Origin of the sequence: [Erwinia] mediterraneensis, from assembly GCF_900604315.1 — a bacterium.
GTDB lineage: Bacteria > Pseudomonadota > Gammaproteobacteria > Enterobacterales > Enterobacteriaceae > Pantoea > Pantoea mediterraneensis_A.
Genome location: NZ_LR026978.1, coordinates 487909 through 542127, shown reverse-complemented (window position 1 = coordinate 542127; position 54219 = coordinate 487909). Strand labels below are relative to the sequence as shown.

Genomic DNA, 54219 nt, shown 5'->3' with positions numbered 1-54219 from the left:
AATGGCTGTGATGCATCGACTCCCGGTTAAACCAGAGCGTGGTGGTGATGGAGGTACCGATAGAGCCAGCCAGGGTACGCACAAAGTTCGACAGGCTTGAGGCGGCCGCCAGCCGCTCCGGCGGCAAACCGGAAAGCGTAATGGTGGTCAGCGGCAGAAAGAAGCAGGCCACGGCAAAGCCCTGAATAAACTGCGGCCAGGCAGAGGCGCCGAAATCCATATCAGGTTCAAAGGTGTAAGCGCGCCAGTAGAAACAGATGGCGTACATAATGAAGCTGAATGTCACCAGCCGGCGCATGTCGATCTTATGGGCAAAGCGACCGATAATCGGCGACAGGATCACCGGAATAATGCCCACCGGTGCCGATGCCAGTCCCGCCCAGGTTGCCGTATAGCCATACACCACCTGCAACAACTGCGGCAGCAGGACGATAGAGCCGAAATAGAGCATATAGGCCAGGCTAATCGACAGGCAACCGATGGTGAAGTTACGCGATTTGAACAGGGAAAGATCGACCACCGGATGGTCATCGGTGAGTTCCCAGATCACCAGCACCGCCAGCGACACCACCGCCACCACCGTCAGCACGATAATTTCCGTCGAGTTAAACCAGTCCAGCTCTTTGCCGCGATCCAGCATCAGCTGCAACGCACCGATCCCCACCACCAGCAGTACCAGGCCGAGCATATCGATCGGCCGGATTTCCGTTTTGGTTTCGCGTCCGCGCAGGGTTTGCAGCGTTAACGCCACCACCAGCACGCCAATCGGCACGTTAATAAAGAAAATCCAGCCCCAGTGGTAGTTATCACTGATCCAGCCACCGAGAATCGGTCCGCAGATCGGGGCGACAATTACCGTCATCGCCCAGAGTGACAGGGCGACCCCCCGTTTGGCGGGCGGATAGTTGCTGAGCAGCAAACTCTGCGACAGCGGAATCAGGGGACCGGCAACCACCCCCTGAATGATGCGGAAAAAGATCAGGGTGGTCAGGTTTTCTGACATACCGCAGGCCCAGGAAGCGAGGGAGAAGAGGACGGTAGCCCAGGTAAACAACTTTACTTCGCCGATGCGCTTTGCCAGCCAGCCGGTAATGGGAATGGAGATGGCGTTCGCCACGCCAAAGGAGGTAATGACCCAGGTGCCCTGAGAGTTCGAGGCACCGAGGTTACCGGCAATGGTGGGAATGGCAACGTTAGCGATAGTGGAATCCAGTACCTGCATAAACGTCGCCATTGACAGGGCGATGGTCATCAGGACCAGCGGGACGCCCTCAAGCGGTTTTTGTGCCATGATAGCCTCCCGCCTTATCAGCCTGCGTTGGCACGCACAATATTGCTGATCATCTGGTTAACGGGGGTCAGATCGATAGCCAGCGCATCGCTTTCATAGGCGGCCTGTTGACGTACGGAAGTGGCCAGCACGCTGCCCTCTTTGTTGCTGGTATCTACAGTGACCAGAGTTGAAAGCCCTATACGCAGCGGGTGGCGGGCAATCTCCTGCGCATCCAGCGCTATACGCACCGGCAGACGCTGTACCACTTTAATCCAGTTGCCGGTCGCGTTTTGCGCAGGCAACAGCGAGAAGGCACTGCCGGTGCCCATATCCAGGCCAACCACTTTGCCGTGATAAACCACCTCGTCACCATACAGATCACTCACCACGGTCGCCGGCTGACCAATACGCACATCTGCCAGTTGGGTCTCTTTAAAGTTGGCATCGATCCACAGATCGTTCGCCGGCACCACCGCCAGCAATGGGGAGCTGGTATCGATATGCGCACCGACCTGCACGCTGCGACGCGATACATAACCGTCCATCGGGCTGCGGATATCGGTACGCTGCAGCGCCAGCCAGGCATCGCGCAGTTCAGCCGCGCTCTGCTTAACGGCGGGCTGGTTTTCCAGCGTGGTATTAAGAATCATCGCCTGATTGGCATTATATTGTTGCAGGGCAACGTCCAGCTGCGCTTTGGCCGTGGCGACGGCGTCACGGGCATGTTGCAGCTCTTCGCGACCAATCAGATTGCTGGCGCCCAGCGGCTCACGGCGTTTCAGGTCCGCTTCCGCCTGTTCCAGCGCGGTCTGGCGCAAATGAATATTCGCCTGATATTGCTTGCTGTTGATCATCAGCTGATGCGTCTGACGTACGCTGGTGGCCAGCGCCGTCTGCGCTTTTTCAAACGCCTGTTCCGCATCGGTTTTATCCAGCGAAACCAGCACATCCCCTTTTTTTACAAAGTCAGTGTTATCAAACCAGATCTTATTGACGCTGCCCGACACCTGCGCCATGACCTGTACCTGATTACCGGCGACGTAAGCGTCGTCAGTCTCCTGAAAGTGGCGCAGTACCAGAAACCAGTAAGCCAGCCAGGCAATCCCTGTCACAACAAACAACAAAGTGAGCACCAGCAGCGCAACTTTGCGCTTTCTCTTCTTGTTGGCTGGCTGTTGCGGGCTTCGCGCCTCCACAGTAGCACTCATGTTCTTCTCCAGGTTTTCATTTTCCGGGATACATCACACCGTTCACGTGGAAGCCCGGGTCGAAAAAAGCCAGCGTAAAAACGCTGGCCAGATCAAAAGGGGATTAAAATAACGGTTTCGCAGGGTGATTGTGTCGCAGTTCTTGCTATTGGCGCGAAAGAGAGGCGATGACCTGGTCTTCGTCCATTTTGTCGAGACGGTTAAGGAGCTTGCGCGTGATGCCTTCCAGCTGCGCTTTTTCATCATGAGAGAGTGAAGACCAGAGATACTGCAGGCTCTGATGCTGTGGCGGCAACACCTGGCGCAGAAACTCGTTGCCTTTTTCGGTCAGATGAAGGTGCAGGCAGCGGCGATCGTTATCGCTTTCACGACGTTCAATCCAGCCGCGTTTTTCCAGCTCATCCGCAATGCGCGTGGCATTAGTGCGGGAGGAGCCGAGGGCGGCACTCAGTTCTGACGGTTGAATGCTGTTGTTTTCCTGGGCATCCAGCGTGATCAGCGCCATAAACAAGGTTTCGTTAATTCCCTGCGCCTTGAGCATTTTGTTGCGATTATCCAGCAATTTGCTCTGCATATGCATGCAGAGACGCGTCAGAATAATCTCCTGCAGCGGAAAATCCTTATGGCGATTAGCCCGGACATTCAGCATCTGCTCAATGGGAGAAAACGAACTTTCCATCTAAAAAAACCTCACTATTTGCAACTGGGATAATAACCAAGGTGACATATTGAACGCAGAGACTCACCCGATGGGGCTGTCTGGACGATCACACTGTCATCATCAGGCGTCGAGGTCATTCCGTAACCCTGGGTATAAAACCCGCGCTCACTGCAGAATGTGTTCACACAGGGCGCTTCAAAATTCTCTCAAATTAAACATTTATTTAACTGAATTGTTTCAGGTGAAAATATAACTATAGTTAATAAATGCGCTGCTAACAATACCAGACTCAGTAATGTGTGAATAGTGCGCTGGCCCGGTTTACATTGTTTTACACTTTTTCCTGGCGGTAGCCGCGCCACCACACCAGCAGGCTCAACAGGGTTATAATGACGCCCGCTACGCAGACGCCATACCAGCCAGCAAAGTGATAAGCGCTGGCCGACACCAGCGAACCTGCCGCGCCGCCAATAAAGTAACTGGTCATATAGCCAGCAGTCAGACGATTGCGCGCTTCAGGCATGTGGCGATAAATCACGCTCTGGTTGGTGATGTGCACACCCTGTACCGCCAGATCGAGCAGGATAATCCCGGCAATCAGCGGGATGAGCCCATGTGCGCCGAGCGCGGTCAGGCCCCAGGAGAAGAGCATAATCAGCAGCCCGGCAGTGGTGGTCAGCTTCGCTTTACCTTTATCGGCCAGGGTACCTGCCTGACGGGCAGCCAGCGCCCCGGCCGCCCCGGCCAGACCCAGCAGGCCGATTTGCGCTTCGGAATAGTGATAAGGCTCAGCGGCCAGCAGAAAGGCCATGGAGGTCCAGAGAATGCTGAAGTTAGCAAATGACAAACAGCCAATCAGCGCCCGCGTACGCAGCACACGATTGGCCGCGTAGAGCCGGAAGATGGAGGACAGTAATTGCGGATACTTCAGCGCGACCGATTGCTGATAGCGGGGCAGGAAGCGCCACAGCGCCAGCGCCATAAAGACCATCAGTACGCTGGCGACCCAGTAGACGGTACGCCAGCCCCCCAGCTGCGCCAGGGCACCCGCCACGGTACGGGCCAGCAAAATGCCCAGCAGCAGGCCGCTCATCACCGTCCCCACCACTTTGCCGCGCTTCTCCGGGGCAGCGAGGGTGGCCGCCAGCGGCACCAGTATCTGCGCCACCACGGAAAACAGACCGGTCAGCACGGTACCCAGCAGCATCAGTGTCAGCGAGGTAGACAGCGCGGTGATCACCATACCGCCCGCTGCCAGCAGGCTCATTGAGACAATCAGCGCGCGTCGCTCCAGCATATCGCCCAGCGGCACCAGCAGCAGCAGGCCACAGGCGTAGCCGAGCTGAGCGGTGGTGACAATAAACCCCGCCTGACTGACCGAGAGCTGAAAGGTATGCGCAATGGTATCCAGTAAAGGCTGCACATAGTAATTGCTGGCGACCGCCAGACCTGTCGCCACTGACATCAGTGCAACAAGAGCAGGACTCAGACCCTGAGAGGTACGATTCATAAAAGCGCACAATTGCGGATAATCATAATCGGGTAATAATAACCCAAAAAACTATTTCGTTACTGCGTTAAGTAACAGGCCATACCAGTTAACCGTCATTTAACACCATGCGGCAAGTTCAGCAATAAAAAAGGGCGCTACGGGCGCCCCTTGTCGACAGAGAAGGAGAAAATTACTTCGCAGCGGCCAGCGCGTCGTTCACCCATTTATCAAACTGGGCCTGATGCGCCTTGATCCAGCCATCAACGTGACGGTCGATATCCGCTTCTGAAGCTTCGCCCGCATGCATACGCGCGTTCTGAGCGTTGATGTCGTTAATCGGCATCTTCATCTCAGCAAAGAGTTTCGCAGCTGCCGGATTTTTCTCTGCCCAGATTTTATTTGCCACGATGTGCATGGTGTTTACCGGGAAGCCGTAGTTGGCGCCGCCAGGCAGTTTGGTGTCGACATCTTTTTGCTTGCCCGGCAGGGAGGAGAAAGGCACCTGCAGCCAGACCACATCTTTGCCTGGCTTAAGCACGTCGCTGAGCCAGTAAGGGGTCCAGGTGTAGTAGAGGATCGGCTTGCCCTGTTTGTAACGGGCAATCGTATCGGCCACCATCGCTGCGTAGTTGCCCTGATTGTGCTCGACGGTATCGCTCAGGCCAAACGCCTTTATCTGATGATTGATGACCGCTTCGCAGCCCCAGCCCGGCGTACAGCCGGTGAGATCGGCTTTGCCATCATTGTTGGTATCGAACAGCTGCGCGATTTTGGCCTCTTTCAGCTGGGCGATATTGGTGATGTGATACTGATCGGCCGTTTTTTTATCGATCAGATACCCCTGGGCCGCGCCGGTCACAAATTCACCTTTGCGATAAAGTTTTGCGTCGCCACCGGCAGCCTGATATATATCTTCATGCAGCGGCACCCAGTTTACGGCAGTAAAGGTGGCATCACCTGCGGCGATAGTGGTGTAACCAACGTTATAATCGACTTCGCTCGGCTTCTCTACGGTGTAACCCAGCTTTTCCAGCGCGCGGCTGACCACCAGAGTCTGGAAGGTCTCTTCAGAAATGGTGCTCTGTATTGGTTTTACCGTGATGCCTTTACCAGGCAGGTCAGCGGCGGAAACTTGCGTGACGATAAGCGTCGTTAAGGCGGCAAAAAGGGCTGTCTTGCGCATAGTCGTTCCTTATTTTTACTGTTGCGGCGGGAGAGCGGGCGGCATGGCCGCCCGAAAAGTTACTTCTTGCTGAAAGGGCGGAACAGCAGGCCCAGCGGGCCAGTACTGTACCAGCGACGATTGCCACGGCTGCGGCTGTCGCGACCCACTGACTGGGTCAGGCGGTCAAGGATAATGGCGAGGATCACAATGCCGGCGCCGCCGACGGTAGCCAGTCCCATATCGAGACGGCCAATACCGCGCAGCACCATCTGGCCAAGGCCGCCAACCGCGATCATCGAGGCGATCACCACCATCGACAGCGCCAGCATCAGCGTCTGGTTCACGCCCGCCATAATGGTGGGCATCGCCAGCGGCAGCTGCACTTTGAACAGCATCTGACGCGAGCTGGCACCAAAAGATTCGCTGGCCTCGATCAGATCGGCAGGTACCTGCTTAATTCCCAGTATGGTGAGACGCACAATGGGCGGCAGGGCAAAGATAATGGTGACCACTACTCCAGGTACGTTGCCGATACCAAACAGCATGACGATCGGCACCAGGTAAACAAACGCTGGCGTGGTCTGCATGGCGTCCAGCAGCGGGCGGATCACCCGGGCGGCGCGTTCACTGCGCGCCAGCCAGATCCCCAGCGGCAAGCCAATAACGATGCAGAACAGCAGGGCGGTCAGCACCAGCGCCAGGGTGACCATCGCCTGTGACCAGGCGCCAATTGCGCCGATCAGCACCAGCGAAACCAGGGTCGCAACGCCCATGCCGAAGCTGGAGAGCTGCCAGGCGATCAGCGCGAACAGCAGAATCGCCACCGGCGCAGGCATCCCCAGCAGCAGGTGCTGGAAGGCGCTGAGAATATAATCTACCGGTACGCGTATTCCCTGGAACAGCGGACGGAAGTGGGTGACTACCCAGTCGATCCCCTGGGTGACCCACTGATCAAGAGGGATCAGCGTTTTGTGGAACGGGTCCAGCAGATCAAAATGCTCTGCCTGCGGGGCGGGCGCGCTGTTGAGCCAGTCGCTGCTGCTGGCGGCGGCATCCTGGCCTGAAGAGGCACCTGTGCTGCCCCAGGCATCGGCGCTGCTGCTGTCGGTCGTGCCCGCGCCCGACCAGGGATCGCTGCTGGTACTGGTTGTCGGCTCTGTGGCGGTGGAGGGCGCTGGCGTGGAAGCCGCATCCCATGGATTCGTGGTTTCTTTACTCATTGCTGCCCCCCTCGCGGTCTAAAGCGCGTAATAACATGCTCTTTGAAATGATACCAATGTACTGATTCTCTTCGCCGACGACTGGCACTGCACAGGGCGCTTGCGCCACATGAGACAGAAGGTCGTTAAGAGAGGTATCCGCTGTGACGGCGGCAGGGGCGGCGAGCAGTGCGCTGTCGAGCCCTTCGCCGGCGGCCAGCGCCGCGTTGAGCGAATCGTTAGAGACCACGCCAACAAACTTCTGTTTTTCCAGTACGTAGCCGAATTCGCGATCTTCATCCTGCAGCAGCTTGATGGCTGAGCGGGGACCGAAGCCGGGCGCTTTACGGATTAGCGCGCCAGCGCTGCGTCGGGCAATATCTTTCGCGCTGAAAACGTGACTGATATCCACACCGCGAAAGAAGGTACGCACATAGTCATTCGCAGGATGATTTAAGATTTCATCCGGGGTGCCGACCTGAACCACTTCGCCGCCCTGCATAATGGCAATACGGTCGCCAATACGCATCGCTTCATCGAGATCGTGGGAAATAAAAACAATGGTGCGCTGATGTTTTGCCTGGAGTTTTACCAGCTCATCCTGCATTTCGGTGCGAATAAGGGGATCGAGAGCAGAAAAGGCTTCGTCCATCAGCAGAATATCGGGATTAATCGCCAGGGCGCGTGCCAGTCCGACACGCTGACGCATGCCGCCAGAAAGTTCATCCGGATAAGCGTGCGCGTAATTTTCCAGACCAACCTGACGCAGGGCATCCAGCGCTTTTTCCTGACGCTCCTGTAACGGTACGCCAGCTAATTCCATGCCAAACGCTGTATTATTTAATACCGTCATATGCGGCATCAGCGCAAATGACTGGAATACCATGCTAATCTTATTTCGCCGCACTTCACGCAGCTGGCTTTCGGATATTTTCGCAATATCCACGCCATCGATAATAACCTGGCCGCGCGTCGGCTCTATCAGACGATTGAGAAGGCGAACCATGGTCGATTTTCCTGAGCCGGATAATCCCATGATGACGAAGATCTCGCCTTCTTCAATGGCCAGACTGGCATCTTTCACCCCGACCGAGAGGCCGGTTTTCTTGAGTATTGCCTCTTTGCTGTCGCCGCGCTCAATATATTTAAATGCGCGGTCCGGATTGTCCCCAAATATCTTATATAAATTCTTTACTTCGAGTTTAATTGCCATGCAGTAATTAAATCCTGGTTAAAAAAGAGAATGACTTTATATTTATTTGTCGCTCCGGTTAGAATTAAGCGGCCTATACCGTAACACACTGAGATTATCTGACAACCCTTGACACCCCTATTTGCCGGGTGTGCCCTGCGGTGCAGGGCGAAAATTTCCAGTAATCACAAGGGATGCGCGGGAATAAATTTTCCTGTTGCGGTGGGCAGAATTTTGCCGCTTTCCCGCCGGATGCGGGAAAAATCAGCTGGAATAAGTCCGATTTCAGGGTGAAAAAAACGCCTGTAGCGGCAAATAAGTCTGAAAATGCGACAGCGAGAGGGCGGGAAACAGGCGGAAGAAAGGAGAGCGGATAATAAAAATAGCGGACCTGAACAGATCCGCGTTAAGTAAATTAAAAATCCCAGTCTTCGTCCTGGGTTTCTACCGCTTTTCCCATCACATAGGATGAGCCGGAACCGGAGAAAAAGTCGTGGTTCTCATCCGCATTGGGTGACAGGGCGGCGAGAATGGCCGGGTTAACTGCCGTCAGCTCCGCCGGGAACAGCGCTTCATAACCGAGGTTCATCAGCGCCTTGTTGGCGTTATAGTGCAGGAAGGTTTTTACCTCTTCCGCCCAGCCTACTTCACCATACAGCGCTTCCGTGTAAGCCACTTCATTGTCATACAGCGCCAGCAGCAGATCGTAAGCGAACTGCTGCAGTGATTCACGCCGCGCGGCATCCACCTTTTGCAGGGCTTTCTGATACTTGTAACCGATATAGTAGCCGTGGACCGCTTCATCACGAATAATCAGGCGGATCAGATCTGCCGTATTGGTGAGTTTGCCGCGGCTTGACCAGTACATTGGCAGCCAGAAGCCGGAATAGAACAGGAAAGACTCCAGGAACACGCTGGCGATCTTTTTCTTCAGCGGGTCGCCGTCGTGATAGTGGGTCAGAATCAGATGCGCTTTATGCTGCAGCGCCGCGTTCTCTTCGCTCCAGCGGTAAGCCGCATCCACGTCGCTGCTGTTACAGAGCGTTGAGAAGATAGAACTGTAAGAACGGGCATGCACTGCCTCCATAAAGCTGATGTTCGACAACACCGCCTCTTCATGTGGCGTTTGCGCATCACTCATCAGACCCGGTGCGCCCACCACGTTTTGTATGGTATCGAGCAGCGTTAAGCCGGTAAATACGCGGATCGTCAGTTGCTGCTGCTGGCTGTCCAGCGTCTGCCACGCGGGCAGATCGTTAGAAAGCGGCACCTTTTCCGGCAGCCAGAAATTGGTGGTCAGGCGGTTCCACACTTCCAGATCTTTTTCATCCTGAATGCGGTTCCAGTTAATCGCTTGAATCTGTTTTAACGGCATCATTCTTTTCACCTGGTGGTCAGAGGGCGCAGGAAACGCAGCCCTGCACTTCAGTTCCCTGCAACGCCATCTGGCGCAGGCGGATGTAATAGAGGGTTTTGATCCCTTTCTTCCAGGCGTAAATTTGCGCTTTATTGATGTCACGGGTCGTGACGTCATCACGGAAGAACAGGGTCAGCGACAATCCCTGATCGACGTGCTGTGTCGCTTCGGCATAGGTATCGATAATCGCTTCCGGGCCAATCTGATACGCATCCTGATACAGCTCAAGGTTGTCGTTGGTCATAAAGGGGGCGGGGTAGTAAACGCGTCCGGTTTTGCCCTCTTTTCGGATCTCAATACGCGACACGATCGGATGGATGCTGGAGGTCGCATGGTTGATATAAGAGATGGATCCGGTCGGCGGAATCGCCTGCAGGTTCTGATTATACAGCCCGTGCGCCATCACATCAGTGCGCAGCTGACGCCACGCCGCCTGGTCGGGCAGAGTAATGCCCGCTTCGGCAAACAACTGCGCCACCCGCGCGGTACGCGGTTGCCAGATGCGATCAATGTACTTCGTGAAATAGTCGCCGCTGGCGTACTGTGACTGTGCAAAGCCGTCAAAGCGCTGCTGGCGCTCCTGCGCAATCAGGTTTGAGGTGCGCAGCGCATGATAAGTGACGCAATAAAAATAGAGATTCGTGAAATCGAGCGCTTCGGGCGAGCCATAGGGAATTCCTTCGCGCGCCAGATAGCCGTGCAGGTTCATCTGGCCGAGACCAATGGCGTGGGAGCGGCGATTGCCTTCAGCCACCGACGGCACTGAGTCGATCTGACTCATATCAGAAACCGCAGTCAGGGCGCGCACCGCCACCTCTACCGTTTGCGCCAGATTCCGCGAGTCCATCGCATGGGCGATGTTCAGGGAACCAAGATTACAGGAGATATCTTTGCCCACATGGCGATAGCTGAGATCGGCATGATAGGCGCTGGCGCTGTTCACCTGCAGGATCTCAGAGCAGAGGTTGCTCATATTAATACGCCCCGTAATCGGGTTACTGCGGTTAACGCTGTCCTCATACATGATGTAGGGATAACCCGATTCAAACTGGATCTCCGCCAGCGTCTGGAAGAAATCACGCGGCTGAATAAAGGTCTTACGGATGCGATCGTCAGCCAGCATCTCTTCATATTTTTCACTGATGCTGATATCAGCAAACGCCTGACCGTAAATGCGTTCCACGTCGTAAGGCGAAAAGAGCGCCATCGGCCGGTTCTCTTTCGCCAGCTGGAAAGTGATGTCCGGGATCACCACGCCGAGCGAGAGAGTTTTAATGCGAATCTTCTCGTCCGCATTTTCCCGTTTGGTATCCAGGAAGCGCAGAATATCGGGATGGTGCGCATGCAGCCAGACCGCGCCCGCGCCCTGACGCGCGCCAAGTTGATTGGCGTAGGAAAAGGCATCTTCCAGCATCTTCATCACCGGTATCACGCCGGAAGACTGGTTTTCGATACGCTTGATCGGCGCGCCCGCTTCACGCAGGTTAGAGAGCAGAAAAGCCACGCCGCCGCCGCGTTTAGAGAGCTGCAGAGCGGAGTTCACGGCGCGTCCAATCGACTCCATATTGTCTTCAATACGCAGCAGGAAGCAGGAGACCAGCTCGCCGCGCTGCTGCTTGCCGCAGTTAAGGAAGGTGGGGGTCGCCGGCTGGAAACGACCGCTGAGGATCTCCTGCAGCAGGGCGCGCGCCAGCGCCTGGTCGCCCTGCGCCAGCGTTAGCGCCACCATGCAGGCGCGCTGTTCAAAACTCTCCAGATAACGCTTACCGTCAAAGGTTTTCAGCGTATAGCTGGTGTAAAATTTCCATGCGCCGAGAAAAGTCTGGAAGCGAAAACCGAAAGCTTCCGCTTCATCGTGCAGAGCGCACAGAAACGGGAAAGGGTATTGATTCAGCACCTGTGCTTCGTAATAGCCGTCGGCCACCAGCGTGCGCAGACGCTCGGCCGTTGACGCGAACACCACGCTGTTGGGCTGGACGTGCTGCAGGAAAAACTGGCGCGTCGCTTCATGATCTTTTTCAAACTGGATGCGCCCGCTGGCGTCATACAGATTCAGCATGGCGTTCAGGGCATGGTAGTCGAGCGTCGCGCTGTTCAGGGTGTCTGTTGTTGCCAAAATTGGGTTACTCCCGCTTTTACGTTAGCGATATCGTCCGCGGTTCCCATCAGTTCAAAGCGGTAGAGATAAGGAACCTGACATTTTTGCGCAATAATCTCGCCGGCGAGGCAAAAGCCCGCGCCAAAGTTACGGTTACCGGCGGCAATCACGCCGCGAATACCGCGTCTGTTGTTTTCATCATTCAGGAACTGGATCACCTGTCGGGGCACCGCTCCCTGCGGTCCGCCGCCACCATAACTGGGTGTCACCAGGATATAGGGCTGCGTCACCTGCAGGCGCTGCGCGCTATCCAGCGGGATACGCTGCGCAGGCAGACCCAGACGGGTAATAAACCGGTGGGTGTTTTCCGACTGGCTGGAGAAATAGACCAGCGGAAACATCGCTTATCCTCCCGCCGCCAGCTGGCGCAGGCTGGCAATCTTATCGGGACGGAATCCGCTCCAGTGCTCATCCTCCGCCATGACCACCGGCACCTGGCGATAGCCCAGCGCTTTCAGATGATCGATAGCCTCCGGTTCGCTATCCAGATTAATCAGCTGATAGGCGATGCCGTGACGGTCCATGGCGTTTTTCGTGGCGTTACACTGGACACAGTTATCTTTGGTGTAAATAATAATGCGCATGATTCGTATTTACCTTTGGTGGTGCGGCAAGATTGTCCGTTATGCAGCATTGCCCTGAAATTCCTGGCGCTGCGCCTGCCCACATTATGTGTAGTGTTGATGAGGTAAATACTAGATGTGGTATTTCTGGAATTCAAGCGCACAAGATATAGGGATTTCAGCTGATAAAATCACCAGTCTCGCGCCAGCGCACGGTTCATCAGCCCTGGCGGAGATCAGGGAGTTTTGTAAAGATGGAAAAAGCAGCAGGTAAGGGGAGGGTTAGTGCAAAAAGTGATAAAAAACCCCGTTGAGCACGAGGCCTGACAGCGGCGGGAGAGTTAGCGACGCGAAATCAGCAGAGCACCCAGCACAATGCCGACTGCAGCACCGATACCGGCCACCTGCCAGGGTTTTTCTTTCACGTAAGCGCCCACTTTTATGCTGGCATCGCGCGCCAGCGAATTGCCCGGCAGTCTCGATTTTGTCTGCTGTAACAGCTTTCCGGCATTGGCCCGCGCCTTTTGGCTCTCATCCTGCGCACCGCTGGCGAGGGTTTTCAGCAGGGCTTCCAGCGAATCTGTCAGTTCATTAACATCATGTTGCAGATCAATGTCATCGTTTTTGTGCGCTCGATTAAACATTTTTCGCTTCCTTTTATTTTTAAACGTAATACTTAGTGTAGTTAAGGCAAACCGAAACGCGGCGGCTGCCGGGGCTTTGAGGAAAATTCCGAATGTGCCAGCCAGCGCGCTGTTGTAAGGTTGCGGGGCTTTAGAAGACTGAGAGGATCGAGCATGTATTTACGACCGGATGAGGTAGCACGCGTACTGGAAAATGCGGGTTTCGAAATGGATGCCATTACGCCGAAAACCTACGGCTATCGTCGTGGGGAGAATTATGTCTACGTCAACCGTGAGGCACGTCTGGGGCGTACAGCGCTGGTGATCCACCCGACGCTGAAAGAGAAAAGCCTGCATTTTGCGGAACCCGCGTCAGAGATGAAAACCTGCGATCACTACACGCAGTTTCCTCTTTATCTGGCGGGGGATTCACAGGAACACTACGGTATTCCCCACGGCTTCAGCTCGCGCATTGCGCTCGAGCGCTATCTGCACAGCCTGTTTGGTTAGTTTTGTCCGCCCCGTTTGTTGCGGGGCCCCATCTTTTGCGTCATCACCTGTTTTTCCTCTCACGCCAGACGCTGGGGCACTCATCCCGTGCGCAGCGCCACCTGACTCTTGTCAACCGCAATAAGGCGGTGAAAAGCGGCGATCATAGCGCGATTAAGGCGGATGAAAAGGACGGGCAGGCAGTTTAGACTACCCGCTCTGACCCTTACGCGGATCCTTCGATGAAAAAGCCTGTACTGGCCCTGATGGCCATGATGATGCTCAGCGGCTGCGCCACTATTGTTGGCAGCGAAAGCCAGGCGGTGCGCATCGACTCCCTGCCGCCAGGGGCGCGTTTTACCGTGCAGGATGAGAACGGCCGGGCCGTGGCGGAAGGCTATACGCCGCAAACGGTCGAGCTGCGTAAATCCACCGGTCGCTATTTTGGCAAAAAACAGTATCAGGTGATGCTGGAGAGCCCGGGGTACGTGCCGGTCACGCTGCCACTGGAAGAAAAAGCCAACCTCTGGTATCTGCTGGGTAATATTCCGCTCGGCGGTTTTCCCGGCTGGCTGCTGGTCGACCCTTTCTATGGCGGCATGTATAACATCGAACCGGCGCATCCGAAACCGCACCTTAACCCGGTAGGCGCACGCGGCGGCTGATCGATACGGGTCGAGCGGTCTATCTTTTCTGCCAGCTACTGGGCGGTGGGTTTTACCATGCCGCCTACCGTTTTGTATTTCTCCAGGTACTGATGCTGGAAAATGCACATGCGGATGGTGTTGCGATATTCGCCGTTGATAAAGAATTCGTGCTTTAGTACACCCTCGATCTCAAAGCCCAGCTTGCTGTAGATGTGGATCGCTTTCTCGTTTTCCTGATCGACGATCAGGTAGAGTTTGTAGAGATTCAGCACCGAAAAGCCATACTCCATCGCCAGCTTGGCCGCCTGACTCGCCAGTCCTTTTCCCTGATGCGCCGGATCGATAATGATCTGAAACTCGGCGCGACGATGTACATGATTGATCTCGACCAGTTCCACCAGCCCCGCTTTCTGGCCATTATGCTCTACCACGAAGCGCCGCTCGCTCTGGTCGTGAATATGTTTGTTATACAGGTCGGAAAGCTCGACAAAGGCCTCATAAGGTTCTTCAAACCAGTAGCGCATAACGCTGGCGTTATTATCCAGCTGATGTACAAAGTGCAGATCCTCGCGCTCCAGCGGACGCAGTTTTACCGTCATCATTACTCCTTTTACCGCAACGTATCGTCAATCAGGCTTTTAGCATAATGCGCCCCTGATGCACCAGTCTGGCGAATTGCCCGTTTGCAATGCTCGCTGTTAGTGCAGGAGAGGCGGGCCGGGTTCGCTTGCGTAGCGTCACACCTTTTATCCGCACATCTGGCACAGCCATTGCTTAGCTTGTATAGATAAGCCTATACAACCGAGATGTTTTTTCTCACCTTCTGGCAGGAGTAAAAGATGGGTAAGCAGCGAATCAAGCAAATGGCTGGTGTGTTGACCATGGTGGCGGCGCTGAGCGCGGCCTGTACTGTCCAGGCGGCGGAGACGAAGCTCGCCATCGGCATCTCCGGCTGGACCGGTTTTGCCCCCCTGACCCTGGCGGATAAGGCGGGCATTTTTAAAAAACATGGTCTGGATGTGGATGTCAAAATGATCCCGCAGAGCAGTCGCCATCTGGCAATCGCTTCCGGGAGCGTGCAATGTGCCGCGACCACAGTAGAAACCTGGCTCTCCTGGAGCGCCGCTGGCGTCGCAGGCAGACAAATCGTGCAGCTGGACAAATCCTACGGTGCTGATGGTCTGGCGGTGCGGGCCAATATCACCAGCATTAAAGATCTCAAAGGAAAAACCATCGGGGTGGATGCACCCGGCACTTCGCCTTATTTCGCGCTTGCCTGGATGCTCGGGAAAAACGGCATGACGATGAAGGATGTCAGGCTGGCGACCCTCTCGCCGCAGGCCGCCGCTCATGCCTTTACCGCCGGACGCAATGATGCCGCCATGAGCTATGAGCCCTACCTCTCCACCATCCGTAACCAGCCGCAGGCGGGAAAAATTATCGCCACCACGCTCGATTATCCGATGGTGATGGATACGCTGGGTTGCACTCCCGCCTTCCTCGACGCCAATCCGCAGGCGGCGAAGGCGCTGGTAGAGAGCTATTTTGATGCGCTGGATATGATTCGTCAGCAGCCGGATGAGGCTTACGAAATCATGGGGGCGGCGGTGAAATCGAGCGGTAAGGCCTTTGCCGAATCCGCCAGCTACCTGCGCTGGCAGGGCCGGGAAGAGAATAAAAAATTCTTCAGCGGTGAGATTGAAACCTTCAGCGAAGAGGCTGGCAAAGTATTAATCGCAGCCGGTGTTATCCGCACCATGCCGGATATCAAAAGCCTGTATGACGCCAGTTTTGTGCAATAAGGAGCGAGAATGGAGATGAGTAAACGCCAGCCAGCATCCCCTCCGGCAGCGCTGCCGGAGGCGCCGGTACGCTGGCAGAACCCCCTGATGGTGCCGCTGAAAGGGATCTCCGTCGGCTTACGCATTGGTCTTGGCGTCGCCTTCTTTGTGCTGTTTTTTGCGCTCTGGGCGCTGGTGACGCTGGGCGGCATGGTGTCGCCCACGTTTCTGGCCGATCCCCTGACCATGATGAAAGAGGGCGTTGCGCTTTTCCGCGACTATGACTTTGCCACCGATATCGGCATGACGGTGATGCGCGTGCTGTCCGGCTTCCTGCTGGCGGCTCTTATCGGCGTGCCGCTGGGCATTATGATGGGGGCCTACAAGATCTGGGAGGCGTTTCTCGAACCTTTTGTCTCCTTTTGCCGCTATCTTCCCGCTTCCGCCTTTGTCCCGCTGTTGATTCTCTGGGCGGGCATTGGTGAAATGCAGAAGATACTGGTGATCTTTATCGGCTCTTTTTTCCAAATCGTCCTGATGGTGGCGGTGACAGTCAGCAGCGCGCGGCGCGATCTGGTGGAGGCGGCCTTTACGCTCGGCTGCAATAACCGTTCCATCGTGTGGCGTGTGTTGATTCCGGGCGCGGCACCGGGCATTGCCGAGCTGCTGCGTCTGGTGCTCGGCTGGGCCTGGACCTATGTCATCGTGGCGGAACTGATCGGCTCGGAAAGCGGCATTGGTCATATGATCGTGGACAGCCAGGCGCTGCTGAATACCGGGCAAATCATTTTCGGCATTATTGTGATCGGTGTCATCGGCCTGATTTCCGACTATCTGTTCAAGGTCGCCAACCGGCGGCTGTTTGCATGGAGTAACCTGTGATGAAGCAGAGCAAGCTGAATGTGCGCGGCGTGGAGCGGGTATTTATCGGGCCGGGAGGCGAGCAGACGCAGGCGCTGCAGCCGATTCATTATCAGGTGGAGGAGAATGACTTTATTACTATTCTGGGCCCCTCCGGCTGCGGCAAATCGACGCTGCTACGCATTATCGCCGGGCTGGATACGCCTACACGCGGCGAAGTGTGGCTGGACGGCGTAGCGGTAGAGGGACCAGGAGCCGATCGCGGCATGGTGTTTCAGAGCTATACGCTGTTTCCCTGGCTGACGGTAGAGGAGAACATCCGTTTCGGCCTGCGCGAGCGCGGCCTCAGCGCCGCCCGGCAGAAAGCGCGCAGCGACTATTACATCCATCAGGTAGGGCTGGATGGTTTTAAGCAGCACTACCCGCGCCAGCTCTCCGGCGGCATGCAGCAACGTACCGCCATCGCCCGCGCGCTGGCGAACGATCCCAAAGTGCTGCTGATGGATGAGCCTTTCGGCGCGCTCGATAACCAGACGCGGGTTATGATGCAGGAGTTGCTGCTGGCGGTATGGGAACAGTCGCGTAAAACCGTGCTGTTCGTTACCCATGACATTGATGAAGCGATTTTTATGGCTAACAAGGTGGCGATTTTCAGCGCCCGGCCAGGGCGCATCAAGCAGGAGGTACCGGTCAACTTTAATCTGGCGCGTGATTACACCATTAAAACCTCGCCGGAGTTTATGGCGCTGAAGGCGGAAATCACCGAATCGATCCGCAGTGAGACGCTACAGACCATGGCGCATTAAGCCTCTGTCCGCCCGACAATGCGTCCCTGATCCATGCGTGCCGCGCGATCGCACATATGATCGATAACGTCGGCGTCGTGACTTACCAGTACCATCGTTAATCCGTCTTCCCGTTTCAGATCGTTTAGCAAGTTGAGGATCTCCGCCTGAACTGACATATCAAGGGCGGAGGTCGGCTCATCCAGCAACAGGATCTTTGGCTGCAGCAGCAGCGCCCGCACAATCGCCGCGCGCTGGCGCTGACCGCCGGAAAGCTGGTGGGGATAACGATCCGCCAGCGCGGGATCCAGCCCGACATGGCGAAACGCCTCATCAATATGCGGGTCGATCTGCGGCTGCTTCAGTAACTTCAGCGGTTCCGCCAGCGTGCGGCGCACCCGGTGGCGCGGATGCAGCGAAGCGAAGGGATCCTGAAACACCATCTGCACATCGCGCCGTAGCGCGCCGGTGAAGGGCTTGCCGGCGACAACCGGCGTGCCCGCCAGCGTCATGCTGCCCTGCCAGTGGGGATTCAGGCCAGCCAGCACCCAGAGTAGCGATGACTTGCCGCAGCCGGAAGGGCCCACCAGGCCAAAGCACTCACCGGCACGGACCGATAGCGAAACGTCATGGACCACGGTGCGCAGTTCGTACCCCTGCTTATGGGCGACGCTGAGGTGGCTTAATTCAATCACGGTCAGCCTCCAGCGCAGCCCGATCCAGTACCGGCAACGGCTGGCCCCGGGTGGCCTTACCGGGGCGGCAGGCCCACAGGGTGCGGGTATAGGGATGGGTCGCCTGCGACAGCGCGGCGGCAGGCAGCCTGTCGAGCAGACGGCCTTTATACATCACCAGCACCTGCTCGCAATGCTCCGCCACCTGCTGCAGATCGTGACTGATCAGCAACAGCCCCATGTTGCGCACTTCCACCAGATGACGGATCAGCGCCAGCACCTGATCGCGCATGGCGTGATCAAGGGCGGAAGTCGGCTCATCGGCAATAAGCACATCGGGATCGGCGATCAAGGCGATCGCCAGCATCACCCGCTGTCCCATCCCGCCGGAGAGCTGATGAGGGTAGTGCTGCATCAGCTGCTGCGGATGTGGCAGACCCACGGCGTTCAGCATCTCACAGACCTTTTCCCGGCGTTCGGCGCGGCTCAGCTTGTGGTGTAACAACAGCGGCTCCTCCACCTGCCAGCCAATAGTGCGGGCCGGGTTAAGGGCATATTTGGGATCCTGCATCACCATGGCAATACGATTGCCGCGCAGCTGACTCCAGGCCGCCTCCGACATGGTCAGCGCATCGGCACCAGCCACCTGCAGGCGTTGCGCCTGCAGGTGTAGCGCAGGGGCCAGCAAGCCCATCAGCGCGCGGGCGGTAAGGGATTTGCCGGAGCCGGATTCTCCCACCAGCGCCACACGCTGGCGGTCAACCGAAAAGCTTATGTTATCCACCAGCAGCGCACTGTCGCTGCGAATGCTCAGCCCCTCGGCAACAAGTAACGGGTTAGTTTGCATGGCGGGTATCCAGTCGATCACGCAGGCCGTCGCCTGTCAGGTTAAAAGCCAGGCTGGCGAACAGAATCGCGCCGCCGGGAGCCGCCGCCACCCACCACTGGTCAAAAATCACCTTACTGCCTTCAGCCACCATGGAGCCCCATTCGGCGGTCGGCGGCTGAATCCCCATGCCGAGAAAACCCAGCCCGGCGGCAGAGAGAATAATACCGCCGAGGCTCAGCGCCGCGCGCACCACCGCCGTGGGCAGGCAGAGGGGCAGAATATGGCCAAACATCAGGCGCAGGCCGGTAATGCCCTGCATACGCGCCGCCGCCAGATAATCACTGCGCCGCAGCGCCAGCGTCTCTGCCCGTGCCTGGCGGGCAAAGGGCGGCCAGCTGGTCAGCGCCAGGGCCAGCGCTCCGTTCAGCAGACCCGGGCCGAGTATCGCTACCAGCGCCAGCGCAATCACCAGGCTGGGCAGCGAGAGAAAAATATCGGTGACGCGCATCAGCAGCCGCTCGATCCAGCCCCCCAGATAACCGGCCGCAATGCCCACCAGCAGCCCCACCGGAATCGTCAGCAGCAGGATCAGCGATACCAGCAGCAGCGTCGGGCGCGCGCCATAAATCACGCGCGACAGCAGATCACGGCCAAAGCCGTCAGTGCCGAACCAGTGCAGTGCCGAGGGCGGCAGCAAACGGCTCGCCATGGTTTGCGCGTTGGGATCGTAAGGCGCCAGCCACGGGGCAAACAGCGCCATAGCCATCAGGATCGTCACCAGCGTCAGGCCAGTGACCAGCGAGGTGACGCGACGGCGGCGTCGCCGTGGTCGCACGCTTTCCAGTTCAGAGAGTTGTTGCGTCATCGGGTTCTCGGATCGGTTAACCAGGTTAAGGCATCCGCTATGGCATTCAACAGAATAAAGCAGCTGCCAATCAGCAACGTGGCGCCGAGAATGGCGGGGACGTCGGCGGAGAACAGGGCATTGGTCATGTAGCGTCCCACGCCCGGCCAGGCAAATACGGTTTCGGTCAGCACCGATCCCTCCAGCAGCGTCGCGTAGGAAAGGGCGATGACGGTGATCAACGTACCCAGCACGTTGGGAAAGATATGGCGCAGCAGAATGCGCCCGCGGCTTGCGCCTTTGGCCCGCGCCAGAATAACGTATTCTTTGCTGCTCTCTTCCAGCAGCGCCGCGCGCAGCAGGCGCGTAATGCCCGCCATGGCCAGCAGCCCCAGGATCACCACTGGCAACCAGAGGTGAGCAATGGCGTTGCGCAGCATTTCCGGCTCCCCGGACAGCCAGCTGTCGATCAGCACAAAGCCCGTTTTCGGCTCCAGCGTATAGACCCAGATATCATCCAGCCGCCCCGGTCCGGCTGACCAGTGCAGCACCGCATAAAACAGCAGCAGGCCAAGCAGGCCGAGCCAGAACACCGGCACCGAATAGCCCAGCAGGGAGATCAGGCGCACCAGGTTATCCACCAGGCTGCCCGGCTTCCAGGCCGCCAGCAGCGCCAGCGGGACGCCAAAGAGCACGGCAAACAGCATCGCGCAGGTCGCCAGTTCAAGAGTGGCAGGGAAGGTACGCAGCAAATCGCCGCTGACCGCCTGGTTGGTCAGGCGCGAAACGCCCAGATCGCCGCGCGCCAGATGCTCGAGATAGTGCCAGAACTGCATCAGTACCGGCTGATCGAGGCCGAGATCATGGCGCACCTGGGCATAGGTAGCGGCGCTGGCGTGATCCCCGGCGATCTGCTGGACCGGATCCACCGGCGACAGTTGAGACAGCATAAAGGTAAACGCCAGCAGGCCGAGCAACGTGATCAGCAGAGAAAGCAGGGTGGTACCCAGCCGTCCGGCGCGCCGCCAGATCGGCCGGCGAACCCGGGCCTCAGAGGTGGAGTCCGTCATTCTTTGCTGACCTGAGCGTAATAAACCATGTCCGGATTGATGCCCTGGACATAACCCTGCAGGTTATCGCGCAGTGCGATCAGGTTACGCGCCTGCAGGCCAATGACGTAGGGCGAGTTTTTCAGCACTTCACGCTGGAGCTCTTCATACATCGCCATGCGTTTCTGGTTATCGCTTTCTGCGGTGGCCGCCAGCACTTGTTTATTCAGCTCCGGTGTATGCCAGTTAGAGCGCCACGCCAGGGTGGTGCTGCCATCTTCCGGGTTCCAGGCAAAGGTAGAGGCGTTGGTATTGGGATCGAAATAGTCCGCGCCCCAGGCGTTCAGGTGCGCCTGATATTTGTGTGCCTTCACGCTGGCGGAGACTTCTGAACTGAGTCCCGGCTGCAGTTCCACTTTCACCCCGCCGCGGGCAAAGCTCGCCTGCAGAGCCTGCGCAATATCAAGATAGGGTGGCTGGTTGCTGGTCGAGAGGGTAAAGCTGACGTTTGTCAGACCCGCCTGTTGCAGAATCGCTTTGGCCTTTTCCGGATCGTACTGATAAGGGGTTTCATCCAGCGCGCCGGGGAAGCCCTTCGGCAGAAATGTCTGATGCACATCGAACTGACCTTTCAGCAGGTCGTGGGCAATGCCCTGATAATCAAATAAGTAGCGTGCCGCTTGCCACAGCGCCGGATTTTTCAGTACCGGGTTGGCGTCGATATTGAACTGGATGTAATAGAGCGAAGCCATGGGAATCGCGGCGGTCTTTACCCCGGCTTTACCCTGCAACGCGGCAATCTGATCGGCACCGAGGTTGCGGGCAATATCGGCATCCCCCTGTTCCAGCAGCAGACGGCGGGCAGCAGGGTCCGGCACATTCTTGATCAGAATGTTTTTCAGCGTCGGCGCGCCGCCCGGCGAAGCGGGATTTGCGGTCAGCAGCAGCACCTCGTGCAGTATCACCTTACGAATCTGGTAAGGGCCGCTGCCCGCCGAATGTGTGGCCAGCCACTGGCTGCCCAGATCATCTTTTTGCGCGTTTGCCATCACGGTTTTTTCATCCACAATCGAGGAGACCGGCGCGGAGAGCAGGCTGAGCACAAAGGTGGGGCTGAGGTTAGCGTTCCAGCTAATCTGAACATGATTCTCATCGACTTTTTTCAGAAAGCTGTCGACGTTATCTTTATTCCAGCCCAGCTGGGTCAGGATAAATGAGGGATCAAGATTCAGTTTCACCACGCGCGCCAGCGAGAAAATCACATCTTCCGGACGCAGCGGATTGCCGGAGGCGAACTTCGCGTCACTCCGTAAGGTAAAGGTCAGGCTGCGGTTATCGCTGCCTGCCGTCCAGGCGCTGGCCAGCGTTGGCTTCAGATCGATCGGATTCTGCGGGTCGGATTGCACCAGGCGCTGATAGATATTGGTGAAGGCCTGCATGGTGGTCAGCTCAAAGCCTTTCGCCGGATCGAAACTGTCCGCATCATCCATCGACTGGGCGATCACCAGCGTATCTTTTGGCGTCGCCGCATGGGCAGAGAACGCCGCCAGCGAGAGAGCCAGCAGGGCAGGAACGAATTTTCTCATGATATTTCCTTGCCTTAAATTATGTCGCGAATTTATGAACGAGAATGAATTAAGCGTAGTCCAATTCCGAAAGTGAATCGGCGGAAAGAAGGGCGCTATCTTTACCCTGAGACTGGCTGATGCCCGGCGTAAACCCGCCCCGGTTGCAGGCAGGCGGCTGTGGGCAGGGGGGAACGCTGCGGCAGAAAAAGGCGGGGAAAAGCGGCGTTAATGGCGTTTCTGTCCCAAAATCTTTGACTCTCGTCCAGACTACAGACAGGAGGTTTTCTATGAAAAATTTAATCTGTTCGTTGTTTGCCGCCCCGGAACGATTTATGAGCATTATCAGTCGCAGCGATATTCAGGATGCGCTGGACGACGATGAGCGGGTAATTATCGATGAAGATGGTAATGCCATCGTTAACATTCGCCATCCGGAAGTGCAGGAAGATTTTGCCCGTCACGTCGCTACTCTGAGGGGTAAATAGCATGGCAACGGCCATCTTTATGGTGCTGATGGTATGCGGTTACTGGTATGCCAGCCGTGACCTTTCTACACGTCTGAAATATAAGCGCACCTTCGGCTGGGACGTCTATTTTCTGGTAGCGCTGTACGGCTGTATTTTCGTGCTGCAGGGTGTAATTGCTACCGGGCTGCTCTGGTGCCTGCTGCTGTTGTTATCCACTACCATGAACGCACTGCAGGCCAGTGGGGGCGAGTATCACCATTATCAGATCGATTTTATGACCGGCAGTTTTCTCGGCGTGCAGGCGCCGGTGATGACCATGCTGCTGTTCACCGTGCTGATCTGTCTCTACCGCTCAAACTGGGCCAAAAGCGCCCGACTGGCCGGCGCGGAGCGGCGTGAGCTGTATAAATACCTGACGCGGGCGAATGGCATTGAGGGTCTGCTCTATCAGTGTATGGAACAGGGGGAGCTGGCGTGGTTAACGCTGAAATCGCAGCGTATCTATATCGGCATGATTCAGACCGCCAGCTTTGACGGCAGCGGCACCAGCAACGTGGTGATTATTCCCATGCTGAGCGGCTATCGTGATGAAAACACGCTCGATCTGCAGGTGGAGCACAACTACAGTGCCTGGTATTACGATCACAATATCTCGCTCACTTCGGAAGAGGTGACTGCGCTCGCCTTCCGCAAGGTGATCATGCTCGATCAGATTGAGAGCCTCTCGCTGTTCGATCCCGCCAGCGAACTGGCGATGCCGTTAAGCCGGGGCGAAAAGCGTTAGCCCTGGCCTCTTTTTGCCCTGTCTGTGAGCATGAGCAAGTGTTCAGTGCCTGATATCTTGTTCCTGCTCTCATTTCTCGCTTTCTCTTTACGCTATCTTCTGGAGACGCCTTTGTTCAGCGTCGCACTTCTGTAAGGCATGTACCGGAAATCTCGCACTTTTATTGCGCGTGTCCCGATGTAAATCATCCTCTGGCTTCCCCTGATACGCCGGAATTGCTGCCACCACAGCAACCCGGAACCGTCAGGAATATGGCACGTATCGTGCTTGGTTAACCTGCTCTCGTAAAATGCGTTTGTTGCTGTCGGATATCTATATGTGCGCGCTGAGCCCGTTGACTGATAAGAAAAACCGACACCGGCTTTTTTGCACCCTTACAAGCATTTGCTCACGTTAAACGTTATTTATACAGGGATTATCAGCATGAAACAGGAAACCGCTCTGGTTGATCTCGCTGCGACCTTTCCGCAGCTGCGTATCGATTTAAAGTATGCCAGCGCAGATAACATTACCGGTCAGCCTATTTATAGTGAAGCGCGCTGCCTGCTGCACCCCGAGGCGGCTCGGGCACTGGAAAAAAGTATCAACATCGCCCGGCTGGCGGGATTGACGCTGCTGGTGCTGGATGCCTACCGGCCACAAAAAGCGCAGGAACTGTTATGGAACGCCTGCCCCAATCAGGATTATGTGGTGCCGCTGGCGCTGGGCTCTAACCACAGCCGCGGCACGGCGATTGACGTCACGCTGATCGATGCGCAGGGCGCCATTCTGGATATGGGCACCGGCTTTGATGAGATGAATGTACGGTCGCACCCCTATCATCCTGAGGTGCCTCAGGCCGCCCAGCGCAACCGCCTGCTGCTGAACGCCATTATGTCTGGCGGTGGCTTTAGCGGCATTGCCACCGAATGGTGGCATTTCGAGTTACCGGATGCCGCTGGCTATCCGCTCCTTGATGATGTTTTTCCCTGTCTCTCCCCGGTCCCTGTTAATGGAGCCTCATCGTGAAAATAACATTTACCGCATCTGCACCTTTTCGCCCCCTTTTGCTTGCGCTGGCAATGGCGGTGGCAGCAACACCTGCGTTTTCCGCCGTGCCGAAAGATATGCTGGTGATTGGCAAAGCGGCCGATCCACAGACGCTGGATCCGGCGGTGACTATCGATAACAATGACTGGACCGTGACCTATCCCGCCTATCAACGTCTGGTGAAATACAAAACCGAGAACGGCAAAGGGGCCACGGATGTGGAGGGTGATCTGGCAGAAAGCTGGCAAGCCTCGGAAGATGGCAAAGTCTGGACCTTTAAGCTGCGTCAGGATGCCGTTTTCTCTGATGGGACGGCCGTCAATGCCGAGGCGGTCAAACTGTCGTTCGAACGCCTGATGCGCATCAAACAGGGACCTTCCGAGGCGTTTCCTTCCGGATTAAAGGTCGAGGTGGTGGAACCGTACAGCGTGCGCTTCACCCTGGGGGAGTCGTTTGCTCCTTTCCTGTTTACACTGGCGAACGATGGCGCTTCGATTATCAACCCCACGGTGCTGAAGCAGCATGCGGCTGACGACGCGCGCGGCTATCTCGCCACAAATACCGCCGGCTCCGGCGCCTATATGCTGCAGCGCTGGCAAAAGGGACAGCAGCTGGTGCTGGTGCCGAACCCGCATTACAAAGGCGCAAAACCCGCGTTTAAACGGGTTGCCGTTAAAATTATTGGTGAAAGCTCGGCACGTCGCCTGCAGTTAACCAAAGGCGATCTGGATATTGCCGACTCCCTGCCCATCGACCAGTTTGCGGCACTCAAAAAAGAAAACAACGTTAGGGTACTGGATTATCCGGCGCTGCGCGTGACCTATCTCTATCTGAATAACAGCAAAGCGCCGCTGAATCAGCCCGCCTTGCGCCAGGCCATCTCCTGGGCCACTGATTATCAGGGCATGGTGAACGGCATTCTTGGCGGAAACGGCAAACAGATGCGCGGCCCGATTCCGGAAGGAATGTGGGGCTACGATGCGCAGGCGATGCAATATTCGCTGGATATGAATAAAGCCAAAGCGGCGCTGGATAAGGTGGCGGATAAACCCAAAACTCTCTCGTTCCTCTATTCCGACAACGATCCCAACTGGGAGCCGGTAGCCCTGTCAACGCAGGCCAATTTGCAGGCGCTGGGCATTAACGTCAAACTGGAAAAACTGGCTAACGCCACCATGCGTGAACGGGTAGGCAAAGGGGATTATGACATTGCGATCGGCAACTGGAGTCCCGATTTCGCGGATCCCTATATGTTTATGAACTACTGGTTTGAGTCGGATAAAAAGGGGCTGCCAGGCAACCGCTCTTTCTACAGTAACCCCGAGGTGGATACGCTGCTGAAAAAAGCAGTTTCCACCACCGATCAGGCCGAACGTACGCGGGATTATCAGACGGCGCAGAAAATCGTGATTGATGAAGCCGCATACGTTTACCTGTACCAGAAAAACTATCAGGTCGCGATGAATAAAGAGGTTAAGGGCTTTATCTTTAACCCGATGCTGGAGCAGATTTTCAATATTTCAGAGATGCATAAATAACTATCGGTTCACGCCTGTTAATGCAGGGCCAGCGCTGGCCCTGCAGAGGACGTTCTTATGAATTTCTGGAGCCTGATCAGACAACGTTGCTGGGGACTGCTGTTAGTGGTCGCCGGCGTCTGTGTTATCACTTTTATTATCTCACATCTGATCCCTGGCGATCCGGCACTGCTGCTGGCTGGCGACCGGGCCAGTGAAGAGATCGTGCAGCATATTCGTCAGCAACTGGGGCTCGATCTGCCGCTGTGGCAACAGTTTATTCGTTACCTGAGCGCGCTGTTTCATGGCGATCTGGGCACCTCGATCCGCACAGGCCGTCCGGTACTGGAGGATCTGCGCAACTTTTTTCCGGCCACGCTGGAACTGGCGTGCTGTGCGCTGCTTATCGCCTTGCTGGTGGGCGTACCGCTGGGCGTGCTTTCCGCCGTGTACCGTAACCGCTGGCTTGATCATCTGGTACGACTGCTGGCGCTGACGGGCATCTCTACGCCTGCCTTCTGGCTGGGGCTGGGTGTTATCGTGCTGTTTTACGGCAAGCTGAACCTGCTGCCCGGCAGCGGCAGGCTGGATGACTGGTTTGATCCCCCCGCCCGCGTCACTGGCTTTTTCCTGATTGATTCGCTGCTGAGCGGCGATCTGGATCTGTTTTTCAATGCGGTGCAGCACCTGATTCTGCCTGCAGCGACGCTGGCGTTTGTCCATCTCGGCATTGTTGCCCGCCAGATCCGTTCCGCCATGCTGGAGCAGCTGAGTGAAGATTACATCCGCACTGCGCTGGCGAGCGGGCTGACCCGCTTCACCATTATTGTGCGCTATGCGCTGCCCAACGCCCTGATCCCCTCGGTTACCGTGTTAGGTCTGGCACTGGGCGATCTGCTGTATGGCGCGGTGCTCACTGAAACCGTGTTTGCCTGGCCCGGCATGGGCGCCTATGTCGTCGCCTCCATCCAGGCGCTCGATTTCCCGGCCGTGATGGGCTTTGCGATTGTGGTTTCGTTCGCTTATGTGCTGGTCAACCTGGTTGTCGACCTGTTGTATCTGTGGATAGACCCGCGCGTGGGTCGGGGAGAAAAATAAGATGATGACGACACAGCCACAGCCTGCGATAGCACCCCCGACGCCCGCTACGCTGGCCTGGAAACGCCGTTTCTGGCTGCTGCGCAAGAGCCCGCTGACTCTGCTCGGGGCAGCGATTATTCTGCTGATAATAGGCATGATGCTGTTTTCACCCTGGCTGGCGCCGCAGGATCCCAATGCCATCGATCTTACTGCCAGACTGCAGCCGCCCTCCGCTGCCCACTGGTTTGGCACTGATGAGGTGGGACGCGATCTGTTCAGCCGCGTGATTATCGGCAGCCAGCAGTCGGTGGCGGCCGGGCTGGCGGTGGTGTTTCTGTCCGGCACAATCGGCTCGCTGCTGGGCTGCCTTTCCGGCGTGCTGGGCGGACGCAGCGATGCGCTGATTATGCGTCTGATGGATATTATGCTCTCTATTCCGTCACTGGTGCTGACCATGGCGCTGGCCGCCGCGCTCGGACCCAGCCTGTTTAACGCCATGCTGGCGATCGCCATCGTGCGCATCCCTTTCTACGTCCGGCTGGCTCGCGGTCAGACGCTGATTGTGCGTCAGCACAGCTTTGTTGAAGCCTCGCGCACCTTTGGGGCCTCCCGCTGGCATCTTATCAGCTGGCATATTTTGCGTAACGCGCTGCCTCCGCTGGTGGTTCAGGCTTCGCTGGATATCGGCAGCGCCATTCTGATGGCGGCAACGCTGGGTTTTATCGGCCTTGGCGCACAACAGCCGACGGCAGAATGGGGAGCGATGGTCGCCAACGGACGCAACTATGTGCTTGATCACTGGTGGTACTGTACCTTTCCGGGCGCGGCGATCCTGATTACGGCGGTGGGCTTTAATCTGTTTGGCGACGGGATTCAGGATCTGCTGGACCCGAAAAGCGGAGGGCGTAACGGATGAAAAACCGTGTGTTAACCATTGAAAATCTGCGCCTGAGTTTTCCGCTGTTCCGGAGTGAAGTCAGGGTGCTTAATGATATCTCCCTGCACATCGACAGCGGCGAGATTGTGGGCGTGGTCGGAGAGTCCGGCTCCGGCAAATCTGTCATGGCGATGCTTGCCATGCGCCTGATCCCCCAGGGCAGTTATCGTATCCACAGCGGACGCGTTACGCTGCTGGGAAATGAGGTGCTGAACGCTGACGAAAAGAGGATGCGCCAGCTGCGCGGCAGTAAAGTGGCGATGATTTTTCAGGAGCCGATGACCGCGCTGAACCCGACACGACGCATCGGCAAACAGATGATGGATGTGATACGGCAGCATCGTCCGCTCTCTGCCAGAGAGGCGCGCGCACGGGCGCTGGAACTGCTGAGTGATATGCAGATCGCTGATGCGGCGCGTGTGCTGGAACGTTATCCCTTTGAGCTTTCCGGTGGTATGCGCCAGCGGGTGATGATCGCGCTGGCATTTTCCTGCGATCCGGAACTGCTGATTGCCGACGAACCCACCACTGCGCTGGATGTGACGGTACAGCGCCAGGTGCTGCGCCTGCTGAAGCAGAAAGCCCGCGCCACCGGCACCGCCGTGCTGTTTATCAGCCATGATATGGCCGTGGTATCGCAGGTATGCGATCGCATGTATGTCATGTATGCCGGCGCGGTGATTGAAAGCGGCACGACCGACAGCGTCTTGCACCGGCCAAACCATCCCTACACCCTGGGGCTGCTCAACTGCGCGCCAGAGGCGAGCGAACGCCGGGCGCTGCTGCCTTCTATTCCGGGCACGGTGCCCAATCTGGCGAATCTGCCCGGCGGATGCGTTTTCCGCGAACGCTGTTTCGCTGCCGGTGAAGCCTGCGCTAAAGCGCCGCCGTTGCGGCCTGCGGGCGTAGCTGAGCAGAGGGTCGCATGCTGGTATCCGCAACAGGAGAAGGCCCATGTCTGAGCCACTGCTTGAACTGACCGACGTTCATGTTCATTTTCCGGCACGCACCAACTGGCGCGGCAAGGTAACGGAGCGCGTCCATGCGTTAAACGGTATCGATCTGGCGGTAGAACGCGGCGAAACGCTGGGCATTGTGGGCGAATCCGGCTGCGGCAAAAGCACGCTGGCGCGTCTGCTGATCAATATGCTGAAACCGACCTCGGGTCAGTATAAATGGGGGAACGCGGCGGACAGGCGCAAAGGACAGGGCATGCAGATGGTGTTTCAGGATCCGCTTTCCTCGCTGGATCCGCGACTGCCGGTGTGGCGGACGATAACGGAACCTGTCTGGATACAGTCCCATCCTGGCGAGAAGGCGCGTCGTCAGCTTGCCGAACAGCTGGCGGTACAGGTGGGCATCCGGCCCGAGTATCTGGATCGCCTGCCGCACGCGTTTTCTGGCGGGCAGCGGCAGCGTATTGCCATTGCGCGCGCGCTGTCAGCGCAACCCGAAATTATGATCCTTGATGAGCCGACGTCGGCGCTGGATATTTCCGTGCAGGCTCAGATCCTGAACCTGCTGGTGGAACTGCAGAAGCAGCAGCATCTGACTTATATCCTGATTTCCCATAATGTTGCGGTGGTGCGTCATATGAGTGACCGCGTCGCCGTGATGTATCTCGGCCAGGTGGTGGAGGTGGGGGAGGCCAGAGAGGTGCTTGATACGCCCGCGCATCCCTATACGCAGCTGTTGATGGAGTCGGTGCCGCGCATCGGTGCGCCTCTGGACGGCGCACCACAAAATACCGAACTGCCGGGTAACCGGCATCTTCCCGCTGGCTGCTATTTCCGCGATCGTTGTCCTTATGCGGCAGCCGGGTGCGAACAGCCGCAGTCACTGCGCAGGCTGGAGAATGGGCGTTCGGTACGCTGCTGGAAAGCGGAGAATCTGTTGAGGCAGTAATGCCTGCCCGGACTGTTAATCTCCCGCGAAGGGGGATGGCGCGGCAACGGTTTCCTGGATTAATCCTCTTCGCGTGCTTTGACTGCCCGCTGACGCGCGTAGAATTCATCTTCGGCGGCAATAATTTCATCCATCAGGGAATCCATATCCACCTTGTGAGCCTGTTCCACGAAGTTGCCTGTGAGCGGGCTTTCTGGCGTTAATTTCCCGTCTTCATAGAGCTGCCAGATTTCCTGCGCATAACGGGTTGGCAGTAATTGCGGGGCGAACTGACCGTAGTAGGCGGTGATGTTATTAACGTCACGCACAAACATCGACTCAGCATGGTTGTTGGCGGCAGCGTCGACCGCTTGCGGTAAGTCGATAATGACCGGACCGTTGGCATCGAGCAAGACGTTAAACTCGGATAAGTCGCCATGCACAAGACCTGCACACAACATGCGTACGATATTGCGGATCATGGTATGGAAATCAGCAACGGCGTTCTCTTCCGACAGCGTGACATCGCTGAGGCGTGGCGCCACCATACCTTCGGCATCAGTGACCAGTTCCATCAGTAACACACCGTCAATGCAGATATAAGGCTGTGGTACGCGCACCCCGGCGTTGGCAAGACGGAATAACGCGTCGACCTCCGCCGTTTGCCAGGACTCTTCTTGCTGCTTACGGCCAAATTTTGAGCCTTTTTGCATCGCCCGGGCATTACGCGTATTACGGACTTTACGTCCTTCCTGATATTGCACGGCCTGTTTGAAGCTGCGCTGCGTTGCTTCTTTGTACACCTTGGCACACTGAATCTGGTCACCGCATAACACGGTATAGACGTCAGCTTCTTTGCCGCTTTTTAGCCGCTGAAGGACTTCGTCTATCAGGCCATCATCGACGAGAGGTTGGAGTCGGTTTGGAATTTTCATGCGACTTTATACCTTATTTCCACGGTTTTTCGTATCACTAACACCACTAACGAAGCAGGAAAAATCTGGCAGGATTTTAGTACGCGAGGTGGGGGATGATTGAGAGAGCGTCAGATTTCTTCAGCCGGGCACAGTTGTTCTCTTCCGGCTGGGTGAGATTGGGTGTTTTGCTGGCCTGAGCCGGAACGCTATTATTACAGCCACAAAAAAGCCCGCAGGGCTTGCGCCGTGCGAGCTTTCAGGACTTCATCTGATGACTCTGGTAATCATCGATGGAGAATTTTTGTGGCTGGTGTCACCATCATACTGCTGGTAATCGGCATCTTTTGGTTTGGCGGCTTTGATTTCCGTATCGGTTAACGGCTTGGTTTTTCTTGCCATGGTGAGTCTCCATGCGTTTAGGCCCAACGAAAAAAATAGAGCTTTTCGTTGGGCCTATCAATGGGCCTAAAAGGTTCGGATTTAATTAGTTGGCTTCAGACTTCGCGGGACAAATTGAAGGCACAAAAAAGCCCGCAGGGCTTGTGCCATGCGGGCTCTTAGGACTTCATCGGATGACTCTGGTAATCACCGATGGAGAATTTTGGGCTGGCGGAGTCTGAATAGTGTCATCAACCCCATGTAAAATAGATCTTTTATCTAATTCAACTTTGTTCTGTGTACCTAAACGTGTACCAATTATGGGATCTCATACTCCGGAGCGGCTCCGCCTGAATAACGGATGCTCGACGCTAAATCCAAACAAAATGATTTTAAGAAAAGTGTTCATACTGTTCACTTTTGATTTTTTTCTTTACATTCATGGTGTTCAGTAGTGATCGGTTTGAGGGGAAATGTACACTAGTATGCACTAAGGGGAATCACCTTTGTTGAGAAGATAGAAAACTGGCAAAAGCCGGTATGCGTGAGGTGACGTTATCAGACGCTGCATGCTGGCAATGGTCAGCTCTGTGCCAGCAGCGGTCGTTGACGCTTTGAAAAAGCAGAAGCGGTGAACAGAAGAAATCTTGAGCTCATCGCACCCAGAAAGCGTTTACCAGAAATTGCCAGATATTTTTATGTCCTGACGAGGCCGGTTTATCATATCTTTCATATAATAATGCGCGTGAATCAGGCAATCTGCAGATAATCTGGAAGAGAAGGGTGCTGATTTTTTAACTGATCTGACAACCCAGGGTGTTGGTTGAATATAAGGGGAAATAATGCCTTTGTTATTTGGTGATTTATCTGGCGCTCCATCATGGGTGCCTGCTGTATTGCTCGTCACTCTCTCACTCGCAGTGGGTTTTCTAACGCGATTTATACTTCTCCGATTCATCCGTTACTGGCAGAGTCGTGACAGAAAGCTATTCAAATCACTTGAAAAGCACCTTCGTGGATCAATGTTTCTTTTCATTCCCTTACTGTTAATAAATTTAGGGATTAATTATGTCAACGTCCAGCCGGAATCTCTTAGCTTTATTATAACAGCAGTTAATATATTTATTATATTATCATTTTGCTCAGTCCTGATTCGATTAATCAATGTTGCTCAGGATATGCTTTTTATCCGCTATGACATTAATATTTCGAACAATCTTCGCGCCCGAAAAATTCGCACGCAGATAATGTATGTTAAAAAGGTCGCTATTGTCGTACTCGTAACGCTCTGTCTTTCTCTGATTCTACTCAGTTTCCCTGGCGTGCGAAAATTTGGCACAACAATACTGGCAGGTGCCGGGGTTGCCGGAATAATAATTGGATTTGCTCTTCAGAAGTCGCTTGTCAACTTGTTCGCCGGAATTCAGATAGCCTTTACGCAACCGATAAAAATCGATGATGCTGTCGTGGTTGAAAAAGAATGGGGTTGGATTGAGGAGATAAACCTGACTTATGTTGTGGTGCGTCTCTGGGACCTGCGCCGACTAGTCTTGCCTATTACTTACTTTACAGAAAATCCGTTCCAAAACTGGACGCGTAGCAATGCACAAATTTTAGGCTCTGTTTTTCTTTACCTTGATTATTCCATGCCCTTAGATCCTCTCCGCAAGCACTTTGAAAAAGTTCTCAGCGAAACAAAACTCTGGGATCAACAAACTCAGGTGCTTCAGGTTACCGATGCCAATGACAAAACCATGACTATCAGATTGTTGATGACGGCGCAGAACTCCCCCATGGCCTGGGATTTACGCTGTCACGTGCGGGAAAAAATGATTGAGTTTATTCAGCAAAATTATCCTCAGAGTCTTCCTCATGTGAGGGCTACACTGACCAGTTCCGATGCCTGATAATCTGAGAGTTCAGTCATTAAACGCTACAGGGCGGAACGTACAGAAACTGTAAGCATGCCGCACCAGCCTCAGGACAGCCGCACTTTCGCTCACAGCTGACCTTGGCTGATGTTAGTAATTGCATCAAATATAAAAAAACCGGCCTAAGCCGGTTTGTGTGCTGTTGAGATGATCAGGTGCTACATGTGGGCAACCAATCTGCCTCGCTGTCTTCATGTAGCGTGAGGTTTGTCTGAACGCCGTTATTCGTCCGGCGCTTGAGCAGCACGCGCTCGTACTCCTTTAGGGTCTGCGGCACCGCCTGGCCGAAAGCCGTCAGGCTGAGCGGATGCTGATGGCCGCGCGATTCCATAAATGACAGATAGGCGTGATACAGATAGCGCTTCGGGTTTATGGGCCGGATGTTCGCGTTCCCCATAAACAGCCCGTTCGGGGTGCTCAGCGACATCAGGTAGCCGCAGAGATCCACCAGCGGGTCAGCCTGGCGCTTGATATCCAGCGCCTCGCCGGAGTTCTGCTGCGCCTGCAGCAGGTCGCGGGCCTCGTCCGGGGCCGCAAAGCGCAGCATCAGGTGGCGCACTATGACAGCCAGCTCGGTGCTGATTTTGTCCAGCAGTTGCGGGTCACGCTCTTTTGCCGGTATCACTTCCGGGAAGGTCAGGATCACCCGGCGACGGGGCACGCCGCCGCTGCGATCACTGAAACGCATCGGATTGTTGTTCACCGCCAGAATCACTGCCGGTATATGGGTTGAATAGGGATCGCGATACTTGGGATCGATAGCTACTGCATCGCCACCGGTAATCGCCTTGATGCCAGCCCCATCGCCGCTCCATTTCTCCTGATCGGGCATAATAATCAGCGAGAATCCAACCACGCTTGCACGTTCCCGTGATGATTCCAGCGTGTCGATGGTGGCTGACGTAGTGTTGTCTTTTCCGGCCAGCAGAGTGGCAATCGAGGCCATGACGCTTTTACCGCTGCCGCCGGGGCCGGTGACCTCAAGAAACATCTGCCAGTCGTAGCGGTTAGCCAGCACCATAAATAACGCCGCGAGGATACGCTCCTGCTTGTCGTGATTACGCCCGGCAGCCCGCGTCAGCCACTGCCAGAAAGACGGGGCGTATTCTTTGAGGTTTTCCCCCGGACGCGGGTCGGTATAGTCCACGCTGTTAACCGTGCGCAGCCAGTTCTCCCGGCGGTGCGGGCCAAAGGTGCCGGTCACGGTGTCAAAGACGCCGTTGCGAAAGCCAATCAGGCGGCGGGCCGGTTCGCCCGTCTGAGGCACCATGAGTTTCAGGGTGTCGAGCACGCTGCCGATACCGGCGGCCGAGAACGGGGCGCGCACCTTCTGAAACAGCGCGGCGAGTTCCCGGCGCAGCGTCTTCGCTTCCATAACCTGCCATGCGCCGTTTTCATAGCGGCAGATTTCCTCGCCCACCGGCGGTACGGCCAGTGCCTGACCGTAATGCTCCAGAAGCAGCTCCGCCTTTTCGCTGGCGCTCATGGCTTTCAGGTCGGTCTCGCTGACTGATTCAAACGGGCTGGGCTTCTGCGGCTGCGTAAAGGCAACAAGCTGCGCCTGTGTGGCGATATCCCCCTGCGCCTGCCAGACGTCATTCCAGTCGCCGGTCATCGGCGGCAGGGCTGCTTTCCCGCCTCAGGGATTACAGACACAAAAAAGCCCGCAGGGCTTGTGCCGTGCGGGCTTTCAGGACTTCATCGGATGAGTCTGGTAATCACCGATGGAGAATTTTGGTGGAGCTGGCGGGAGTTGAACCCGCGTCCGAAATTCCTACATAGTATTTTTACCATAAAGAAAATAGCTATTTAGATTTAAAAACAGTGCGTTATTTTTATCTAGTATTTGTCCTTTTTATTCGTTTTTAGTGTCCTGCCGCCAAATTGCCGCCACTTATTCGCCTTGATGAACTATAGGTAATATATCTTTAAAGATTAAATTATCTGGCTCGTAAGCATAATGGGATAAAAAATCTTGGCTATTAATATTACCTTGAAAAATAATTGGATTCTGATCAATTAGCATATAGAGAGATATCAATATGTCTCTTAAGCCTCGTAGCATTTCTTTGATTTCTCTTTCATCAGAAAATGACGTTGCTATTCCTAAATTTGTAATCGGGTTGAAAATCTCGAAATTGTTTGCTTCTCGTTCATAATTTACGCCTAGTTCTCTACACAAAAGTACCACTAAAGCTTCAATGTTCTCTAAATCGGATATACTAACTTGGTTTGGGTAAATTTCATTGTTTTTTATTATTATACATCCGATATTATCGTATGTATTTTCCAGTTTTTTGAGGAAGTTTCTATCGGCCTCACTGTTATATCCAGTAGAGATTGAAGATTTAGTGAATATTTTTTTATATAATGAATATGTATGATCTACTGATAATTCAACAACTCCTTTTTCGAAAGTAGTATTGTCACGACGTGAAAGAGTAAATGATGGCAGTGTTTTAAATATATCAGAATAATTCTTAAGGTGGGCGTAGTAGGCATCACTGCGGTTTTTCTCGGTCACTAAATCTATCTGTTTTTGTGTCTTTCGAATTTGATTCTCAGTTTGTATTGTTCTGTGAATGTTTACAACTATGGCTACGAATGGTATAGAAAGAGAAAGAAGAGCAATAGGTAACTTGCTTATTTCAATAAAGTTTTCAAATCCTGCGGCATCAAATTGAGGAGAGTGTCCAAGCCATGAGAATATACCAAAATATAATGATGAAATGACTGGTATTCTTATTGATTGTTTAAATAGATTTTGTTTTGTTAGCCTCTCTTCAGTCATTTCAAAATAATTATTTTTTTTGTTTTTCGTATATTCTATAAAGAGGTAAGTTAAGTACAAGGCTATAAGTATGATAGAGTTTTCTGGTTTTTTTATAAAAATAATTAATGATTCTTGAATCATGGTGAGGTCCATTTTAATTCATGTAAAGGGTTTTTTGTTACAGCATCCTCTAAATGATCAGGTGAAAAGTGCGCATAAATCATTGTCATTTTTATATCGGCATGCCCTAATATTTCTTTAAGAACAAGTATGTTTCCACCATTCATCATAAAGTGGCTGGCGAACGTATGGCGCAGCACGTGAGTACATTGACCCTCTGGCAACTCAATACCGGCCCGCTTTACTGCGCGTTCAAAGGCTTTTCTGCACGGCGTGAATAACCTACCTCTGTTTTTGGGGAGTTCGCCGTACAGTTCCTGAGTTATCGGCACGGTACGGTTTTTCTTGCCCTTGGTCTTTGTATAGGTGATCCGATATTTCGATAACTGATGGCCCTGCAGATTTTCAGCTTCACTCCATCGTGCGCCGGTAGCCAGGCATACCTTTGCGATCATCAACAGGCTGGGGCTTTGAGAGTCAGCGCAGGCATCCAATAGGCGCTTAATTTCTTCCAGCGTTAAGAACGCCAGTTCACTCTCTGCGATTTTGAATGTTGGTAGCCCGGCGAGCGGGTTGGGAGCTGGCCAATGCCCTAACTTTTTCAGGGTACCGAAAACAGAAGAAAGGTTACGCTGCTCAAGATTTACCGTTCGGGGCTTAACTGGTGGCATAAGTGCGCCATCTTCATTTCTGACTTCGCCTTTTAACCGGGCTTCGCGATATTTAGTGAAGTCACCTGCAGTTAACTCCGAGGCGATGGGATCGCCCAAGCCGTTACAGATAATGTTCAATTTCGCCATAAGGCGTTTGGGATCTGCGAGCGTCTGGCCGTAAAGCGAATACCACTGATCAATCACTTCTGAAAGGTGCCGCCGGTCTTCCTTCTCTCCCAACCAGGGCTTTTTATTCACTTCTTCCATAGTGAAGTTTTCGAACGCTATGGCTTCTCCTTTCGTCGCAAATTGCTTGCGCACACGCTTACCATTACGTCCATTTGGGTAACACTCACACAACCATTTTCCGTTTGGCTGTTTTCTGATAGACATAATTAGATGTTCTTTATTTCCTTGACTGCACGACCTAAAACTTCAATTTCATCAAGAGAACATTCAAAGGATGTTTCGCCTTGATGGACTACCAACCGCTTACCCGGTAAACGTGCAATTTTTGCGATGCTTTTTATTCCGTCAATATCTATTAGCCATATTCCATTCACAACCTGGGCAGCACTACGCTCAATAAGATAATCATCATCATTTACAGAAACGAGTATTGGGTTTGACATACCAGAAGGTATCAGGCTGCTGTCCAGTATGGCCTTGCCGTACTCTACCAAAGCGCCCCCACTCAACGTAGCCTTGTCGATTTCCGGCGCGACAACTTCTGAAAGGGGTTTAATGTGACTGTGGTTCACAAAATCAAAACTTTCTACCGGGCCCCTATTGTCATTCTTCTCGCCTTGGCCTGTGGTTAGCCAAAGCAAAGAGACCCCCGTTTCTAAGGCGCATTGGATAACCCATTCAGCAGGAAAGCTATCTCTTAAGTATCTGTTTGCCATAGTGCTTTTGGATACAGCTAAATGATCACAAAGTTGCTGCCGTGAACTGAAATTGTAGGCTTTGATAAGCCTGTTAATCGCATCGCGCCCACCGCTATCGTTGCCAACCTTGATTGATCTCATAAGCAAACCCTTGACGTATAGAAAAAGTGATCTTAATATCCACTCAAGGTTTCAAAACCAAACCTTAACTGTATGAATCGAGATAAAATGAATCAAAACTAAGAGATACTGCACTATGAGCACCGATATTTCAATTCGTGTACCAAAGGAGATGGCTACCCCTGCGGAGTTCGCGGAATGGGAAGGTATTTCCCGTGGCTCTGTCTATCAGAAAATTCATCATGGTAAGCTCACTAAATATATGGTGAAAAAAGATAAAAATAAGGGTCGCGTAAGCCTGCGCTATCTGATGTACAAAACCGATCAGGTTCGTGAATCGCTCGGTCATTCCAACTTCCGCGTCATTGTTGGTCAGTAAGTTCCATTATGAGAACTTGCTAAGGGGCTTTCATGTTTGATTATAAGATTTCCAAACATCCGCACTTTGAAGAAGCCTGCCGGATATTTGCCTTACGTTACAACATGGCACTTCTGGCGAAACGCGCAGGTATGAACACTCAAACTCTTCGCAATAAGCTCAACCCGGACCAGCCTCATCAGCTCACCGCTCCGGAAATCTGGCTGCTTACTGATCTGACAGAGGACTCAACACTTGTGGACGGGTTTCTGGCGCAGATTCACTGCCTGCCATGTGTGCCAATGAACGAAGTGGCGAAAGAAAAACTACCGCATTACGTCATGAGCGCTACCGCTGAAGTTGGGCGTGTTGCGGCCAGTACTGTATCTGGTGACGTTAAAACGACCTCAGGCCGCCGCGCTGTAATCAGCAGCATTAACTCTGTTATGCGACTGATGGCATTGGCCGCTGTATCAGTACAGGCCCGTTTGCAGGCTCACCCGGCGATGACAAACGCCTCTGATACTGTGACAGGCTTGGGCGCTTCGTTCGGTTTGATCTGAGGTGGTTATGCTGACACAGAAACCATCTTTTGCATCGCTTCTCGTTAAACAAAGCCCATCAATGCACTACGGACACGGCTGGATTATGGGAAAGGATGGCAAGCGTTGGCACCCGTGCTGCTCTCAGGATGCGCTACTGACAGACCTGTCTACTGTTAAACGGGAAAAATCATGGCTATCGAAGGTGCTACAGCGACTATTCCACTAAGCCCGGGTCAACGTCTGGACGGGCTGAATCATATAGCAGAATTAAGAGCTAAAGTGTTTGGCCTGAATATTGAACCGGAGCTTGAGCGGTTTATTAAAGAAATGCGCAATCCGCGCGACGTTAACTTTAAACAGAATGAGCGGGCACTGGCAGCCATATTTTTTATGGCAAAAATCCCGGCAGAACGTCATAGCGTCAATGTTAATGATCTGACTACTGACGAAAAACGGGAGTTAATTAAAGCAATGAATCATTTTCGTGCAGTGGTGAGCTTATTTCCAAAACGGCTAACCATGCCGAACTAACCCACAACAGGAATTAATGGCGTAAACCCGCCGGGCATTGTTTTGCCCGTATTCAGGAGAAAGAGAAATGCAAAATATCGAAACCGTAAATTACCAGGTTAATGATTTTGCCCTGGAGTCTTTACTGTCAAAAGCCCGAAGTGAAGAACGTAAAAATCGTGCACTGGCCGTCTCAATCCGTCTGGACGCACTGGCCGCTCACATCACACAAAAGGGTATGAGCGGAACTGAAGCTGCTGAGTTGCTTCGCCGTGAAGCGGAACGTTATGAGAACGAATCGCGGGAATGGCATTAAGACCGGTTCGCAGAGTTTTCTCATCGCCATGACTGGGCATCGCAATCTGCGGCAGAGGCTGAATGTCTCTGCCTCTTCCTCTGCCACTGTCGCTTATCCCTGGAACGCCCCCAGGAAGGCGATTAACCCCTATTTTGAGCCAGAGTCTCCACCTGGAGAAACACCGCTTTCAAACCTGATCGCTTTATACGCAGCCGATAATCGCCACGAAAAATTTCGGCTGGAGGCGCAAAGTGATGAGGTATGGAGGCGCTACTTCTTCAACGATGCCCGTGATCCTGTCTGGCGTGAAACAGAGCAGGAGAGGCTCATCTCTCGGGCGAAGATGGCCCATGAACAGCATCGCCATAACCCCGATACGCTCATTCTCGATGATTTGCGTGCCGAACCGCATTTTATCAGTAAGCCTCTTCTCCAGCGTATTGATTATCTGGCAACCCTGGACAGACCGGAGATTTATTCCCGCTATCTGCGTGAAACTGTCCGTCCGGCCATTGAACGGCTGGCTCGTGTTCGTGAGAGCCAGATTTCCGCTTCATTTCGTTTTATGGCGAGCCGTGACGGCCTGGATGGTTTACTGGATCTGGCCGCCATGAATCAGGAGCAGGTAATACGCCTCGCCACCCTGGTTGCTGCACATATGGATCTCTGTCTGATTAATGCCAGTGATGGACTGCTTGGCAGGGACGACGTGACGCCAGAAGAAATCCGTCGCGTATGGGAATATGTGGCCTCAGAAACTCTGCGGCTGAATATCACGCCACCCGCATTTGAACGGCTGAGGAGAAAGAAACACAGACGTAAACCGGTGCCTTATGATCTTATTCCCGGTTCTCTGGCTCGTATGCGCTGCGCAGACTGGTGGTATCGCAAATTGTGGCAGTTACGCTGTGAATGGCGTGAAGAACAGCTGCGTGCTGCCTGCCTGGTCAGTAAAAAAACGTCGCCCTATGTCAGCCAGGAAGCGGTCATTCACAAGCGCGAACAGCGCCGCCGTGCTCTGGAGTTTTTCCGCTCACACGAATTAGTTAACGAAGCCGGTGACACACTGCATATGGAAGACGTGGTGAACGCCAGTAGCAGCAACCCGGCGCACCGGCGCAATGAAATGATGGCCTGCATCAAAGGGATGGAGTTGATCGCGGAAATGCGGGGCGACTGCGCGGTGTTTTACACCATTACTTGCCCGTCACGTTTTCACGCCACCCTGAGAAACGGTAAACCGAATCCCTTATGGAACATGGCCACCGTAAGGCAGAGCAGCGATTATCTGGTAAGAATGTTCGAGGCTTTTCGCAAGGCTATGCATAAAAAGGCGTTGCGCTGGTATGGCGTCCGTGTTGCTGAACCGCACCATGATGGCACTGTGCACTGGCATCTGTTGTGCTTTATGCGCAAAAAGGATCGCAAGGAGATTACAGCCCTGCTGCGTAAGTTTGCTATCAGGGAAGACCGTGCTGAGCTGGGAAACAATACCGGCCCACGGTTCAAAGCTGAACTGATTAACCCACGCAAAGGGACGCCAACCAGCTACATCGCCAAATACATCAGTAAGAATATCGACGGGCGTGGCCTGGGGAATGAGATCAGCAAAGAGACCGGTAAATCTCTGCGTGATAATGCTGAAAACGTTAATGCCTGGGCCTCTTTGCATCGTGTGCAGCAGTTCCGCTTCTTCGGGATTCCGGGCCGGCAGGCTTACCGGGAGCTTCGCCTGCTGGCAAGCCAGGCGAACCGCACGGCCGGAAACAAAAAGTCCGGCGCCGCTGTGCTGGAAAATCCCCGCCTTGACGCCGTGCTTGCGGCCGCTGACGTTGGCTGTTTCGCTACATACATCATGAAGCAGGGCGGCGTACTGGTTCCCCGAAAATATCACCTTATCAGAACAGCCTACGAGCTTAACGATGAACCCGGCGTCTATGGCGATCGTGGCATTCGCGTTTATGGCATCTGGTCCCCGTTAACAGAGGGACGCATCTGCACGCATGCGGTGAAATGGAAAAAGGTTCGGAAAGCCGTTGACCTTCGGGAGGCGACAGCCGACACGGGCGCTTGCGCCCCTTGGACTTGTGGCAATAACTGTCCCCCTGTAGAAAATTCAAACAGAACCGGTGTCGGGAGAGGGGTTTTGGATGCGGTCGAAACAGCTACAGGAATGCAGAAGGGAGCTGATCCCGACTTTAATAACATGAGCCGAAGGGAGAGAGGGGCGCTGCTGGCAAGGTTAAGAGTGGTCAGCCCTAAAGTCAGGCGCAGCTATAAGCAGGAAATCAGTGAAACGCAGCAGCTGCAACTGGAGGCTGAACTTCGGGCGAGGGGATTTGCAGGCAGTTCGTATGAAACCCATCTTCTGCTAAGCGGGGGAAGCCTGGTTTCAGGGGCCGGTATGCGCATTTTCTACCGCAACGGACGTTTGCAGGAAGATGATAAATGGCGGCAATGGTTGTGAATCGTCGGGTGGGTCAGTGTGGCAGACCTGCCAGTTTCAGCATGTCTCACAAACAGCCAACCGACTTTAATTCCGGTTATCAATTTGACGCGGATTTTTATAGTTTTCGCTCTATATGGTTGAGATTGCTGTGATATTACCCCTGTATGTAGTAAAAATATTTTACATTAGAGAAAAATTCATTACTGTATATGCGTCCAGTATGTATGTTGAATGGAGGGAACATGCAGGATTTTCTTTTTGAGATAGTAAAGCTGGAGCGCATTGATTTTTTTCTGAAGCTTGTAGCGGCCAGTGAGTGCAGCGACGAAGAGAAGCAGCTGGCTATTCAGTGGGTTTCCGAACTGACCGATGAGCTGATGGAGAAAGTCAGAAACTATGGGTTTGACCGGTCGGTTGACGCAACCAGTTCAGGAGGAACTGTATGCACATTGAAATCATGATCGATGAAGCCTGGTCACGAAGGCAAAGCGCGAGAGACAAAAGTTCCGCAGCAGGTCTGGAAAGACAATAGTTGACCGCATTAAAACAGTTGCTGGCGTCAGGGTTTGGTTCTGCGCCAGCAAGTTTACAAAACGGATAGCGTGAATCGCTGATGCGCCTTGCACCTCCGTACAGAAAGTCATTATGATTGCGCTGTGAAATGAAAATGCGTTAAGCAGTTGCTCTCATCGAACATATACATATGCATGCTGTCCTAAAATTAGAGAGCAGCACGATTAAACGCCGCTGCCAGTAGCGTTTGTGTCCTCAGGAGGAACTATGACTGAACTTCTCCGTAAGGTGCTGTCAGCGCCGGGAAGGATTATGCAGGACGTTATCCGCCAGGATGTGCAGCAGTCCGATAGCAGCAAAATTATTACTGATGCAAACGGTACTGCCACCCTTAACATGAACAATCAGCAGGTACGTGAATCGATGCGTGCCCGCATGGAAGAATTGGCTGCAAAACGTAAAGGATGACAGATGGGACCATTAATTATTATGGTCGTACTGGTATGCGGGTTTTGGTATACGGAAAATCACTACCAGTCCCGCATCAGGCAGGCGCGCAGTAACGGATGGAACGCCTATTTTTATGTAGCGATGCATGGATGCAGGTTTGCCATTCAGGGTTTTATCATTGTTTCTGTTCTGTTTTTAGCCCTTCTGGTTATTAGTACCTTCATCAATTTGCTGGGCTTAATCTGGCCCGTACTCCATGCTGATCTGTATTCCTGGCTGACAGATATCAGGATAATGACTTACCCCCTGTTTTTTGTTTTATCCATGCTTACGGCGGTATGGCTGGCGTATGACCAGGGAATTAATGCCCGGCGAGCGCTGGAAAACGAAGAAACCCGTCAGGAAGCGTACAGAGAAGTGGCGGCGCAGGATGGCATCGAGTCCTTACTCGTTCAGGCTATCGACGAAGGTAAGTTGATCTTTGTTACTCTGAAATCCCGGAAGGTCTATATCGGTTACGTCGCCGCTCCCCGCATGGAGCATCAGGATACGCAGCATTTGGCAATCATCCCTTATATCAGCGGCTATCGCGATAAAGACACACTGCGTTATCACGAACAGCACCGTTACTATGAGCTTTACCTTAGCAAAGACATTACCGCTGACTCCTCCCCACTCAGTTTTAAGCATTTCCGGCATGTAATCCCTATGGATCAGGTTGAGTCGGTGTCGCTTTTCGATACGGAAACGTATAAGTCTTTCGATGAGTTTTCTACGCTTGAGGTTGCAGAGGAAGAGCCAGGAAAGCCTGCATGAAATCGCATGATCCAAAAAGGATCGCTAATGCCTAAGCCCGCCAGTTCTGGCGGGCTTTTTCATATCTCGTGCAGGTGCATGAAAACCGCTACGTAAAGCGGGCAGGCGTGGCGGGGCTACGAGCGCGCGCAGACAGAGTTCACAGTCCTTACAAGCCAACATTTAGCAAGTATTAAATTTATTTACCTTGTAACTTTTTTTTTTGTATTCTGCACATCATAAATATGAGTCAGTTCCCAGAAAGCAATAGGATTTAACCTAACATTACCGGGGTGGCTCTAAAGAATCACAGTCTAATTAAAAGGATACAACTTTGACTGCCAAGCAAGAGTACAAGAAATTTTCAGTTCACTATGGTGCTGCTGAAGGATCTGATATCGCCAATCATAAAATGAACGCTTATGACTTGGGCATGTCTATCGTTGAATTTGCCAAAATGATTAATAGAGCTGACGACATTATTAACAATGGCAGAACCTTAGAGCTTGAGGTAACAGCACCGGCTAAAGCCGGATCGCTTGTTATCGAATTTGCACTATTAATAAAAGATACGGGCGCATTAGACGTCATGAAGTACTTAGGTATCAGCACAGCGTCGGCTGCGGTTGTTGGCGGAACGGCTTTCGGTATTGCGCGGAAGTTGAAAGACAAGCGCATCATTAACATCAATACCGAAGCTGGCACTGGTAACTCCACCATTGAGCTTGAAGATGAGGCGGTTGTTGTGAATACAACAGTTGCCAGATTGGTAGCAGACCCAGTGATTCGTAAGGCTATGAATGAGGTTATCACTCAGCCGCTTAACGACGAAAAAGCCCCATCTTTCCAAATTGAGTTAGAAGGCGTAGACGAACCGGTATTTAGCGTTAAAGATGATGAAGTTCAAGACTTTACTCCATTACCTAAAGCTTCGCTCGCTGACGAAAAAATTGAAACCCAAGTAACAAATATCATTTTGAACCAGATAAATTTCGATTCTAATCGTGGGTGGAAAATGGTATATGATGGCAAAGAACATTCAGTAAGAATGGAAGATGAAGGTTTCATGGCTCGCGTTAGAGACAGTGAAAAAAGCTTCACTAAAGGAGATATGTTTGAAGTGTCTCTTTCAACGATCACTAAGACCACAGCCCGCTCTCAGCGAACTGAATATGTGATTACTCAAGTAATAAGGCATCGAGTGGGTGCAGACAGGAAAATTCTGTAAATGAGCGAGTCTGAAGCGCTGGCTACAATTTATACTTTTATGACATGGGCGGGGTTGATTATCCTGTCCCCTTTTGCATGGAAGTTTTTCAGCGCTTTGGGGTATTACATTACAGGGAAATTTAAGAAAAATCAGGTATTTATAGTTAGGCATTATCATGATGGAAAGTTGGTAAGCGAGAAGACTGTCAATCTTTCATTAAATTCACCTATCGTTAAGCAGCTTGAAGAAGCTCGGGGTGAAGTCCAGTGAGTAATGTCACGCCTGAGTCCCCCTCCAAGAGCATTCGTAATGGTGTTTTCAGTTCTGCTGGTATCGGTACTTTATTGATGGGCTTGACACGATTTCTTGATGGGAACAACCAAGAAATTGCAGCTCTATGCGTGCCGATACTTAGTGGAGTGATCTCTTATATTGGGGTCTATTTTTACTGTAGATGGATGGAGCCACACGAACTGGTGAGTCTGAGAAGCGGGCTTAAGCGAGATTTAGCTGAACAAAAATCCGTCATAGATGATTCATATGCAGATGAGCAAACCCGCGAGCAAGCACGCCGGATTTATTCAGCAACAAAAATGAAGTTGGCCACCCTGAGACAAGACTTCATCTCAGGGAAGTATAGTATTACGGCTAAAGCCAACGTCAATCCTCATGAAGAGTAGTTTAAATTTATATATCCAGTGTGTAAGGCGAAAATTGGATCACTTCATCACTCAGCCAGCTGTTTAACTCTTCCAGGCGCTTCTGCAGCGGCATTAGCTCATTCCTCACAAACACGCGGCTGGCCTTCTCCACATCCCCGAACCCTCCTGTATTATTCGGGATAATCCCCATCATCTGCGGTGGCACACGGTGCGCGGCCAACATGTCATCCCGTGACACATTCTTAATATTCAAAAACTCATCCTTTGCCGCCACCTCTGACAGCGGGATGATCTGAATCCCGTCTTTCTTCCCGTTCGGTGAGTACATAAACAAATTTCGAAAATTCCCTGGCCCCTTCGCGCTTTTCATCGCCTTACGCATACTGTCCACATCTTCCTGGTTCTGCGCCGGGTCGGTCACATACATGATATAACCGGCGTGGCTGCCGTTAAGGTAATACTTGCGGCGGAACAGGGTAGCGGACTCGTTCAGCAGCGTGGACGGAATGGCAGACAGATACTCCGGCAGGCCGTAAATCTCCTGATTCAAATCCGGCTCCATCAGATGGAAAACACTACCCGGAGTAAACTGATAGGGCTGTTTGTTCAGACCGTATTGCACATACCAGTAAGTATCCAGATCCGTACCGCGCCGGGTATATTTTGCCAGTGAAGGCTCCAGCGACAGCACGCCGCCCAACCGGTTGGTGCGCTTCTCCAGATAGGCATTCCCAAACACCAGATAATCCTGCACAAAGCGGCTGAAGGCCTGCTGGCTGAGCAGCGGATGCGGGATAAAAGTGCTGGTGAGAATATTGCGCTTAACCGTAATGGCTGAGCTGTGATGCACTGCGGCCCGGAAGGTGCGGGCCAGGCCGTCAAAACTCACCGGCGGTTCATACCAGCGATCCATTACCACACATTCCACATAATCCAGCAGTTCGCGGCGGTCTAGTACCGGGACCGGATCACCGAAGGTAAACGCCTCTGCTGCCGGGGTGCCGGTCAACTGCGCCGACTGGCTTACCGGCTGCGTGCGGGCGCGGCTTTTTCGTTTGCTCATCAGAACATCTCCATAATATTTTGGGTGTGGGCCGCTTCGCCCTGCAGCGGTTCGTTCGCCAGGGCATGCATGGTCGCCCATGCCAGATCGGCGTGGCTGGCTTCTTCGCTGCGGCTGGCTTCATAGGTAGGACGGTTACCGCTGGCTGTGGTGGTGCGGCGGATCGCCATAAAGGATTGCGCGATGTCGGTGTGTCCGGCATCGAACTCCAGACGCCGATGGCTGATGATGTCCCAGGCTTTCAGCACCAGGGCGTTTTTCACGTTCGGGTTATAAACGAACTCCTTCACCGCCGGGAAAAAGGTTTTCACGTTTTCATACACGCCATGCCCGACACCAGTGGTATCGATGCCGATATAAGTCACGTTGTATTGCTGCGTCAGTTGGCGGATAGATTCGGCCTGTGCGCGGAAATCCATGCCGCGCCACTGATGGCGCTCCAGAATGCGGAACTTACCACCCGGTACGTCTGGTGGCGCAATAACCACGCATCCGGCGCTGTCCCCGTTCTGCGTGCCTTTCGCCGGGTCATAGCCGATCCAGACCTGTTTGTGGCCAAAAGGACGCAGCGCCAGTGCTTCGAAATCGCTCCAGACTTCCCAACTGTCAACCATGCACGCCTGTAGATCAGCCAGCGGGAACACGGAGGCCAGGTCATCGACAAACTGGCACATCAGCAGGTTCTGGTATTCCGGCGGGTTGTATTCAAGGCGCAGCTGCTCAAGGTCAAACAGGTTACAGCCGCCGCGTACCGCGTCCTCAACGGTGACGATCTGGCGGAACTGGCCGTCACCACATAACCGGCCTGGTGACAGGGCGGCATGTGACAAGTCAAAATCGATGCGGTCCGCTTTGGCCCGGCCTTTATTGAACATGGCCCCGGACCAGAACGGGTAGGCGCTGTGGGTCAGGCTGGACGGAGTGGAAAAATAGGTCTGCCGCCATTTCTTATGCAGCGCCATACCTGATGCCACTTTGCGCAGTTCCTGAAACTTCGGTATCCAGAAATATTCATCCAGATAGAGATTGCCGTGATAGCTCTGCGCGGTGCGGGCGTTGGTGCCCAGAAAGTAAAGACAAGCGCCGTTATTCAGCGTAATCGGATCGCCTTTCAGTTCAACCTCGACCTCTTTGGCGAATTCGATAATGTATTGTTTGAAAACATGCGCCTGCGCTTTACTGGCCGAGAGAAAAATCTGGTTGCGCCCGGTAGTCAGTGCATCAACCAGCGCCTCGCGGGCGAAGTAGAAGGTGGCACCGATCTGGCGCGACTTCAGCAGGTTGCGGATGCGATGTTTATTGCCTGCTTCCCACCATTTACGCTGGTAAGCAAACATCGAATCGTGAAAAACCTCCTGTAGTTTTTCGATCTGTTCATCGGTGAATACGTTTTTCTCTGGTGGCTTACGCAGCCCGCTGTTGCGGTTCGCCACCTTCGGGTTCAGGTCTGCTTCATTGCCGCCGTTGTTAAATTTGCCGATGCGTGCATGGCGTTCAGACTGGCGTGCCAGCAGGTCGATTTCCTTAAAATCTTTCCCTTCTTTGTGCTCCTTCATGATGAGCCGACAGTAACGGGCGGCAGTGGTGAGTTGCATCTGATCCAGCGGGCCATATTCGCTCCACTTATCGCGCTTCTTCCAGCTGTGAACGGTCGCGGGTTTCTCTCCCAGCATTTCAGCAATGCGGGCGATACGGTATCCCTGAAAGTACAGAAGCATCGCCTGCCTGCGGGGATCAAGGTCGTCGGGCGTCATCATCGTCATGGGCACAAAATACGGCCCTGCAGTGCGCTTTTCCGTTGCCGCTGTTTGTGCGGTTTTCAGCACAACGCCTCTTCGTTGTTTCAGTCTCCTTACCGCAGCAAACATAGGGCTTCACAGCATTTTTTCTCAACGGAGCCTGACTTATGGCAGCGGCAGTGAAAGCAAAGCGTTTTCGTATCGGGGTGGAAGGTGCCACCACAGACGGTCGTGCGATCCAGCGTGAGTGGCTGACTGAAATGGCCGCCTCCTATGACCCGGAGGTGTACACGGCACTGATTAATCTTGAGCACCTGAAATCTTTTTCACCTGACGGCACGTTTAAACGTTATGGCCGGGTAACGGGCCTGACGGCTGAGGAAATCACTGAAGGGCCACTGGCGGGCAAGATGGGGCTGTATGCCGATATCGAACCAACCTCCGATCTGGTTGCCCTGACGAAGCAGTGGCAGAAGATTTTCACCTCAATGGAGATCAGCCCGAAGTTTGCTGACACCGGCAAAGCCTACCTGATTGGCCTGGCGGCAACTGACGATCCGGCCAGCCTCGGCACCGAGATGCTGCTTTTCAGCGCCAGCGCCAGTCAGAACCCGCTGGCTAACCGCAAAAAAGACCCTGCCAACCTGTTCAGCGCAGCGGAAGAAACGCTGATTGAGCTGGAAGAAGTGCCGGAGGACAAACCGGGGCTGTTCGCCCGTATCGCTGCGCTGTTCAGTAAAAAAGAGCAGACCGACGAGGCGCGTTTTACTGACGTCCATCAGGCGGTAGAGCTGATTGCCACTGAACACCAGAACTACAGCACCCGGACCGATGCCGCGCTGAGTGAACAGGTGAAACGCACAGAAGCGCTGGAAGCTGAAGTGAAGGAGTACAAAGCGGCATTTGATGCGCTGCAGGAACAGCTGAACCGCCAGGACAGCCGTGATGATTTTCGTCCGCGTTCTACGGGCGGTCCGGGGCACGGTGAAAGCCTGACCGATTGCTGAGAGCGGCCAGCGAGATTACCTCACAGATTCAGAGCAGATAACCAATGAAAAAAGAAACCCGTTATAAATTCAATGCGTTCCTGGCGCAGCTGGCGAAAATTAACGATGTGGAATTATCGGACATCAACGCAAAATTCACGGTCGAACCCTCCGTTGCCCAGACGCTGGAATCCAAAATTCAGGAGTCATCTGCGTTTCTGCAGAAAATTAATATCGTGCCGGTGGATGAACAGAGCGGCGAGCGTCTGGGGCTGGGTATTGGCAGCACCATTGCCGGAACGACGGACACGACGAAGAAAGAGCGTGAGCCGAACGATCCAACCTATATCGACGGCGAAGGCTATAAATGTACCCAGACCAACTTTGACACCGCGTTGCCTTACAGCAAGTTAGACATGTGGGCGAAGTTTCAGGACTTTCAGACCCGCATCCGCGACATGATTGTTAAGCGCCAGGCGCTGGACCGCATCATGATTGGCTTTAACGGCGTGAAGCGTGAAAAAACCTCTGACCGCAGCAAATACCCGCTGCTGGAAGATGTGAATATCGGCTGGCTGGAAAAAATCCGCCAGGAAAAACCGTCGCAGGTGGTGAGTAAGCATGTTGGTGAAGACGGTACGATCCTCGCCGACACGATCACGGTGGGGAAAGGCGGCCTGTTCCGCAATCTTGACGCTATGGTAATGGGCGCGGTTAACGAGAAAATCGCCGTTCAGTATCAGGACGACACCGAACTGGTAGTGATCTGCGGGCGAGCTCTGCTTGCTGATAAGTATTTCCCGCTGGTTAATCAGGACCAGCCAAACAGCGAAAAACTGGCCGCTGACCTGATTATCAGCCAGAAGCGTATCGGCAATTTGCCCGCTGTACGTGCACCGTATTTTCCGGCCAATGCTGTGCTGATCACCCGGCTGGATAACCTCTCTATTTACTGGCAAAACGAAACCCGGCGCCGTTCGGTGATCGACAATCCGAGGCGTGACCGCATCGAAAACTATGAATCGGTCAACGAGGCATACGTGATTGAAGATTACGACTGTACCTGCCTGATTGAAAACATCGAGCTGCTGGATGGTGGCGATGAAGCGACAAAGAGCAATGCGGAAATTCAGGGCATCTCGACGGCCGTAGCAAACGTGTTCCGGGAAATGCTTGCGAACGGCAGTCAGCAACCTGCCGGTGATGATGCCGGAGCCTGATCCATGACCAATCCTTTTCGTGCACATACACGCTTTATTCAGGCACAGGAGGCCGCTCGCCAGGGCGGCAATATCCGTCATACATCCGGCTATGACCAGATGTTGATGCAGCTGGATGAGGATCGCCGCCGCCTCAAAAGCGTGCAGTCCACTGTTAAAAAAGCCGAAATCAAACAGGAGCTGCTGCCTAAATACGCCGTCTGGGTGGAGGCAATGCTGGCCGCTGATGTTGTGCAGCAGGATGACGTGCTGATGTACGTCATGCTCTGGCGCATCGACGCCGGAGATTATGCCGGTGCGCTCACCATTGGCCGCCATGCGCTGAGACATGGCTGGGTGATGCCGCAGGGTTTTAATCGCAACGTACAGACCGTGCTGGCTGAGGAGATAGCCGATGCGGCAAAGGCCGCTATCCTGGCGCAAGCCCCTTTTGACGCCGATCTGCTTGTGCAGACGCTGGACGTCATTGGTGATCGGGATATGCCGGACCAGTCGCGCGCCCGTTTACATAAGTCGCTGGGCTGGCTGCTGCGTGAAAGCGATCCCGCTACCGCTCTCTGTCACCTTAAACATGCTCTGCAGCTGGACGAACGTAGCGGAGTGAAAAAAGACATCGAGCAACTGGAGCGCAAGCTGCGTAACGCCAGCTGTTAACCGGACGTGCCCACGCGCGGGGCGGCACGGGGTGGCGACAGGCTTTGCCTTATCAAAACCCCGTCCACCGCCCAACTTCTTCAGGAGAAACACAGCAATGAAATTTGTAGCGCCTGAACAGGTAACGGACACGCCGGAAATCATCGGGAACACCTCTTTCTGGCCGGATATCAGCCTGGCCGAATTCCGGGAGGCGATGCGCATTGACGGGACTATAACCACGCCCCGGCTACGTCAGGTTTTGCTGACCGCGATAGCGGAGGTAAATGCGGAGCTGTTCGACTTCCGGACCCGCCAACAGAAGCTGGGTTATGCGTCCCTGGCGGATGTTCCGGCAGACAAGCTGGCAGGGCAGAGTGAACGCCTCCATCACTACCGCAACGCGGTCTGGTGCTGGGCACGGGCGATGCTGAACGAGCGTTATCAGGATTATGACGCCACGGCATCAGGAGTGAAACGTGGGGAAGCGCTGGACGATGCGACAGGGGAACTGTGGCGGGATGCACGCTGGGCTATCAGCCGTGTGCAGGACCAGCCGCACTGTATGGTGGAACTGATCTGATGAAAGTGTGCGCGCAGCAGTATGACACCGTGGATGCGCTGTGCTGGCGACATTACGGCCGCACGCAGGGACTGACAGAACAGGTGTTACAGGCAAATCCGGGGCTGGTGGATCACGGGCCTTTTTTACCGCACGGGCTGGAGGTGGAGCTGCCGGATATCACGCCCGCAGCCACCGCGCAGACCGTGCAGCTTTGGGACTGAATCATGACAACAGAGCGTATCAGCGCTTTCCTCACTTACTGCATCGCAGTGGGAATGGGATGGCTGGGTAAATGGGATTTACAGGACGTTGCCACGCTGCTTGGCATGGTGCTGGGCGTAGGCATGTTTCTGGTGAGCTGGTACTACCGGCGCAAAACTTTTCAGCTGCTTGCCAGCAGGAAAATCAGCCGGGAGGAATATGAATCTGCAAACCGTTAAGCGGTGCGCTATCGGAGCGGTGCTGGCGATTGCCGCCACGCTGCCCGGTTTCCAGCAGCTGCGCACCTCGGTAGAGGGACTGAAACTCATCGCGGATTACGAAGGCTGTCGCCTGAAACCCTATCAGTGCAGCGCCGGGGTATGGACGGACGGGATTGGCAATACCTCTGGCGTGGTGCCGGGCCGGTCGATCACGGAACGGCAGGCGGCGGGTAACTTCATCACCAACGTGCTGAGGGTAGAAGCTGCGCTGGCACAATGCGTAGCAGTCACGATGCCGCAGCAGGTTTATGACGCGCTGGTGTCATTTGCATTCAATGTCGGAACCGAAAAAGCCTGTGGCTCAACGATGGTGAAGCTGCTGAGGGAAAAGCGCTGGCGTGATGCCTGTTATCAGTTGCCACGCTGGGTTTATGTGAACGGGATATTCAGCCAGGGACTGAAAAACCGCCGCTCACGGGAAATGGCCTGGTGCTTAGAAGGGATAACGTGATGCGCGCGCTTATTGTGATATCGCTGATCGGGATCGTGGCCATCGGCATTCAGACGTGGCGGCTGGATAACGCAGAACAGGAAAAGCGCAGACAAAAAGATGCACTGGCTGCGCTGGAAGTGAAGCTGAATCAGAAAAGCAGCCAGCTGATTGCCCTGAATATCCTGACGCAGACCAACAGCCGCGAGCAGACTCGCCTTTATGCGGCTGTTGAAGAAACCAGTGCGCTGTTACAGAAACGGCAGCGCCGGATTGAGGAACTGACCCGTGAAAATGAAGCGTTGCGCCGCTGGAGTAATACCTCTTTGCCTGCTGCTGTTGTGCGGTTGCGCACCCGACCGGCACTCACCGGAGGCCATTCTTACCGTGAATGGCTGTCCCAGAATAACGCGCTGCCAGCTACCGGAAGCAGCCCCACGCAGTAACGGGGATCTGAATCGCCAGCTGGATGAGACGGAGGCCGCCTGGGCGAACTGCGCGGACAAAGTGGATACCATAGTGAATTGCCAGGAACGCAACGATGAACAAGCCGCAATCTTTACGCAAAGCCCTGAGTAGCGCGGTGCCCTATGTCCGGGACAACCCGGACAGGCTGCATCTGTTTGTGGATGATGGCGCAATGGTTGCTACCTCCGCCGCCTCTATTTCATGGGAGTACCGTTACACCCTGAACATAGTAGTGACAGATTTTACCGGTGATCAGAATCTGTTGATGGCACCGGTGCTTTTCTGGCTGCGCGACAACCAGCCAGATCTGCTGCAAAACCCAACTGAGCGGGAAAAGCTGTTTACCTTTGAGGTGGATATTCTCGGTAATGGGGCATGTGATCTGAGTCTGAACCTGAAACTGACGGAGCGTGTACTGGCCCGTGAAGTTAACGGGGTGATGCAGATCGAAGCCGTGCCGGAACCGCAGGAACCAGACGAGTACTGGATGGGCCGTTGATGAGTGAATTACATCAGGTAGATGCCTGGCTGGCAGCGCTGTTGGCGAAGCTGGAACCGGCAGAGCGGAAGAAAATGCTGCGTGAAGTGGCGCGGGATGTGCGCCGGATTCAGCAGCAAAACATGACCGCACAGCGCGCGCCAGATGGCACGCCGTGGGTACCGCGTCGCATGACTGCCCGGACGAAGCAGGGCAGGGTTAAGCGCAAAATGTTCATGAAGCTGAAGACCGCGAAATACCTGAAAGCGAAGGCAGACGCAGGTGATGCTGCCAACTTACTGATTTAGTGTATGATGGTGTTTTTGAGGTGCTCCAGTGGCTTCTGTTTCTATCAGCTGTCCCTCCTGTTCAGCTACAGACGGGGTGGTGCGTAACGGTAAAAGTACTGC

60 protein-coding genes and 4 pseudogenes (2 of these 64 cut by a window edge) are annotated in these 54219 nt (G+C 54.1%); 38 read left to right on the top strand and 26 right to left on the bottom strand.

Annotated features, from left to right (window positions below; all coding sequences use genetic code 11):
- The 12 genes from emrB to E0E17_RS02480 form a co-directional block, all read right to left on the bottom strand.
- Positions 1-1291: the 5' portion of a multidrug efflux MFS transporter permease subunit EmrB gene (gene emrB, locus E0E17_RS02535; RefSeq protein WP_130831228.1), read on the bottom strand. 248 nt of this gene lie to the left of the window's left edge; only the first 1291 of its 1539 coding nucleotides appear in the window; the start codon lies at positions 1289-1291; the stop codon falls past the left edge of the window.
- A gap of 17 nt (positions 1292-1308) precedes the next feature.
- Positions 1309-2481: a multidrug efflux MFS transporter periplasmic adaptor subunit EmrA gene (gene emrA / locus E0E17_RS02530; protein WP_130831225.1), complete on the bottom strand. Its 1173-nt coding sequence runs from the start codon at positions 2479-2481 to the stop codon at positions 1309-1311.
- 145 nt (positions 2482-2626) lie between these two features.
- The gene (gene mprA, locus E0E17_RS02525) at positions 2627-3160 is read right to left on the bottom strand and encodes a transcriptional repressor MprA (protein WP_130831223.1); all 534 of its coding nucleotides are present in this window, start codon (positions 3158-3160) and stop codon (positions 2627-2629) included.
- Positions 3161-3473: 313 nt separating this feature from the next.
- Positions 3474-4652 carry an MFS transporter gene (locus tag E0E17_RS02520; protein ID WP_130831221.1) on the bottom strand — a complete coding sequence of 393 codons (1179 nt, stop codon included), beginning with the start codon at positions 4650-4652 and terminating at the stop codon, positions 3474-3476.
- A 172-nt stretch (positions 4653-4824) separates the two neighbouring features.
- A complete protein-coding gene (proX, locus tag E0E17_RS02515; RefSeq protein ID WP_130831219.1) occupies positions 4825-5817 on the bottom strand; it encodes a glycine betaine/L-proline ABC transporter substrate-binding protein ProX in 993 nt (330 codons plus the stop codon).
- A gap of 59 nt (positions 5818-5876) precedes the next feature.
- Positions 5877-7019: a glycine betaine/L-proline ABC transporter permease ProW gene (gene proW / locus E0E17_RS02510; protein ID WP_130831217.1), complete on the bottom strand. Its 1143-nt coding sequence runs from the start codon at positions 7017-7019 to the stop codon at positions 5877-5879.
- Positions 7012-8211 (bottom strand): glycine betaine/L-proline ABC transporter ATP-binding protein ProV, encoded by a 1200-nt coding sequence (gene proV, locus E0E17_RS02505; RefSeq protein WP_130831215.1) that lies wholly within the window; start codon positions 8209-8211, stop codon positions 7012-7014. Before proV ends, proW begins: the two co-directional genes overlap by 8 nt.
- Positions 8212-8605: 394 nt before the next feature.
- The gene (nrdF, locus tag E0E17_RS02500; protein ID WP_130835441.1) at positions 8606-9565 is read right to left on the bottom strand and encodes a class 1b ribonucleoside-diphosphate reductase subunit beta; all 960 of its coding nucleotides are present in this window, start codon (positions 9563-9565) and stop codon (positions 8606-8608) included.
- Between the two features lie 19 nt (positions 9566-9584).
- Positions 9585-11723 (bottom strand): class 1b ribonucleoside-diphosphate reductase subunit alpha, encoded by a 2139-nt coding sequence (gene nrdE / locus E0E17_RS02495; protein ID WP_130831213.1) that lies wholly within the window; start codon positions 11721-11723, stop codon positions 9585-9587.
- A complete protein-coding gene (nrdI, locus tag E0E17_RS02490) occupies positions 11702-12106 on the bottom strand; it encodes a class Ib ribonucleoside-diphosphate reductase assembly flavoprotein NrdI (protein WP_130831211.1) in 405 nt (134 codons plus the stop codon). The genes nrdE and nrdI overlap by 22 nt, the downstream gene beginning before the upstream one ends.
- Before the next feature lie 3 nt (positions 12107-12109).
- Positions 12110-12349 carry a redoxin NrdH gene (locus E0E17_RS02485; protein ID WP_130831209.1) on the bottom strand — a complete coding sequence of 80 codons (240 nt, stop codon included), beginning with the start codon at positions 12347-12349 and terminating at the stop codon, positions 12110-12112.
- 320 nt (positions 12350-12669) lie between these two features.
- Complete coding sequence (locus E0E17_RS02480; protein WP_130831207.1) at positions 12670-12972, bottom strand: DUF883 family protein; 303 nt, start codon at positions 12970-12972, stop codon at positions 12670-12672.
- Positions 12973-13125: 153 nt separating this feature from the next.
- Between E0E17_RS02480 and E0E17_RS02475 the strand changes: the two genes are divergently transcribed.
- Positions 13126-13461 carry a DUF2002 family protein gene (locus E0E17_RS02475; protein ID WP_130831205.1) on the top strand — a complete coding sequence of 112 codons (336 nt, stop codon included), beginning with the start codon at positions 13126-13128 and terminating at the stop codon, positions 13459-13461.
- A 221-nt stretch (positions 13462-13682) separates the two neighbouring features.
- Positions 13683-14105, top strand: coding sequence for a putative periplasmic lipoprotein (locus E0E17_RS02470; protein WP_130831203.1), 423 nt, complete (start codon positions 13683-13685; stop codon positions 14103-14105).
- 35 nt (positions 14106-14140) lie between these two features.
- Here the strand turns inward: E0E17_RS02470 and speG are convergent, their stop codons facing one another.
- Positions 14141-14686: a spermidine N1-acetyltransferase gene (gene speG, locus E0E17_RS02465; RefSeq protein WP_130835440.1), complete on the bottom strand. Its 546-nt coding sequence runs from the start codon at positions 14684-14686 to the stop codon at positions 14141-14143.
- 264 nt (positions 14687-14950) lie between these two features.
- Here speG and E0E17_RS02460 point away from each other — a divergent pair, with 264 nt between their 5' ends.
- From E0E17_RS02460 to E0E17_RS02450, 3 genes are read left to right on the top strand one after another with little or no spacing between them, the layout of a single operon-like run.
- Complete coding sequence (locus tag E0E17_RS02460; RefSeq protein ID WP_237680812.1) at positions 14951-15889, top strand: ABC transporter substrate-binding protein; 939 nt, start codon at positions 14951-14953, stop codon at positions 15887-15889.
- 15 nt (positions 15890-15904) lie between these two features.
- Positions 15905-16750 (top strand): ABC transporter permease, encoded by an 846-nt coding sequence (locus tag E0E17_RS02455; RefSeq protein WP_237680811.1) that lies wholly within the window; start codon positions 15905-15907, stop codon positions 16748-16750.
- Entirely contained in the window at positions 16750-17535 is a 786-nt protein-coding gene (locus E0E17_RS02450; protein ID WP_130835438.1) for an ABC transporter ATP-binding protein, read from the top strand. Before E0E17_RS02455 ends, E0E17_RS02450 begins: the two co-directional genes overlap by 1 nt.
- On the opposite strand, the gene E0E17_RS02445 is transcribed toward E0E17_RS02450, so the two are convergent.
- The 5 genes from E0E17_RS02445 to E0E17_RS02425 are packed head-to-tail and all read right to left on the bottom strand — an operon-like array spanning position 17532 to position 22496.
- Entirely contained in the window at positions 17532-18209 is a 678-nt protein-coding gene (locus E0E17_RS02445; RefSeq protein WP_130831199.1) for an ABC transporter ATP-binding protein, read from the bottom strand. The genes E0E17_RS02450 and E0E17_RS02445 overlap by 4 nt on opposite strands.
- Positions 18202-19035: an ABC transporter ATP-binding protein gene (locus tag E0E17_RS02440; RefSeq protein ID WP_130831197.1), complete on the bottom strand. Its 834-nt coding sequence runs from the start codon at positions 19033-19035 to the stop codon at positions 18202-18204. The genes E0E17_RS02445 and E0E17_RS02440 overlap by 8 nt, the downstream gene beginning before the upstream one ends.
- A complete protein-coding gene (locus E0E17_RS02435; RefSeq protein WP_130831195.1) occupies positions 19025-19882 on the bottom strand; it encodes an ABC transporter permease in 858 nt (285 codons plus the stop codon). The genes E0E17_RS02440 and E0E17_RS02435 overlap by 11 nt, the downstream gene beginning before the upstream one ends.
- Positions 19879-20931, bottom strand: a complete 1053-nt coding sequence (locus tag E0E17_RS02430) for an ABC transporter permease (protein WP_130831193.1) — start codon at positions 20929-20931, stop codon at positions 19879-19881. Before E0E17_RS02430 ends, E0E17_RS02435 begins: the two co-directional genes overlap by 4 nt.
- Positions 20928-22496: an ABC transporter substrate-binding protein gene (locus E0E17_RS02425; RefSeq protein ID WP_130831191.1), complete on the bottom strand. Its 1569-nt coding sequence runs from the start codon at positions 22494-22496 to the stop codon at positions 20928-20930. Before E0E17_RS02425 ends, E0E17_RS02430 begins: the two co-directional genes overlap by 4 nt.
- Before the next feature lie 269 nt (positions 22497-22765).
- Here E0E17_RS02425 and E0E17_RS02420 point away from each other — a divergent pair, with 269 nt between their 5' ends.
- The 8 genes from E0E17_RS02420 to E0E17_RS02385 all read left to right on the top strand — a co-directional run bounded on the left by E0E17_RS02420 (position 22766) and on the right by E0E17_RS02385 (position 30197).
- Positions 22766-22963, top strand: a complete 198-nt coding sequence (locus tag E0E17_RS02420; protein ID WP_130831189.1) for a hypothetical protein — start codon at positions 22766-22768, stop codon at positions 22961-22963.
- A gap of 1 nt (position 22964) precedes the next feature.
- Positions 22965-23729, top strand: coding sequence for a hypothetical protein (locus tag E0E17_RS02415; RefSeq protein ID WP_130831187.1), 765 nt, complete (start codon positions 22965-22967; stop codon positions 23727-23729).
- Positions 23730-24152: 423 nt separating this feature from the next.
- Positions 24153-24737 carry a D-alanyl-D-alanine dipeptidase gene (gene ddpX, locus E0E17_RS02410; RefSeq protein WP_130831185.1) on the top strand — a complete coding sequence of 195 codons (585 nt, stop codon included), beginning with the start codon at positions 24153-24155 and terminating at the stop codon, positions 24735-24737.
- A 53-nt stretch (positions 24738-24790) separates the two neighbouring features.
- Entirely contained in the window at positions 24791-26296 is a 1506-nt protein-coding gene (locus E0E17_RS02405; protein ID WP_165446251.1) for an ABC transporter substrate-binding protein, read from the top strand.
- A 57-nt stretch (positions 26297-26353) separates the two neighbouring features.
- Complete coding sequence (locus E0E17_RS02400; protein ID WP_130831181.1) at positions 26354-27373, top strand: ABC transporter permease; 1020 nt, start codon at positions 26354-26356, stop codon at positions 27371-27373.
- 1 nt (position 27374) lies between these two features.
- Entirely contained in the window at positions 27375-28271 is an 897-nt protein-coding gene (ddpC, locus tag E0E17_RS02395; protein WP_130831179.1) for a D,D-dipeptide ABC transporter permease, read from the top strand.
- Entirely contained in the window at positions 28268-29254 is a 987-nt protein-coding gene (locus tag E0E17_RS02390; protein WP_130831177.1) for an ABC transporter ATP-binding protein, read from the top strand. Before ddpC ends, E0E17_RS02390 begins: the two co-directional genes overlap by 4 nt.
- Positions 29247-30197, top strand: a complete 951-nt coding sequence (locus E0E17_RS02385) for an oligopeptide/dipeptide ABC transporter ATP-binding protein (RefSeq protein ID WP_130831175.1) — start codon at positions 29247-29249, stop codon at positions 30195-30197. The genes E0E17_RS02390 and E0E17_RS02385 overlap by 8 nt, the downstream gene beginning before the upstream one ends.
- 59 nt (positions 30198-30256) lie before the next feature.
- Here the strand turns inward: E0E17_RS02385 and E0E17_RS02380 are convergent, their stop codons facing one another.
- Together E0E17_RS02380 and E0E17_RS02375 are read right to left on the bottom strand one after the other, a co-directional pair.
- The gene (locus tag E0E17_RS02380; protein WP_130831173.1) at positions 30257-31111 is read right to left on the bottom strand and encodes a PA4780 family RIO1-like protein kinase; all 855 of its coding nucleotides are present in this window, start codon (positions 31109-31111) and stop codon (positions 30257-30259) included.
- A 294-nt stretch (positions 31112-31405) separates the two neighbouring features.
- Positions 31406-31492, bottom strand: a pseudogene (locus E0E17_RS02375) (integrase arm-type DNA-binding domain-containing protein); the annotation flags it as partial.
- Positions 31493-32313: 821 nt separating this feature from the next.
- Here E0E17_RS02375 and E0E17_RS02370 point away from each other — a divergent pair.
- Positions 32314-33378, top strand: coding sequence for a mechanosensitive ion channel family protein (locus E0E17_RS02370; protein WP_130831170.1), 1065 nt, complete (start codon positions 32314-32316; stop codon positions 33376-33378).
- A 175-nt stretch (positions 33379-33553) separates the two neighbouring features.
- On the opposite strand, the pseudogene E0E17_RS02365 reads toward E0E17_RS02370, so the two are convergent.
- The 4 genes and pseudogenes from E0E17_RS02365 to E0E17_RS02350 all read right to left on the bottom strand — a co-directional run.
- Positions 33554-35041 (bottom strand): annotated as a pseudogene (locus E0E17_RS02365) (DNA primase family protein); the annotation flags it as partial.
- Between the two features lie 255 nt (positions 35042-35296).
- A complete protein-coding gene (locus tag E0E17_RS02360; protein ID WP_130831168.1) occupies positions 35297-36316 on the bottom strand; it encodes a hypothetical protein in 1020 nt (339 codons plus the stop codon).
- A complete protein-coding gene (locus tag E0E17_RS02355; RefSeq protein WP_130831166.1) occupies positions 36313-37341 on the bottom strand; it encodes a site-specific integrase in 1029 nt (342 codons plus the stop codon). Before E0E17_RS02355 ends, E0E17_RS02360 begins: the two co-directional genes overlap by 4 nt.
- 2 nt (positions 37342-37343) lie before the next feature.
- Complete coding sequence (locus E0E17_RS02350) at positions 37344-37976, bottom strand: phage repressor protein CI (protein WP_130831164.1); 633 nt, start codon at positions 37974-37976, stop codon at positions 37344-37346.
- Between the two features lie 115 nt (positions 37977-38091).
- Here E0E17_RS02350 and E0E17_RS02345 point away from each other — a divergent pair, with 115 nt between their 5' ends.
- The 12 genes from E0E17_RS02345 (at position 38092) to E0E17_RS02285 (ending at position 45763) form a co-directional block, all read left to right on the top strand.
- Positions 38092-38334: a Rha family transcriptional regulator gene (locus E0E17_RS02345; RefSeq protein WP_130831162.1), complete on the top strand. Its 243-nt coding sequence runs from the start codon at positions 38092-38094 to the stop codon at positions 38332-38334.
- A gap of 32 nt (positions 38335-38366) precedes the next feature.
- Complete coding sequence (locus E0E17_RS02340; protein WP_130831159.1) at positions 38367-38876, top strand: phage regulatory CII family protein; 510 nt, start codon at positions 38367-38369, stop codon at positions 38874-38876.
- 7 nt (positions 38877-38883) lie between these two features.
- The gene (locus E0E17_RS02335; protein WP_130831157.1) at positions 38884-39084 is read left to right on the top strand and encodes a phage filamentation protein Fil family protein; all 201 of its coding nucleotides are present in this window, start codon (positions 38884-38886) and stop codon (positions 39082-39084) included.
- Entirely contained in the window at positions 39048-39389 is a 342-nt protein-coding gene (locus E0E17_RS02330; protein ID WP_130831155.1) for a DUF5347 domain-containing protein, read from the top strand. The genes E0E17_RS02335 and E0E17_RS02330 overlap by 37 nt, the downstream gene beginning before the upstream one ends.
- Positions 39390-39456: 67 nt before the next feature.
- The gene (locus E0E17_RS02325; protein WP_130831153.1) at positions 39457-39684 is read left to right on the top strand and encodes a DUF2732 family protein; all 228 of its coding nucleotides are present in this window, start codon (positions 39457-39459) and stop codon (positions 39682-39684) included.
- A 28-nt stretch (positions 39685-39712) separates the two neighbouring features.
- Positions 39713-42133, top strand: coding sequence for a replication endonuclease (locus tag E0E17_RS02320; protein WP_130835437.1), 2421 nt, complete (start codon positions 39713-39715; stop codon positions 42131-42133).
- Between the two features lie 224 nt (positions 42134-42357).
- Positions 42358-42576, top strand: a complete 219-nt coding sequence (locus E0E17_RS02315; protein WP_130831151.1) for a hypothetical protein — start codon at positions 42358-42360, stop codon at positions 42574-42576.
- Positions 42577-42895: 319 nt separating this feature from the next.
- The gene (locus E0E17_RS02310; RefSeq protein WP_130831149.1) at positions 42896-43096 is read left to right on the top strand and encodes a hypothetical protein; all 201 of its coding nucleotides are present in this window, start codon (positions 42896-42898) and stop codon (positions 43094-43096) included.
- A 3-nt stretch (positions 43097-43099) separates the two neighbouring features.
- Positions 43100-43894: a hypothetical protein gene (locus E0E17_RS02305; protein ID WP_130831147.1), complete on the top strand. Its 795-nt coding sequence runs from the start codon at positions 43100-43102 to the stop codon at positions 43892-43894.
- A 313-nt stretch (positions 43895-44207) separates the two neighbouring features.
- A complete protein-coding gene (locus E0E17_RS02295; RefSeq protein ID WP_130831145.1) occupies positions 44208-45101 on the top strand; it encodes an LAPAL motif-containing putative phage structural protein in 894 nt (297 codons plus the stop codon).
- Positions 45102-45353: a hypothetical protein gene (locus E0E17_RS02290; protein ID WP_130831143.1), complete on the top strand. Its 252-nt coding sequence runs from the start codon at positions 45102-45104 to the stop codon at positions 45351-45353.
- On the top strand, positions 45350-45763 hold the full coding sequence (locus E0E17_RS02285; protein WP_130831141.1) for a hypothetical protein: 414 nt from the start codon (positions 45350-45352) through the stop codon (positions 45761-45763). Before E0E17_RS02290 ends, E0E17_RS02285 begins: the two co-directional genes overlap by 4 nt.
- Positions 45764-45770: 7 nt before the next feature.
- Here E0E17_RS02285 and E0E17_RS02280 read toward each other — a convergent pair whose 3' ends face one another.
- Both E0E17_RS02280 and E0E17_RS02275 read right to left on the bottom strand, forming a co-directional pair.
- Entirely contained in the window at positions 45771-46808 is a 1038-nt protein-coding gene (locus tag E0E17_RS02280) for a phage portal protein (RefSeq protein ID WP_130831139.1), read from the bottom strand.
- Entirely contained in the window at positions 46808-48571 is a 1764-nt protein-coding gene (locus E0E17_RS02275) for a terminase ATPase subunit family protein (protein ID WP_130835436.1), read from the bottom strand. Before E0E17_RS02275 ends, E0E17_RS02280 begins: the two co-directional genes overlap by 1 nt.
- A gap of 143 nt (positions 48572-48714) precedes the next feature.
- Here E0E17_RS02275 and E0E17_RS02270 point away from each other — a divergent pair, with 143 nt between their 5' ends.
- The 12 genes and pseudogenes from E0E17_RS02270 to E0E17_RS02215 form a co-directional block, all read left to right on the top strand.
- Positions 48715-49554 (top strand): GPO family capsid scaffolding protein, encoded by an 840-nt coding sequence (locus tag E0E17_RS02270; protein ID WP_130831137.1) that lies wholly within the window; start codon positions 48715-48717, stop codon positions 49552-49554.
- 44 nt (positions 49555-49598) lie between these two features.
- Complete coding sequence (locus tag E0E17_RS02265; protein ID WP_130831135.1) at positions 49599-50753, top strand: phage major capsid protein, P2 family; 1155 nt, start codon at positions 49599-49601, stop codon at positions 50751-50753.
- 3 nt (positions 50754-50756) lie between these two features.
- Positions 50757-51407, top strand: a complete 651-nt coding sequence (gene gpM / locus E0E17_RS02260; protein WP_130831133.1) for a phage terminase small subunit — start codon at positions 50757-50759, stop codon at positions 51405-51407.
- A 97-nt stretch (positions 51408-51504) separates the two neighbouring features.
- Positions 51505-51969 (top strand): head completion/stabilization protein, encoded by a 465-nt coding sequence (locus E0E17_RS02255; RefSeq protein WP_130831131.1) that lies wholly within the window; start codon positions 51505-51507, stop codon positions 51967-51969.
- The gene (locus tag E0E17_RS02250) at positions 51969-52172 is read left to right on the top strand and encodes a tail protein X (protein WP_130831129.1); all 204 of its coding nucleotides are present in this window, start codon (positions 51969-51971) and stop codon (positions 52170-52172) included. Before E0E17_RS02255 ends, E0E17_RS02250 begins: the two co-directional genes overlap by 1 nt.
- Before the next feature lie 3 nt (positions 52173-52175).
- A complete protein-coding gene (locus E0E17_RS02245) occupies positions 52176-52391 on the top strand; it encodes an HP1 family phage holin (protein WP_130831127.1) in 216 nt (71 codons plus the stop codon).
- Positions 52372-52884 (top strand): lysozyme, encoded by a 513-nt coding sequence (locus tag E0E17_RS02240; protein ID WP_130831125.1) that lies wholly within the window; start codon positions 52372-52374, stop codon positions 52882-52884. The genes E0E17_RS02245 and E0E17_RS02240 overlap by 20 nt, the downstream gene beginning before the upstream one ends.
- Positions 52884-53309: an Rz-like lysis system protein LysB gene (gene lysB, locus E0E17_RS02235; protein WP_130831123.1), complete on the top strand. Its 426-nt coding sequence runs from the start codon at positions 52884-52886 to the stop codon at positions 53307-53309. The genes E0E17_RS02240 and lysB overlap by 1 nt, the downstream gene beginning before the upstream one ends.
- On the top strand, positions 53203-53442 hold the full coding sequence (gene lysC, locus E0E17_RS20390; protein WP_237680751.1) for an Rz1-like lysis system protein LysC: 240 nt from the start codon (positions 53203-53205) through the stop codon (positions 53440-53442). The genes lysB and lysC overlap by 107 nt, the downstream gene beginning before the upstream one ends.
- Positions 53405-53830, top strand: coding sequence for a phage tail protein (locus E0E17_RS02225; RefSeq protein ID WP_130831121.1), 426 nt, complete (start codon positions 53405-53407; stop codon positions 53828-53830). Before lysC ends, E0E17_RS02225 begins: the two co-directional genes overlap by 38 nt.
- Positions 53830-54102 (top strand): annotated as a pseudogene (locus E0E17_RS02220) (phage virion morphogenesis protein); the annotation flags it as partial. The gene E0E17_RS02225 and the pseudogene E0E17_RS02220, both read left to right, overlap by 1 nt.
- A 43-nt stretch (positions 54103-54145) precedes the next feature.
- Positions 54146-54219, top strand: a pseudogene (locus tag E0E17_RS02215) (IS1 family transposase) (it continues 13 nt past the right edge of the window).

What these genes read in the sequence shown, in the direction of transcription:
- speG (WP_130835440.1), bottom strand. Translation starts at nt 14,686, where the DNA reads ATGACGGTAAAACTGCGTCCGCTGGAGCGCGAGGATCTGCACTTTGTA.
- E0E17_RS02350 (WP_130831164.1), bottom strand. Translation starts at nt 37,976, where the DNA reads ATGAGATCAATCAAGGTTGGCAACGATAGCGGTGGGCGCGATGCGATT.
- E0E17_RS02325 (WP_130831153.1), top strand. Translation starts at nt 39,457, where the DNA reads ATGCAAAATATCGAAACCGTAAATTACCAGGTTAATGATTTTGCCCTG.
- E0E17_RS02360 (WP_130831168.1), bottom strand. Translation starts at nt 36,316, where the DNA reads ATGATTCAAGAATCATTAATTATTTTTATAAAAAAACCAGAAAACTCT.
- E0E17_RS02245 (WP_130831127.1), top strand. Translation starts at nt 52,176, where the DNA reads ATGACAACAGAGCGTATCAGCGCTTTCCTCACTTACTGCATCGCAGTG.
- E0E17_RS02240 (WP_130831125.1), top strand. Translation starts at nt 52,372, where the DNA reads ATGAATCTGCAAACCGTTAAGCGGTGCGCTATCGGAGCGGTGCTGGCG.
- E0E17_RS02400 (WP_130831181.1), top strand. Translation starts at nt 26,354, where the DNA reads ATGAATTTCTGGAGCCTGATCAGACAACGTTGCTGGGGACTGCTGTTA.
- E0E17_RS02435 (WP_130831195.1), bottom strand. Translation starts at nt 19,882, where the DNA reads ATGACGCAACAACTCTCTGAACTGGAAAGCGTGCGACCACGGCGACGC.
- E0E17_RS02340 (WP_130831159.1), top strand. Translation starts at nt 38,367, where the DNA reads ATGTTTGATTATAAGATTTCCAAACATCCGCACTTTGAAGAAGCCTGC.
- E0E17_RS02290 (WP_130831143.1), top strand. Translation starts at nt 45,102, where the DNA reads ATGAGCGAGTCTGAAGCGCTGGCTACAATTTATACTTTTATGACATGG.
- nrdF (WP_130835441.1), bottom strand. Translation starts at nt 9,565, where the DNA reads ATGCCGTTAAAACAGATTCAAGCGATTAACTGGAACCGCATTCAGGAT.
- E0E17_RS02280 (WP_130831139.1), bottom strand. Translation starts at nt 46,808, where the DNA reads ATGAGCAAACGAAAAAGCCGCGCCCGCACGCAGCCGGTAAGCCAGTCG.
- E0E17_RS02355 (WP_130831166.1), bottom strand. Translation starts at nt 37,341, where the DNA reads ATGTCTATCAGAAAACAGCCAAACGGAAAATGGTTGTGTGAGTGTTAC.
- E0E17_RS02470 (WP_130831203.1), top strand. Translation starts at nt 13,683, where the DNA reads ATGAAAAAGCCTGTACTGGCCCTGATGGCCATGATGATGCTCAGCGGC.
- gpM (WP_130831133.1), top strand. Translation starts at nt 50,757, where the DNA reads ATGACCAATCCTTTTCGTGCACATACACGCTTTATTCAGGCACAGGAG.
- E0E17_RS02315 (WP_130831151.1), top strand. Translation starts at nt 42,358, where the DNA reads ATGCAGGATTTTCTTTTTGAGATAGTAAAGCTGGAGCGCATTGATTTT.
- E0E17_RS02390 (WP_130831177.1), top strand. Translation starts at nt 28,268, where the DNA reads ATGAAAAACCGTGTGTTAACCATTGAAAATCTGCGCCTGAGTTTTCCG.
- proV (WP_130831215.1), bottom strand. Translation starts at nt 8,211, where the DNA reads ATGGCAATTAAACTCGAAGTAAAGAATTTATATAAGATATTTGGGGAC.
- E0E17_RS02330 (WP_130831155.1), top strand. Translation starts at nt 39,048, where the DNA reads ATGGCTATCGAAGGTGCTACAGCGACTATTCCACTAAGCCCGGGTCAA.
- E0E17_RS02225 (WP_130831121.1), top strand. Translation starts at nt 53,405, where the DNA reads ATGAACAAGCCGCAATCTTTACGCAAAGCCCTGAGTAGCGCGGTGCCC.
- E0E17_RS02425 (WP_130831191.1), bottom strand. Translation starts at nt 22,496, where the DNA reads ATGAGAAAATTCGTTCCTGCCCTGCTGGCTCTCTCGCTGGCGGCGTTC.
- mprA (WP_130831223.1), bottom strand. Translation starts at nt 3,160, where the DNA reads ATGGAAAGTTCGTTTTCTCCCATTGAGCAGATGCTGAATGTCCGGGCT.
- E0E17_RS02520 (WP_130831221.1), bottom strand. Translation starts at nt 4,652, where the DNA reads ATGAATCGTACCTCTCAGGGTCTGAGTCCTGCTCTTGTTGCACTGATG.
- ddpC (WP_130831179.1), top strand. Translation starts at nt 27,375, where the DNA reads ATGATGACGACACAGCCACAGCCTGCGATAGCACCCCCGACGCCCGCT.
- E0E17_RS02270 (WP_130831137.1), top strand. Translation starts at nt 48,715, where the DNA reads ATGGCAGCGGCAGTGAAAGCAAAGCGTTTTCGTATCGGGGTGGAAGGT.
- E0E17_RS02430 (WP_130831193.1), bottom strand. Translation starts at nt 20,931, where the DNA reads ATGACGGACTCCACCTCTGAGGCCCGGGTTCGCCGGCCGATCTGGCGG.
- E0E17_RS02305 (WP_130831147.1), top strand. Translation starts at nt 43,100, where the DNA reads ATGGGACCATTAATTATTATGGTCGTACTGGTATGCGGGTTTTGGTAT.
- E0E17_RS02440 (WP_130831197.1), bottom strand. Translation starts at nt 19,035, where the DNA reads ATGCAAACTAACCCGTTACTTGTTGCCGAGGGGCTGAGCATTCGCAGC.
- E0E17_RS02385 (WP_130831175.1), top strand. Translation starts at nt 29,247, where the DNA reads ATGTCTGAGCCACTGCTTGAACTGACCGACGTTCATGTTCATTTTCCG.
- E0E17_RS02415 (WP_130831187.1), top strand. Translation starts at nt 22,965, where the DNA reads ATGGCAACGGCCATCTTTATGGTGCTGATGGTATGCGGTTACTGGTAT.
- E0E17_RS02250 (WP_130831129.1), top strand. Translation starts at nt 51,969, where the DNA reads ATGAAAGTGTGCGCGCAGCAGTATGACACCGTGGATGCGCTGTGCTGG.
- E0E17_RS02275 (WP_130835436.1), bottom strand. Translation starts at nt 48,571, where the DNA reads ATGACGATGATGACGCCCGACGACCTTGATCCCCGCAGGCAGGCGATG.
- nrdI (WP_130831211.1), bottom strand. Translation starts at nt 12,106, where the DNA reads ATGTTTCCGCTGGTCTATTTCTCCAGCCAGTCGGAAAACACCCACCGG.
- E0E17_RS02335 (WP_130831157.1), top strand. Translation starts at nt 38,884, where the DNA reads ATGCTGACACAGAAACCATCTTTTGCATCGCTTCTCGTTAAACAAAGC.
- proW (WP_130831217.1), bottom strand. Translation starts at nt 7,019, where the DNA reads ATGAGTAAAGAAACCACGAATCCATGGGATGCGGCTTCCACGCCAGCG.
- E0E17_RS02475 (WP_130831205.1), top strand. Translation starts at nt 13,126, where the DNA reads ATGTATTTACGACCGGATGAGGTAGCACGCGTACTGGAAAATGCGGGT.
- E0E17_RS02480 (WP_130831207.1), bottom strand. Translation starts at nt 12,972, where the DNA reads ATGTTTAATCGAGCGCACAAAAACGATGACATTGATCTGCAACATGAT.
- E0E17_RS02320 (WP_130835437.1), top strand. Translation starts at nt 39,713, where the DNA reads ATGACTGGGCATCGCAATCTGCGGCAGAGGCTGAATGTCTCTGCCTCT.
- E0E17_RS02485 (WP_130831209.1), bottom strand. Translation starts at nt 12,349, where the DNA reads ATGCGCATTATTATTTACACCAAAGATAACTGTGTCCAGTGTAACGCC.
- E0E17_RS02380 (WP_130831173.1), bottom strand. Translation starts at nt 31,111, where the DNA reads ATGAAAATTCCAAACCGACTCCAACCTCTCGTCGATGATGGCCTGATA.
- emrA (WP_130831225.1), bottom strand. Translation starts at nt 2,481, where the DNA reads ATGAGTGCTACTGTGGAGGCGCGAAGCCCGCAACAGCCAGCCAACAAG.
- E0E17_RS02455 (WP_237680811.1), top strand. Translation starts at nt 15,905, where the DNA reads ATGAGTAAACGCCAGCCAGCATCCCCTCCGGCAGCGCTGCCGGAGGCG.
- E0E17_RS02450 (WP_130835438.1), top strand. Translation starts at nt 16,750, where the DNA reads ATGAAGCAGAGCAAGCTGAATGTGCGCGGCGTGGAGCGGGTATTTATC.
- E0E17_RS02265 (WP_130831135.1), top strand. Translation starts at nt 49,599, where the DNA reads ATGAAAAAAGAAACCCGTTATAAATTCAATGCGTTCCTGGCGCAGCTG.
- ddpX (WP_130831185.1), top strand. Translation starts at nt 24,153, where the DNA reads ATGAAACAGGAAACCGCTCTGGTTGATCTCGCTGCGACCTTTCCGCAG.
- E0E17_RS02405 (WP_165446251.1), top strand. Translation starts at nt 24,791, where the DNA reads ATGGCGGTGGCAGCAACACCTGCGTTTTCCGCCGTGCCGAAAGATATG.
- lysB (WP_130831123.1), top strand. Translation starts at nt 52,884, where the DNA reads ATGCGCGCGCTTATTGTGATATCGCTGATCGGGATCGTGGCCATCGGC.
- E0E17_RS02420 (WP_130831189.1), top strand. Translation starts at nt 22,766, where the DNA reads ATGAAAAATTTAATCTGTTCGTTGTTTGCCGCCCCGGAACGATTTATG.
- E0E17_RS02255 (WP_130831131.1), top strand. Translation starts at nt 51,505, where the DNA reads ATGAAATTTGTAGCGCCTGAACAGGTAACGGACACGCCGGAAATCATC.
- E0E17_RS02370 (WP_130831170.1), top strand. Translation starts at nt 32,314, where the DNA reads ATGCCTTTGTTATTTGGTGATTTATCTGGCGCTCCATCATGGGTGCCT.
- proX (WP_130831219.1), bottom strand. Translation starts at nt 5,817, where the DNA reads ATGCGCAAGACAGCCCTTTTTGCCGCCTTAACGACGCTTATCGTCACG.
- E0E17_RS02460 (WP_237680812.1), top strand. Translation starts at nt 14,951, where the DNA reads ATGGCTGGTGTGTTGACCATGGTGGCGGCGCTGAGCGCGGCCTGTACT.
- E0E17_RS02345 (WP_130831162.1), top strand. Translation starts at nt 38,092, where the DNA reads ATGAGCACCGATATTTCAATTCGTGTACCAAAGGAGATGGCTACCCCT.
- E0E17_RS02310 (WP_130831149.1), top strand. Translation starts at nt 42,896, where the DNA reads ATGACTGAACTTCTCCGTAAGGTGCTGTCAGCGCCGGGAAGGATTATG.